Origin of the sequence: Arthrobacter sp. Soil736, assembly GCF_001428005.1 — a bacterium.
In the GTDB taxonomy this organism is placed as follows: domain Bacteria; phylum Actinomycetota; class Actinomycetes; order Actinomycetales; family Micrococcaceae; genus Arthrobacter.
This window is the reverse complement of the sequence record NZ_LMSB01000003.1, coordinates 56,237-112,510: the sequence shown is the minus strand read 5'-3', so window position 1 is coordinate 112,510 and position 56,274 is coordinate 56,237. Positions and strand designations below refer to the sequence as shown.

Here is a 56,274-nt window from a genome sequence, read left to right as displayed (position 1 = left end):
CTTGCCGGTTTATCCCGGCGTGTCGCCGTCGTTGTCGTCTAAAGAGGGTCAACGGGGCTGCGGCTGCCGTCATGATCCAGTCTTCATGCGGTTAAGACCCTGCGTTGTGAAGGATTCGCATCACGTTAGGAGAACGACCCATGGCCGCTTTGTTCGAACTGTATATGGACGCGGACGATTGCTTCAGATTCCGACTGGTCGCAGACGATGGTGAGGTGATGCTCACCTCGGTGGCTTACGCTTACGAGGACGTCGCAATTGCCGGGATCTGGGCCGTGCGGGAAGCAGCAATCACCGGGGGCATCGTGGATCTCACTGGCACACCCTGAAGAAAATTCCACATTCGATCCAAACCAGCGAGCCGGGGCTGCCGACACTCCGGCGGTTCTCTCCGCTCGTGTCAGTTCGCTTCGCTTACGGAACTCAGTTCCGATCCGCTCTGTTGCTCGTACGCGGTGCGCAGCCCCGCCTTGGCACGGATTAGCAACGCGGACACCGCGTTGGGTTCGAGGCCCAGGATCGGTGCTATGTTTCGCGGCTTCTCGCCCAGGACCTCGGCATACCAGAGCACCGTCCGCCACCGCTCCGGCAGGGAACGCATCGCAGCAGCGACGTGTTCCTGCTCGAACACAGTAAGGACCGTCTCGAGTCCCCAGTCATCGACAGGTCCCGGATCCAGGTCTTCGTCGGGTGCCGGTTGCTCACGAACGCGTTTGTTCCAGAACGTCATCGCGACGGAACGGATTGCGGTGCTCAGATACGGGCCAAACACCTCCGTGGGCCCGTATCCGTTCCTGATCGCGCCAACAGCTTTCGCGAACGCGTCATGAAGCACATCCTCGGACTCCTGGGCGCCGGACATTAGACCCCGGATAAACCGCAGCCCCGGTTCGCGATACTTTTCATATAACACCGCCATGGACTCCGCATCCCCGGCCCGGACGCCGGCAATCAAATCCGATTCATCGCCCTGGATGCCGCCGGACGGCTCGTCGGATGCTGCACGGCAAAGATGCCCGCCCCCCCTGTGAAACGTGCTCAACTGTTTCCATGTGGTTGCCTGCCCTCGATGCCGAAAAAGCGAGAACGCACCGCAAGCGCCTCACACCATTCACCGCGGGCGGGCCTGTTTCATGACGCCGAAACCAAAATTGTTGTGAAAGCGTTTGCAGGGGTTGGCAAGTCCGAGCCTCTCGGGGGTACGGTCCATAGTTGTCCGTCACGGACTCCGGGCAGCACGGTTAAGACTCCGTGTGATTCCGCCGTCGCGGCGGGATGCTAATTATTGCGGGAGGATTCTTGTGATGCCGGAGGGCCAGAGGACATTGTCAACGAGTTCCATTGAGCTGCAGCAGGCTCGTCCGATATCTGAACTGCGCCTGCCTGCACGGGCAGCAAACGGCCTCGCCCGACACGGCGTGAACACCATCGGACAGCTGATTGCACGCTCGCGGCAGGATCTAAAAAACGATATTCACGGCCTCGGGACCGGCAGCATCAGGGACATTGAGGAAGCCCTGAAGCGGGAAGGCCTAAGCCTCGCCACAGCCGGAAGATCGTTCCGGTATACGCGCCCACTCAGCCGGCATGCCCGGAATCACCAGGCCTGGTTGGCGGGCCTGCCGATCCTGAAAGAGGCGGAAAGAAGTCAATGAAGTATTGCCGATTTCCGCCGTCCTCTCTGGTCCACACCGGCCGCATGGTCCAACCATCCTCGCGAAAGGACTGCCAGCTGCCAGATCGTGGCCGGCAATTCGTTTGCGGCTGGTGGCAGCGCAACTGCGGCGGTCCGTTCCTGCACGGGATCTCGTGGCCCGTCGAGAGGCCGGATCGCCGCTGACCGGTAAAATGAGGACCAATCAGCATGCGCAGCAATGGGGGGTGATCGGTATGTCTGAAGGACCTGACGGGCGGCTGACCGTATCGGTGGGCCGGCGGGAGTTCGAGAAACTGAACCGTGAGTGGGCTGACTACGTCGCCGCGACCAGTGCGGGATCAAGCCCGGTTGACCCTGTTCTCACCCTAAGGCGCACCGGCGGGGTGCTGCGGTCCCTGGACCGGTTGCTGGCTTCGATCGACCGCGAGGACAGCAAGGCCCCATCACCCGCCGGGTCCGAGCACCGCGAGTAGAGGGCCGCCGCCGTCACGCGCTGACTTGTTCATGTTTTTTATGACCAAAACGCCTTGAACCCTTCATTAGGTGATTATGTGAGCGCTACCACATCCCGCGCCAGCAGGAATTAGTCGTCCGCCCGGAGTCACTATGCTCACAGTTTGCCGTCAATCACGTGTCGCATCCGCGTGCCGGGCAGTGCTGTGAAGGCCACTGCAACCCCGCCGGATACAGCGTCTGCGGATACGGGAGCCGCCGCGGCAGAAGCCGAGGCGAGGCTCGTACAGGATTGCCGGGAAGGCAAGACCGGGGCCGTTCTGGAATTGTTCAGAAGCCACTGGGAACCGGCCTTGGCTTATGCCAACACGCTGAGCAGATCTTCACATGATGCAGAGGACGTGGCCGCTACGGCATTCCTTAAATCCCTGACCGCAATGCGACGCGGAAAAGGGCCAAACGGCCCGGTCAGACCCTATCTCCTGAGGGCTGTCCGCACTGCGGCATTTGACCGCCATTCGTCCGCCGAGCATCCGTCAGGGCGGATCATCGAGCTGGCTGACGGCCAGAACACCGACGGGCTCCATAGCCGCTCGCAGGAGCACGACTTCGTCGCGGAGGCCTTCGCGACCCTCCCCCTTCGTTGGCAAAGAGTCCTTTGGTATGTCGAGATTGAAGGGCTGAAGCCGCGCGAGGCCGCGCCGCTTCTCGACGTCGCCCCCAACGCACTCTCCGCCCTCCTCCGGCGTGCTCGCAAAGGACTTCGTGAGGCCTATCTCCTGGTGTATCTGCGCGACTCCGAAAGCCGCGGCTGCGACTCCATGCTGCGGATGTTGGCCGATTCTGCTCTCGACCGCACCACGGTAGCAGGCCAGGCCAAAGTCGACGGACATGTCCGCACGTGCCGAAACTGCCGCGGGGCACTCCACGGTTTGCGTGGTGTCCGGTCCAGAATGCAAGGTCTCCTGAATCCGGGCCTCCTGCCGGCGGTTCTCTCGCCACTCACCGGTGTCCGGATCCTCGAAATCCTGTCATCCCCGCATCATTGCCCCTTGGGCCACATCGCGGAAACCATCAGTGAATCTGCTGACGTTGCACGTACGCTCTTCCAAGGACTGAAAACGATTGGCGCATCGGCGGCGGTCGTCGTTCTCATGGTCCTGCCGACAGCACCGAACGCTGCAACACCCGAGCCGGAACCCCCTGGCCGCCTAGGTGGTTGCGGCCCTTACGGAACATCCGTCGGTTGCGTGCACCGTTCAGCCACCGCCCCGGATTACCTCCAGTTGCGCGCAGGGACCCGTTGATCCCTCTGAGCCACCGCTGACGAAGCCGCGGCAGGACTGGGGGCCGTCCGTCCCGCCCGGCCTGCGGCCGCCGCGGTACCGAAAATTAGGTCTTCCCTTAGCTGAGTGTGACATGTACCATTTCACATATCACGTGACATGGCCCACATCGATCGACGGCCTTTGGCCCCCACATGGAAGATCGCTATGACCCTTTCAGAAATCGCAGACGGTAAGCTCGCACCTCGTCTGGGTATCAAGCTAGACAACATCTCGAAGCGCTACGGCGAACACACCGTCCTCGACGACGTATCCCTGCACGTTGAACCGGGGACGGTCACGGCTCTCATCGGACCCTCAGGTGCCGGTAAAAGCACATTCCTGAGATGCATCAACCTTCTGGAGCGCCCCGATTCCGGCACCATCCAGGTAGACCAACACACCATCGAGCCCGGCAAGGATGTCAACAGCCGCGACCTTGCGGCCCTGCGGCGCACAGTGGGCATGGTGTTCCAGTCCTTCAACCTGTTTCCGCACATGTCCGCCTTGAAGAACATCAGCTTCCCCCAGCAGAAGGTCCTCGGACGCAGCAAGGAAGAAGCCGACGAACGGTCGAGGCAACTGCTGGAGAGGGTAGGCCTCAAGGAGAAGGCGGACCAGCATCCGGGGAAGTGCTCCGGCGGCCAGCAGCAGCGCATCGCCATCGCCCGAGCGCTCGCACTCGATCCTGCCATCATGCTCTTCGACGAGCCGACATCGGCCCTGGACCCCGAGGTGGGGCTCGAAGTCCTGGCCGTGATGCGCGAACTGGCCGCGGACGGCATGACGATGATCGTGGTCACCCATGAAATGCATTTCGCCCGGGACGTCTCGGACACGCTCGTCGTCATGGCCGATTGCAAAATCATCGAGCAGGGCGATCCGCGCGCCATCATGAGCGACCCCCAGGAAGCCCGCACCCGCCGCTTCCTCCGGGCCGTGCTGGAGCGCTGATATGGACGCCCTTTCAGCAGTACTTCAGGGACTGCCTATGACGATCATGCTGACGCTGTCAGCATTCTCCATCGGCATCGTGGGCGCCGTGCCCCTGGCCGTGGGCTTATCGTCGTCGAACATTCTTGTGCGGCTGGCGTCGCGGCTCTTCGTGGACCTGGTCCGCGGAGTCCCGATCATCGTTTGGCTTTTCCTGCTCAAGTTCGGCATCCAGATCGGGACGTTCAAGTTCAACCCCGTCGGCGCCGCAATAGTAGGCCTGGGCGTTGTCTCCATTGCCTATCTCGCCGAAATCTACCGCGGTGGGCTACAGTCCGTTCCGCGCGGCCAAGGCGAGGCGGCTCATGCCCTGGGCTTGACCGGCGGAACCACTTTCTACGGCGTGATGGTCCCGCAGGCGTTCCGCATAGTGTCGCCGTCCATCGCCACCTACCTGACAGGCTTGCTCAAGGACTCGTCGATCGCCTCCACGATCATCGTCACCGAGATGGTCTTCCAGTCCCAGGCCTTCGCCCGGCAACACCCGACGGTCGAGGGGATCCTGCCCTACATCATGGTGGGCATCCTCTACATCGCGCTCAGCCTGCCGGTCGCCTACCTGTCCCGCAGACTCGATTCCCGCATGAGGAAGGCTGTTTCCGTATGACATGGCTTACCGAATGGGCAGGCTACCTCCCGCAATTGATGTCAGGCCTCGCCGTCAGCCTCCTGATCGCCGGCATCTCGATCTTCTTCGGCTATCCGTTGGGACTGGTACTCAGCCTCATGGTCACCGCAAAGAACCTGGCCGTCCGCACCCTGGGACTCGCCGTCGTCGAAATTGGCCGCGGCGCCCCAGCCCTGGTGATCCTCTACCTCTTCTACTATGGCTTGCCGAAGTTCGGGATCGCGTTCGAGAGCATCACGGCCGCCTGCCTCGCCCTCACGTGGAACTCAGCGGCGTACTCGAGCGAGATCATGCGGGCAGGGCTCCAATCGGTGGCCCGCGGACAGCTTGAGGCTTCCAATGCCCTTGGCTTGTCGCAGCGCGACACCTTCTTCCGGGTCGTCATGCCGCAAGGCATGAGGTCGGCAATCCCCGGGCTCATGGGAGTCGCGATCCAAATGTTCCAAGGCACCTCCCTGGCATACGGAATCGCCGTCCCCGAGCTGATGAAGACGGCCTACAACATCGGTAGCCAGGACTTCAACTATCTGCAGATCTTCACCCTCGCTGGCCTCTGCTACGCCGTCATTTCGATGCCGGCCACGTGGATCACCGTTTTCTTCGAGAAGCGCATGGCCCGCCACACCTAACCGCTCCACCACATCCTGGAGCACCCCCAACACCACAGGAGGAACCATGAATACCCACCGCCTCAAAGGCACCGGCATCCTGACTGCCAGCGCGATCGCCCTCAGCCTCGGCCTTACAGCCTGCGGCGGATCCTCGGACGCAAGCACCGCCTCATGCACTCCGAAGCACCCCGGCATCCAGACCGTCGCACCGGGCAAGCTCACGGTGGGCGTCATCGATATCCCGCCGTTCAGCAGCTACAACAGCGGCAATCCCAACGGCATAGACATCGCGATCGTCAGCAAGATTGCCAAGGACGAGTGCCTCGAACCCGCCTACCAGCAAGCCACCTACGCAGATGCCGTGCAGTCAATCTCGGGCGGCAACATCGACCTCGCGGTGGGCACCATCGACGCAACCGAGAAGCGCCTCAAGGCTGTCGACTTCTCCGCCTCCACCTACCTCGACGGCATGGGCATCGTTTCCAAGTCGGGCGCCACCACCGTTTCGGATCTTGAAAAGATGAACAAGGTCGGCACCATCGACGGCTACTTGTGGGTTGAGGACCTCAAGAAGATCCTGGGCGGCAAGCTTGTCACCTACCCCAGCAGCGTCGAGCTTAAGGCAGATTTCGACGCCGGCCGCCTGGACGCCGACGTCGACGCTTACGGGGTGCAGGTGCTTCAGTTCAAGGGCGCCGCCGGCGTCAAGGTTTCGCTCGCGAACGAGAAACCGGACGCACGCGTCGGGGCAATCGCCCACGCACCCGAAGCCGCGTTCCCGATGACCAAGGGCAACCAGAGCCTGCAGGAGGCACTCGACGCCGGCATCACCGCTCAGCGCACGGATGGCACCATCACCAAGCTCCTGACCGACGCCGGCCTGTCCGAAGGACTCGGGAAGGTTGCCGAAAAGCAGTACGTAGTTCCCGCAAGCTAGCCCTCCCTGCCCCTTCCAGCTGACACAAGTCAGCAAACCCGGGTGCCGGGTTTCGGCCCGGCACCCATTTAGACCACCTGTGCAATGTCACATGGTAGATTAGGCTGTGAGGTAGCTCACGGCAGCACAATGACGGCGCCGCGTGTGCCCCACCGAAAGGACCCACAATGACTGAAACCCGCAAGCCCTGGCACGGCGTACTCGTCGCCACAGCGCTGCCGTTCAAGGATGATCTCAGCATCGACTATGACGCATACGCTGAGCATGTCCGTTTCCTGGCCAATGCAGGCTGCGACGGCGTAGCCCCCAACGGCTCGCTGGGCGAGTACCAGACGCTGAGCGAAGAAGAGCGTGCCCGCGTGATCACGACTGCGGTCGAGGCCGCGCCTGAGGGCTTCACCGTCATGGCCGGCGTGGGCGCCTACGGCGGCCTCCAAACGCAGAAGTGGGCAGAGCAGGCCGCCGAGGCCGGCGCCAAGGCTCTCATGTTGCTCCCTCCGAACGCCTACCGCGCCAACGACGACGAGGTGGTTGACCACTATCGCCGAGCCGCCGCCGTCGGGCTGCCGATCGTGGCCTACAACAACCCCATCGACACCAAAGTGGACCTGACTCCGCAGCTCATCGCCCGCCTCCACGGCGAAGGCCTCATTGTCGGCGTCAAGGAGTTCACTGGTGACGTCCGCCGGGCCTATGAGATCAAAGAACTCGCTCCGGAGGTGGACCTCCTCATCGGTACGGACGATACCGTTGTCGAAATGGGCCTGGCAGGTGCCGTCGGCTGGGTGGCGGGCTACCCGAACGCAATTCCGGAATCTACACTCGAGCTCTACCGGCTCTCCACCTCCGGCGATGTCGCAGACCTTGAGCGGGCCCGGGAAATCTACCGCGACCTGCACTCCTTGCTTCGCTGGGACAGCAAGACGGAATTCGTCCAGTCCATCAAGCTGTCCATGGACGTCGTTGGCCTCCGTGGCGGCGCCTGCCGCCCGCCGCGCGGACCGCTCGCCCCAGAGGTGCGGGACGCCGTCATCCGCGACACAGAAGCAGCCCTCGCCAAGGGCTACAAATAAACCAAAAAGGGTCTCGACGGGTCACCGGGTGACGGACCCACAAGCCGGGTTTCGGTCCTTCGGAAAGGAGCGCATCGCGGCCGACCGCGTCACGAAGGTCGCCCAGCGACCGAAGTGACGCCTGTCGGCTGTGTCTAAGCGACGCCGAAGGGCCGTTGCCCGGCGAAGCCCGGCGACGCCGGAGGGCCGAAATCCCGCCAACCCAGCCACAACAAGAGGAGAAGGAAAGCATGAGAACCAGCCGCATCTTCCACGCCGTGGACTCGCATACCGAAGGCATGCCCACGCGCGTCATCACCGGCGGCATCGGGACGATCCCCGGCGCCACCATGGCCGAGCGCCGCCTGTGGTTCATGGAGAACAGCGACTGGATCCGTACCCTGCTCATGACCGAACCGCGCGGCCACGCGTCGATGAGCGGGGCGATCCTCCAGCCATCTACGCGGCCGGACGCGGACTTCGGGGTGCTCTTCATCGAGGTGTCCGGTCTCCTGCCGATGTGCGGCCACGGCACCATCGGCGTCGCAACCGTCCTGGTGGAGACGGGCATGGTGGAGGTCGTTGAGCCAGTTACCACCGTGCGGCTCGACACCCCCGCCGGCCTGGTGGTCGCCCAGGTCGCCGTCAAGGATGGTCATGCCGAGTCCGTGACCATCCGCAACGTCCCCTCCTTCGTGGACCGCCTCGATGCCAAGGTGGAAGTTCCCGGGTTCGGTGCCGTCCCGTACGATCTGGCATTCGGCGGGAACTTCTACGCGATCGTGGACCTGGACAGCCTGGATTTGCCGTTCGAGCGCGAGCGCAAGGACGACCTGCTCAAGGCCGGATTGGCGATCATGGAGGCGATCAATGCCACGGACGAACCCGTCCACCCCGAGCGCGACGATATCCGCGGCTGCCACCACGTCTATCTCAAGGCGCCCGGCTCGACGGCGGAGCACTCCCGGCACGCGATGGCCATCCACCCGGGCTGGTTCGACCGCTCCCCGTGCGGTACAGGCACGAGCGCCCGTATGGCGCAGTTGCACGGGCGCGGCGAACTGGCCCTGGGCACCGACTTCGTCAACGAGTCCTACATCGGTTCCCGTTTCATCGGCCGCTTGGTTGAGGAAACGGAGGTGGCCGGCCGTCCAGCTGTCGTCCCCACGGTCACCGGCCGGGCCTGGCTTACCGGTACCGCGCAGTATTTCCTGGATCCCACCGATCCGTTCCCCGCGGGGTTCCTGCTGTGAGCCTTCCCTACTTCGATTCGACGGCGGTGCGGGCCGCCGCCCCTTGGACGACGGCGATCGCGGCCCTTGAGCACGCGCTCCTGAACGGCGTCGACCCCGAGGACGACAGTCCACGGTTGTTCAGCCCCGCACCGAACGGCGAGTTCCTGCTCATGCCCGCATCAGGCCAGCGCTACAGCGGTATCAAGGCGCTCACCGTAGCCCCTGCCAACCCGGTACGCGGGCTCGAAAAGATCCAAGGGGTTTACATCCTCTTCGATTCGGACACGTTGGCGCCGCTGGCCACGATGGACGGGAACGAACTCACGGCCATCCGAACGCCGGCCACCACCCTGCTGGCCGTCAAACACATCCTTGCGTCGGCCCCCGACGGCGCTCCCCGAAGCCACGAAAGCACCGAAAGAAAACGCGTGCTCGTATTCGGCGCTGGAGTCCAAGCGCTCAACCACCTCCGCGCGGCGCACGCCGTGCTCCCGGAGGCGAGCTTCGCCGTCGTCGGCCGCCGCCCCGAGCGGGTGACGGCGCTGATCGGGCAACTGGCCACCGAGGGCATCGAAGTCCGCCCCGGCAGCCTGGCCGGGGTGCCCGACGCCGATGTGGTGATCTGCGCAACCTCCTCCCGTACGCCTCTGTTCGACGGCGGTTTGGTTGCCCCTGGTGCCGTGGTGGCCGCTGTAGGCCAGCACGGCCTGGACGCCCGTGAAGTCGACGCCGGTCTTGTGCTGCGCAGCGACGTCGTGGTGGAGGGGCGCGCCTCGGCACTACGCGAGGCCGGGGACCTGATACCCGCACGCACCGCGGAGGAATGGGAAGCGATCCGTCCCGCCAACCTCCTCGACCTTGTCAAAGGAGAGTTCGTGCGCTCCCCAGGCAAGCCCTGCCTGTACGCAGGTGTGGGCATGGCATGGGAAGACCTCGCGACCGCTGCCGTGGTGTATGAAGGAGGCACCCGATCATGAAATCCGCACAAGGAGTGCTTAACGTGCCAACCAACAACCAGCTACCGATCGCGCCGCTCGGCCGCCAGCACAGCCTCCGCGAGTCCGTCACCGAGTCCCTGCGCGCAGCGATCATCGCCGGCACGTTAACGGAAGGCACCCTGTATTCCGCCCCCGCACTTGCCGCCGCTTTTGGCGTCTCGGCCACACCGGTTCGCGAGGCCATGATGGATCTCGCCCGCGAAGGCCTGGTGGAAACACTGAAGAACAAAGGCTTCCGCATCACCACCATGAGCGACCGCGAACTGGACGAGCTCACGGAAATCCGCCTGCTCCTCGAGCCGCCTGTTGTTGGCGACGTGGCCGGGGCGGTCCCGCCATCGGGCATGAAGGTGCTGCGCTCCATGGCGGACGACATCGTGGACGCCGCGCGGGAAGGCGACCTCACTGCCTACCTTGCCGCGGACCGCATATTCCACGCCGAGCTTTTGCGGTACGCCGGCAACAACCAGCTCGTTGAGTTGGCTACCAGCCTTCGTTCCCGTACCCGGATGTACGGCCTCAAGATCCTGAGCGACAGCAACCGCTTGGCCGACTCCGCCCAGGAACACCACGAATTGCTCGACCTCATCGAAGCCGGGGATGGGCCGGCGGCGCAGGAATTCATGCGCCGCCACATTGGCCACGCCCGCGGTCTCTGGGCCACGGGCGAGAACGAGAAACCGCAGGAGCAACAGACATGAACTCAGCGAGCGATGTGCTCGTCATTGGCGCCGGGGTTATCGGCGCCGCCACTGCCTATTTCGCAGCTCAGCAGGGTCTCACCGTCACCGTCCTGGACAAGGGGCTCCCCGCCAGCGGCACGTCTTCCGCCTGCGAAGGAAACATCCTTGTCTCGGATAAGGAACTCGGTCCCGAACTCGAACTAACCCGCTACTCCCTTGGCGTCTGGCACGGCGACCTCGCTGAGCATAAGCGGCTTTGGGAATTCGAGTCCAAGGGCGGCATCATCGTCGCCTCCCGGGAAAGCAGCCTGGCATCCCTCAACCGTGTGATGGCCGCGCAAGCCCGCTACGGCGTTGTGGTGGAGAAGCTGGACCCGGATACCCTGCGGAACGCCGAACCGAACATCACTCCTGACGCCTTGGGCGGGGCGAGCTACCCCGAAGACTGCCAGGTCCAACCAATGCTGGTCGCCGCACATCTGGTTCGGCTGGCAACCGATGCAGGGGCGCGTTTCGTCGCCGACACCCCCGTCACTGGCTTCCTCCGGAGCGGAGACCGCATCACGGGTGTGAGGACACCTCGCGGTGACTTCTCCGCCGGGGCTGTGGTGAACTGCGCCGGTACGTGGGCCGGCGAACTCGCCGCCCTGGCCGGGGTCAACGTCCCGGTCCTTCCCCGCCGCGGCTTCGTCATGGTCACCGAACCACTCCCGCCCATGGTTCACCACAAGGTCTATGCAGCCGAATACATCGATAACGTCGGCAGTTCCGACGCCGGACTCCAGGCCTCGCCGGTAGTCGAGGGCACTCCCAGCGGCACTATTCTCATCGGCTCAACACGCGAACGCGTCGGTTTCGACCGCACCGTGAGCACCAACGCCCTCCGGCTCCTGGCGGAAAACGCCGTCGCACTGTTCCCCTTCCTTGAGCACGTCAAGGCCATCCGCCACTACCACGGCTTCCGCCCGTACTGCCCGGACCACCTTCCGGTGATAGGCCACGACGAGCGCGCCCCCGGGCTGTGGCATGCCGCCGGCCATGAGGGCGCCGGAATCGGCCTCTCCGCCGGGACCGGCAAGCTCCTTGCCCAAGCGCTCTCCGGCCAGGCCCCGGACCTTGACCTTTCCCCCTTCGCGCCGGCCCGCTTCGGCGAGCGAAAGGAAAACAGCACAACTCATCGAGAGGAGGCCACAGCATGAGCACCCATTCATCAGGAGAGACCTGGTCAGTCAATACGCCGGGTGCGGTCAACGTGAGCTTCGACGGCCGTCCACTGGTTGCGGTACCAGGACAAAACATCGGCGCTGCCCTGGTCTCCAACGGCATCACCGCCTGGCGCAGCACGCGCAAGAACGCGCGTCCCCGCGGACTTTTCTGCGGCATCGGCGTCTGCTTCGACTGCCTCGTAACGGTCGACGGCGAAGCGAATCAGCGTGCCTGCCTCGTCGAAGTGCAAGAGGGCATGGAGATCGAGGGTTCTTGCCCGGATCAGGGAGGACGAGCATGACGCCCATCGTCAGCGCAGACGTCGCCGTCGTGGGCGCAGGTCCCGCCGGGCTGGCCGCGGCAGTCGCGGCCGCCGAGTCCGGAGCCGCCGTCGTGCTCGTGGACGCGGGCGCCCAACCGGGCGGCCAGTTCTGGCGACACCGGCCCGAGACCGTGGTGCCGGAACAGGAAGGCAAGGGGCACCACGGAGGGCGAACCTACCTCGACCTACGGGCTCGTTTCGACGCCGCGCGCGGCCGCGGGCGGATCACCTACCTTCCGGGGCTCCAGGTCTGGATGGCGCAGCAACTCCATCCAGTTCAAGGGGACGACGCCGGCTTCACCTTGCGCACGACGCCCACCGCCGCGGTGGCTGCTTTAGAGGCAAGTGTGGGTACCCAAACCGTCGTCGCGCGCCGTCTTGTCCTGTGTCCCGGCGGTTACGACCGCCAGCTTCCAGTTCCGGGCTGGGACCTTCCCGGTGTGATGGCTGCCGGCGGCATCCAGGCCTTCATCAAGGCCAACGGAATTCTTCCCGGGAAACGCTTTGTGATTGCTGGGACCGGTCCTTTCCTGCTCCCGGTTGCCGCGAATATCGCCGAGGCTGGCGGCAAGGTCCTCGCGGTGCTTGAGTCTTCCTCCCCGACCGCCTGGCTGCCGCATCTGCGTGCTGCTGCGGGAGTGCCGGAGAAGGCCCTTGAGGGCGCGGAGTACGCGGCCGTCTTCGCCCGGCACCGGATTCCGTACCGCACGCGCAGCATCGTCACCGAGGTCCTCGGAACGGATCACGTTTCCGGAGTAAGGACGGCCAGGGTCGACGCCGACGGCCGGGTGCGGCCCGGCACCGAGCGTGCGTACGAGGACGTGGACGTGGTCGGCTTCGGCTGGGGCTTCACGCCGCAGATGGAGCTGCCGCTGTCCTTCGGGGTCCAGACTCGGCTCGACGCGGACGGCTCGCTGGTCGGCGTCGTCGATGAGCGCCAGCAGTCCAGCGTCCCGGGCCTATTTCTCGCGGGTGAGGTCACCGGCGTCGGCGGGGCAACATTGGCCGTGCTTGAGGGCCTCGCGGCGGGCACTGCCGCAGCGGGCGGGACCGTTTTGCCGGAGAAAACCGCCGCGCGGCACCGGCGTTTCGCCGAGGCCATGCACCGGGCGCACCCCGTGCCTCCGGCCTGGCAGGACTGGCTCGTCCCCGAGACTATCGTGTGCCGCTGCGAAGAAGTCACAGCCCGCCAGCTCACCGACGCCCGGGAGAGCCTGGGAGCCCGCGACACCCGGACACTCAAGTCTTTCACCCGCGCCGGAATGGGCTGGTGCCAAGGCCGGGTGTGCGGCTTCGCAGCCGCCTGCATTGGGGCCGGCTCCGGCGTCGCGCCCACCGCTGAAAGCCTGTCCGGCTCCGCAAAGCGACCTTTGGCCGCGCCAGTGGGCATCGGCGAACTCGCCGCCCTTGAAACTACGGACAACTGAACATCCCCATCTGAACTGCCTCCCGAAAGGAGACCGCGCATGACCGCGATCGCCCAGACCACCGCCGTCGTACTGCCGCCGACTACCGACGCCGAGTTGGAACAACTGCTGGCAGCGGCCCAGAGAGCTGCGGCACCACTGGCCGCACGCCGCCCCGCCGAGCGCGCCGAGCTGCTCGACGCCGTCGCTGACGCTTTGGATGCTGCCGCCGACCAGCTCGTTCCCGTGGCCGAACGGGAAACCCGGCTGCCCGAGGCGCGGCTCCGCGGCGAGCTCAAGCGCACCACCTTCCAGCTGCGCCTCTTCGGAGAAGTACTGCGCGACGGCGGCTACCTTGACGCCCGCATTGACCATGCCGACGCCGACTGGCCGATGGGCGCCCCGCGGCCCGATCTGCGGCGTGTCCTGGCACCCTTGGGGCCGGTGGTGGTGTTCGCCGCCAGCAACTTCCCCTTCGCGTTCTCCGTTGCCGGCGGAGACACCGCGTCGGCGCTTGCCGCGGGCAGCCCCGTACTACTCAAAGCCCACTCCGGCCATCCCGGGCTGTCCCGGCTCACGGCGGAGGTCGTCGTCTCGGCACTCCGCGAGGCCGGCGCTCCCGACGGCACGTTCGCGCTCATCGCGGGGACCGCCGCCGGAGCTGCCGCCCTGCGCGACCCAAGGGTCAAGGCCGGCGCATTCACGGGTTCCATCCCCGGCGGACGCGCCCTCTTCGACATCGCCAGTTCCCGGCCCGAACCGATCCCCTTCTTCGGCGAACTGGGCAGCAACAACCCGGCCTTCGTCACCGAGGCCGCGGCCGCAGAACGCTGCGCGGAAATAGCCGAGGGCTTCGTTAGCTCCTTCACGCTCGGGGCCGGACAGTTCTGCACCAAGCCCGGAACGCTCTTCGTCCCAGCCGGCTCGGGGCTGGTGGAGGCCCTGCGCGACGCCGCTCTGCCACCTGCAGCGCCACTGCTCAACGAGCGGATCCAGTCCGGCTACGGCGAAGTCCTGCAGGGCCTGCAGTCAAACCCGCGCCTTGAGGTGCTGGTCCAGGGAGCAGGGCCGCTGGCCGATCCGCCGGGCGCGACCCTGCTCCGCACCACCGCGGCGGACATGCTCGCCGAGCCGGACGCCCTCCAAACCGAATGCTTCGGGCCCACCGCCGTCGTGGTGACGTACGACGACGAGTCCCAGCTTCCCGAGCTTGCCGAGACTTTCGAGGGGCAGCTGACCGCCACGATCCACGGAACGGACTCCTGCCAGGTAGAGGCACTGGTGGAGGTGCTTGCCCGCAAGGCCGGGCGCGTGGTCTGGAACCAGTGGCCAACGGGTGTCTCCGTGACGTACGCACAACAGCACGGCGGACCCTACCCGGCGACCACCGCCGTGGGAAGCACCTCCGTGGGCACGGCGGCTATGGAACGCTTCCTGCGCCCGATTGCCTACCAGGGCTTCCCGCAGCACCTGCTGCCGGAGGCACTCCGCGAGGACAACCCCCTGGCAGTTCCGCGCCTCATCAACGGCCGGCGGGAGGGTGGCCGTTGATGTGGGTGCAGAGAATCTCCTGGCTTGGCGGAGGTGTGCGATCCGCTCCGGCGGGCCGCACTCAAGTGAGCCGCCGGTTTCCCTTCCAAGAGTCCGATCAACAGATACTCACTCGACGTCTAGGAACGGACGACTCCTACTGGTGGATTCTCGCTGGCGGCATCCATGTCCCGGGATTCGGCCCGGCCGCCGAACCAGACGAAGCTCTTAGCCCCGGCGAAGTGCCCCCTGAACCCCTCAGGAGCTGAAGACTTCCTCGGCAGGCCGCGCGCCTTAGCTCACAGTTGCCCAAATCGGCCGTCCCGACCCTCTTTGCCAAAAGACGACGGCGACACTCCGGACTTGCCGGGGTGTCGCCGTCGTTCTTGATTCAAACAGGGTCAATCAGGGGGATGGCTTCATTGGCTGATGCTGGCCAGCGTCTCCCGTTCCGCTCCGATGGTGGTGTTGTCGCCGTGGCCGGTGCGGACCACCGTCTCGGCAGGAAGCGTCAGGAGCCGTTCCCGGATCGAGGCCAGGATGGTTGGGTAATCGCTGTAGGACCGTCCGGTGGCGCCCGGGCCGCCGTTGAAGAGGGTGTCCCCGGTGAACACCGTTCCTTCATCCTCAAGGAGGAAACAGGTGGAGCCCGGCGAATGGCCTGGCGTGTGGATGGCCTTGAGGGTCGCTCCGCCCACGCTGAAGACGTCGCCATCAGCGATGTGGTGGTCCGGCTTGACGTCGGGGTACACCTGTTCCCAGAGCACCAGGTCCTCAGGGTGCAGGTGGATGGGCGCGTTCACCGCGTCAGCCACCTCGCGGGCCGCCCCGATGTGGTCGTTGTGCGCGTGCGTGAGCAGGATGGCCAGGACCTTCCGGCCGCGGACCTGGCTGATGATCGCGCCGGCGTCGTGCGGCGAATCGATGATCACGCATTCGTCGTCGTTGCCCACGATCCAGACGTTGTTGTCCACGTCCCAGGTGCCGCCGTCGAGCGAAAAGGTGCCCGAGGTGACGAGGTTCTCGATGGTGACGCTCATGCGATTTCAACCACCGAACGCAGGACCTTGCCCTCATGCATCTTGGCGAAGGCTTCCTCCACCTGGTCAATCGTGATGCGTTCGGACACAAAGGCGTCGAGGTTCAGGTTGCCCTGCTTGTAGTGCTGGACCAGCATCGGGAAGTCCCGGGAAGGCAGGCAGTCCCCGTACCAGGAGGACTTCAGCGACCCGCCGCGGCCAAAGACGTCCAGCAGGGGCAGCTCGAGCTGCATCTCGGGGGTGGGCACACCCACCAGCACCACGCGGCCGGCAAGGTCCCTGGCGTAGAACGCCTGCTTGTACGTTTCGGGACGTCCGACGGCGTCGATGACGACGTCGGCGCCGAAGCCGCCGGTGAGTTCACGGATGGCATCGACAGGATCCGTGACGCGTGAGTTCACGCCGTGGGTGGCGCCGAGTGACTTGGCCATCTCGATCTTGTTGTCGTCGATGTCCACCGCGATGATCGTGGTGGCGCCGGCCAGCTTGGCCCCGGCAATGGCAGCGATGCCCACGCCGCCGCAGCCGATGACGGCCACGGACTCGCCGCGCTGGACCTCGCCGGTGTTGATGGCGGCACCGATTCCGGCCATCACGCCGCAGCCGAGGAGCCCGACGGCGGCCGCATCGGCGTCCTCGTCCACCTTGGTGCACTGCCCGGCGGCGACGAGCGTCTTCTCGGCGAAGGCGCCGATCCCCAGCGCGGGAGACAGTTCCGTGCCGTCCTCCAGGGTCATCTTCTGGGTGGCGTTGTGCGTGTTGAAGCAGTACTGCGGCTTGCCCTTGGCGCAGGCCCGGCACTGGCCGCAGACCGCGCGCCAGTTCAGGATGACCCGGTCGCCGGGAGCCACATCCGTGACATCGGGGCCGACGGCGCTGACCACGCCGGTGGCCTCATGGCCGAGCAGGATGGGGAAGTCGTCGGTGATTCCGCCCTGCTTGTAGTGCAGGTCCGTGTGGCAGACGCCGCAGGTGAGGATGTCCACCAGCGCCTCGCCCGGGCCCGGATCCGGCACCAGAATGGTCTCCACCGAGACCGGGGCGTTCTTTTCCTTGGCGATGACCGCTTTTACTTTGTGGACCATGAGCTTGTGTTCCTTTCGTCAGTCCTTCGGACTCGATGCAACGGCACCCGTTGCCAATCTAGCTGACCCGTTGGGGTTCGAAATCCCCGTCGGGGACCTCCTGCGGCACCACGGCCGCAGCGGCGTGTTCGGCCAGGACGCCGGTGCGGTGCCTGATCCGCAGGCGGTAGAGCAGCGCCCCGCCGATCACGACCGTGCCGACAAAGATGACCCCGCCCCACTGCAGGTACCACTCAAACGGCGGCACTGAGTTGTAGATCTCCGGCCTTGGCCAGATGAGGTTCAGGGTCATGGCCCCGCCCCACAGTACCGCGAGCACGTTCACCAGCAGCCCCCACTTGCCCAGGCTGAATCCCGCTTCGGAGCCGTCGTCGGGCAGCGGCCATTTTTTCACAAGGCGCCGGCGCAGCATCGGCACGGTGACCAGCAGGTAGGACAGGTAGATCAGCACGATGCTGATGCTGGAGAGGATGGTGAAGATCGCCGGCTGCGAGACGTTGACGATCAGCGGAATGACGGCGATGACTCCGATGACGATGGCCGCCACGGTGGGCGTCTTCCGGACCGGGTCCACCTTGCTGAGCTGGCGGCTGAACGGCAGGTTGTTGTCCCGCGCCATGGCGAACATCATCCGGATCGCGGCGGCGTGGACGGCCAGGGTGCAGACCACGACCGCAACGACGATGCACACCAGGAAGGCCTTGCCGAAGGGGCCGCCCAGCACGGAGAGCACGATGTACTGCAGGCCGCCGTCTGCGGCGCCCACCTTGGGATCGTTGAGGTCCGGAGCGGCCAGCAGCCCGCCCAGGAGGATCAGCCCGCCCAGCACGAAGGACGCGGTTACCGCGCGCAGGATGGCCTTCGGGGCCGTCCGTTTCGGGTCCTTCGTCTCCTCGCCGAGGGAACTGGCGGTGTCGAAGCCGTACATCACGTAGCCGGACGCCATGGCGCCGATGAGGAACACCCCGAAGAACCCGAGCGGGTGCTCTTCGCCGAAGCCGGCGGTGTCGAACAGGACCTCGGGGCCGCGCACCACGTGCCAGCCGAGGGCCAGGATGAGCAGCACGGCCGCGGCAAGTTCCACGAAGACGCCGATGCTGTTGATCTTGGTCATGAGCTTCACGCCGAAGGCGTTAATGAGGGTGGAGATGCCGATCATGATGCTGGCCAGCAGGACCCCGTTGACGGCGAAGTCGTACTGTCCCGTCCCGTCTCCCACCAGCTGGAAGCCGGACCAGATCTGCGGCAGGGTCAGCTGCAGGGCCAGGGCCACGGACCCCAGTGCCACGATGGAGGAAAGCAGCAGCAGCCAGCCGGCCAGCCAGGCAGACGTCCCGGAGGAGAGCCTCTTGGCCCAGTTGTACACCGACCCCGCCACCGGGTAGCGGCCGGCCAGCTCGGCGAAGCACAGCGCCACCATCAGCTGGCCGGCGAAGACGAGGGGCCAGGACCAGGCATAGGCGGGTCCGGCCATGGAGAAACCAAAGTAGAACAGTTGAAAAACACCGGTGAGGATGGAGATGTAGCTGACTCCGGCGGCAAAGCTGGCGAACTTGCCGATGCTGCGGTCGAGGGTCTGGGCGTAGCCAAACTCGTCCATGCCGCTGGAGTCATCGCTCTTGACTTGTCCTGACTTGCTGGGTTCTAACATCTGAGCTCCTAAGTCGAATAGCACGATGGTGATAGCCCGTGCCCGTCAGGGCGCAGGCGGTATCAACGGCCCGGCGCCAACGAGCTGCGCCGGGCCGGATTTCCCCAAAAGGTGGTGCCTAGCCGGTACTGCCCGTCCTAAACCTCCGTCGATGAGCCAAACCAGCGGCTGGGTCCGGGCCGGGTGTTCTGCCAGATGTGCTTGGTTTCCCGGTACTCGGCCAGGCCGAGGGCGCCCAGTTCGCGTCCGTTGCCGGACTGCCCGAAGCCGCCCCATTCGGCCTGCGGGACGTAGGGGTGGTAGTCGTTGATCCACACCGTGCCGTGCCGCAGCGCCTGGGCCACCCGCTGTGCGCGGGAGCCGTCGCCGGTCCAGACGGCTCCGGCCAGGCCGTAGACGGTGTCGTTGGCGAGGCGGATCGCTTCGGCCTCCGTCCGGAAGGTTTCCACGGTGAGCACGGGGCCGAAGGATTCCTCCTGCACCGCCCGCATGGAAGTGGTGCAGCCGTCCAGGATGGTGGGCGGGTAGTAGCTTCCGGCAGCCAGGTCCGCCCCGCCGGAAGAGTCCCCGCCGGAAGAGGCGCCGTCCGGGATGAAGCCGCCGCACACGAGCGTCGCCCCCTCGGCCACCGCCGCCTGGACATAGGCGTGGACCTTGTCCCGGTGCGCGAAGGAAATCAGCGGACCGGTCTCGGCCCGTTCGTCGAAGGGACCGCCCAGGCGGATCTTCCGGGCCCGGCGGGCCACCTCGGCGACGAAGTCATCATGGATGGATTCCTCCACGATCAGGCGCGCCCCGGCGGAGCAGACCTGCCCGGAGTGCAGGAAGATGGCGGTCAGTGCGAAGTCGACCGCGGCATCCCAGTCGGCGTCGGCGAAGACGATGTTGGGGTTCTTGCCGCCGAGTTCCAGCGCCACCCGCTTGATGGTGCCGGCAGCCGCTTCCATGATGCGCTTGCCGGTGGCCAGGCCGCCCGTGAAGGACACCAGGTCAACGCGGGGGTCCGTGCTGAGGACGGCGCCCACCTCGGGTCCGGTGCCGGTGACCAGGTTCGCGACGCCGGCAGGCACGCCGGCCTCACGGAGCGTCTCCATCAGCAGGACGGCCGTGGAGGGGGTCAGCTCGCTGGGCTTGAGGACGAAGGTGTTGCCGGCGAGGAGTGCCGGGGCCACCTTCCACGAGACCTGGAGGAGCGGATAGTTCCACGGCGTGATGAGCCCGCAGACGCCCACGGGCATGTGCACGATCCGGCTGATCGCATCGGGGTTGCCGGTGTCGATCACCCGCCCGGCGTCCGTGCCGGCGATGCCGCCGTAGTAGCGGAAGCACGCGATGACGTCGTCGATGTCGTATTCCGCCTCGACGTAGCGCTTTCCGGTGTCGAGCGCCTCGGCCCTGGCATAGGCCGCCTTGTCGCGTTCCAGCAGGTCGGCAACGCGCTGGAGCACCTGGCCGCGCTCCTTTTCCGGGGTGCGCGGCCAGTCGCCGTCGTCGAATGCGCGCCGGGCGCTGGCGACGGCGGCGCCGGCGTCTGCCGCGGTGCCCTCGGCGACGACGGCAACGGCAGTTCCGTCGGCCGGGCAGCTGATGGTTCGCGTGCGGTCCGCCGACGACGGCGACCACTCGCCGTCGACATAGACCCCGCGGGCGAGCTGGACTTGGGTATCAATCATTCGGTTCCTGCCTCAGGCCTGGTTTGCGACGGCGGCGTGACGGGCTGTTTGGTCCCTGTCCAGGGGACTGTGCCCGTGCCGGTAGAACTCAGCGTTCTGCGGCGCCAGCGGAGTCTTCCCGGCAATCAGGTCGGCAGCCTTCTCCGCCAGCATCATCACCGGCGCGTAGATGTTGCCGTTGGTCACGTAGGGCATGGCCGAGGCGTCGACGACGCGCAGGCCGCGGGTGCCGTGGACCGTCATGTCAAGCGGGTTCACCACGGCCATCGGGTCGGATTCCGGGCCCATCTTCGCCGTGCAGGACGGGTGCAGCGCGGTTTCGGCGTCGCGGGCCACCCAGTCCAGGATCTCGGCGTCGGTCCGGACGCTTCCTCCGGGTGACAGCTCCCCTCCGTTGAAGGGCCCCATTGCGGACTGGCCCAGGATGTCGCGGGCGATCCGCACAGCCTCCACCCACTCCCTGCGGTCCTGGTCCGTGGAAAGGTAGTTGAACACCATCGACGGATGCACGGTGGGGTCCGTGGACCTGATCTTGAGGCTGCCGCGGGCGTCCGAATACATGGGGCCGATGTGCACCTGGTAGCCGTGCTTGGCGTCCGCCTTCTGGCCGTCGTAGCGCACGGCAACCGGCAGGAAGTGGAACATCAGGTTGGGGTAGTCGACGTCGTCGTTGGAGCGGACGAAGCCGCCGCCCTCGAAGTGGTTGGTGGCCGCGGGTCCCTTCCTGCCCAGCAGCCACTGCAGTCCAATGAGCGGGTAGCGCCACAGATCCAGGTTGGGCTGCATGGACACCGGCTGGGTGCAGGCGTGCTGGATGTAGACCTCGAGGTGGTCCTGCAAGTTTTCGCCGACGCCCGGAAGGTGGGCCACGGAGTTGATGCCGAGCGAGTTCAGGTGCCGGGAGTCGCCGATGCCGGAGAGCTGCAGCAGCTGCGGGGTGTTGATGGCGCCGCCTGACAGGATGACCTCGCCGGCGTTCACCTGGTGCGTCTTGCCGTTGCGGCGGTAGGTCACGCCGGTGGCCACGTTGCCGGTGAAGTTCACCTTCGTGACCAGGGCACGGGTGAGGACCGTCAGGTTTTTCCGTCCGAACCCGGGACGGAGGTACGCGCGGGACGCGGAGAGCCGCTGGCCCTTGTGGACGTTCCGGTCGAAGGCCGCGAAGCCCTCCTGGCGGTAGCCGTTGACGTCGTCGGTGAGCGGGTAGCCGGCTTCCTGGGCCGCGTTGAAGAAGGCCTGGAACAGCGGATTGGTGGCAGGGCCTCGCTCCAGGACGAGCGGACCGGAGTGTCCGCGCAGGTCATCGTCGGGATCCGCCGCCAGCGCATTTTCCATCCGGTTGAAGTAGGGAAGGCAGTGCGCGAAGTCCCAGCTTTCCATTCCGGAGTCGGCGCCCCAGCGTTCGTAGTCCAGGGGGTTTCCGCGCTGGAAAATCATGCCGTTGATGGAGCTCGAGCCGCCGAGGACCTTGCCGCGGGCGTGCGCTACCCGGCGGCCGCCCATGTGCGGTTCGGGATCGGACTGGTAGCGCCAGTCGTAGAACGGATTTCCGCTCGGAAACGTCAGGGCCGCCGGCATCTGGATGAAGAGGTCCCAGGGGTAGTCGCTCCGTCCGGCCTCCAGCACCAGGACGCTGCGTGTGCCACCGTCGCTCAGGCGGTTGGCAAGCACCGAACCGGCACTTCCCCCACCGACGATGACGTAGTCGTAGTTGGTCTCTGTCATGGTGCGAAGTCTCCTTGTACGTCGTGCGGATCCGGCGCGGGAACGCCCGATCTTGCCTTAATCGAGAAGCTGGCGAAGTGCACCCTGCGGGGAATGACGCGCTCCCATCAATTGCGTATTACACAACGCGGTGCACATAGTGCGTACTGGAAAATATGACAGCCGTCACATGGAGTGTCAACAGATCGCCGGAATGCGACGTGGCAGGAGCCATGGCGGGCGCCCCGGGGGTCATCTGATGATTGCAACCACGTTCCATTGAGCGCAACAAATTTGCCCGATTCACACCCGACACCAGGCGGGTATATGCGATCCTTCACTGCCTGATTCGCAAAACCGAACTAGAAAAGCATTGACTGTGTCACAAGTCACGCCCTAATCTGATGCAACAGCGTTGCATTGAATGCAACCCCAAAACATTTTGGTGGATATATGAGTAACGAAACTTCCTCCCCCGCCACACTTGCGGGACGGACCAGCCCGACCAGCGGCCTCAATGGCGACGTCGACGGCGGCATGAATGGCAGTGTGAATGGCGGGGCCAGTGGCGGCGTCAGCAGGGAAACCCGCCGCAAGGTGGTCACTGCCAGCTTCATCGGCAACTTCGTCGAATGGTTCGATTACGCCGTCTACGGCTACCTGGCCGCGACCATCTCCTCGGTGTTCTTCCCGGAGGCCGACCGCCAGGCAGCCTTGCTGGCCACCTTCGGAGTCTTCGCGGTCTCGTTCTTCGTCCGTCCCCTCGGCGGATTCGTCTGGGGCCACATCGGAGACCGCCTGGGCCGGCGGAAAGCACTGTCGCTCTCCATCGTCATCATGTCCGTATCAACGTTCTGCATTGCACTGATCCCGGGATACGCCAGCATCGGCGTGATGGCGCCGATCCTTCTCCTTCTGGTCAGGATCGTCCAGGGCTTCTCCGCCGCAGGTGAATACGCCGGCGCTTCCGCCTTCCTGGTGGAGTATGCCCCGGCCAACAAGCGCGGCCTCTACGCCGCCGTCGTTCCGGCCAGCACCGCGGCGGGCCTGTTGCTTGGATCCCTTATTGCGGCCCTCCTCAGCACCGTCCTCACCACGGAGCAGCTGCATGAGTGGGGCTGGCGGCTGCCCTTCCTGCTCGCAGCGCCCATGGGCCTGATCGGCCGCTACATCCGCACCAAGCTCGAAGACACCCCCGCGTTCCAGGCTCTGGCCGCCGAGGACCACACCGTCAAGACTCCGGTCTTGGCAATGTTCCGGACGTACCGCAAGCAGCTGATCATTGCCACCGGCGCCGTCCTCCTCAACGCGGTCGGGTTCTACGTGATCCTCAGTTACATGCCCACGTACCTCTCGGAGGAACTCGGCTTCGGCGCAGCGGAGTCCTTCCTGGCCACCACCATCGCCCTGGCCAGCTACATCGGCTTCATCTTCCTGACCGGCATCGCTTCGGACAAGTTCGGCCGCAAGCGCATGTTGATCACAGCCTCGCTGCTCTTCATCGTGCTGACAGTCCCGGCATTCATGCTGCTGGACACCGGAAATTTCCTGGTCATCGTCCTGGTCCAGATCCTGCTCGGCGGCATGCTGACCCTTAACGACGGCACGCTCCCGAGCTTCCTGGCGGAGCTCTTCCCCACCCGCGTCCGTTACACCGGGTTCGCCGTCAGCTTCAACCTGTCCAACGCGCTCTTCGGCGGTACGGCCCCGTTCATGGCCACGCTGCTTATCGGCCTTACCCAGAGCAAGGTGGCACCGGGCTGGTACCTGGTGGCGGCATCCGTCGTCTCCCTGGTCGCTGTCCTGTTCGCCGCCGAGACCTCCAAGAAGCCGCTCCGCCAGGAATGACCCACCTCCGGGACCTTCCCCCTCAGCCCGCCTCGGGCGGGGCACCACAGCCTTTCCTCACTACATTCCGCACTAAAGAAAGGTACGAACCCATGACCACCATCGAAACCGAGGCCGTCAACGATGTCGCCAAGCTGGACCGCCTGAAGGTGCTCAACAACGGCGAGAAGGTCCGTCTCACGTTCTCCGATGCCGAGTTCGAACGCCGCCTTGCCGGCCTGCGCCGCATCATGGCGGAGAAGGACCTGGACGCCGTGATCCTCACCAGCTACCACTCCATCAAGTACTACTCAGACTTCCTGTTCACGTACTTCGGACGGTCCTACGCGATGGTGGTCACCGCCGACGATTCCGTGACCATCACCGCCAACATCGACGCCGGCATGCCCTGGCGGCGCAGCTTCGGCGACAACCTCGTCTACACGGACTGGCGCCGGGACAACTACATCCACGCCATCCAGGAAAGCCTGCGTGCCCGCAACATCACGGTGCGCCGCCTCGGCGTCGAGGATGATTCCCTGCCGCTGGACAACCGCGACAAGATCCAGGCCGCGTTCGCATCGGCGACGCTCGTGGATGTGGCCCAGGCGGCCATGCGCCAGCGGATGATCAAGTCCGCCGAGGAGATCGAGGTGATCAAGCACGGGGCGCGCATTGGCGACCTCGGCGGCGAGGCCATCCGGAACGCCATCACTGCCGGAATCACCGAATACGAGGTGGCGCTGATCGGAACTGAGGCGATGGTGCACGAGATCGCCCGGACTTTCCCCGACTCGGAAATCCGGGACACCTGGGTGTGGTTCCAGTCGGGCATCAACACCGACGGAGCCCACAACTGGGCCACCACACGCAAGATCCAGGAACACGACATCCTGTCGCTGAACTGTTTCCCCATGACCTCCGGCTACTACACGGCCCTGGAACGCACCCTGTTCTACGGCGAACCCCATGCCCGCTCGCTGGAACTGTGGAACATCAACGTGGAAGTCCACAAGCGCGGCCTCGAACTCATCAAGCCCGGCGCGGTCTGCAAGGACATCGCCGCCGAACTGAACGAGATCTACGTGGGCCACGGCCTCCTCGCCAACCGGACCTTCGGCTACGGGCACTCCTTCGGCGTGCTCAGCCACTACTACGGCCGGGAAGCCGGGCTTGAGCTCCGCGAGGACATCGACACCGTGCTGGAGCCCGGCATGGTGGTTTCCATGGAACCGATGATCACGGTCCTCGACGGCCGGCCGGGTGCCGGCGGCTACCGCGAACACGACATCCTGGTGGTCGGCGAAAACAGCGCCGAGAACATCACCAAGTTCCCGTTCGGTCCGGAATACAACATCGTGGGGGCATAACAGCACCAAACCTTGCCTCCGCCGAGGAGCGGCGCCACGTCAGCCGTGGCGCCGCTTTCCGGCCCTCATGCGGAATGATGGTGAACACCATGACCTCAGCAGAAGCTCCCGACACCAGCGGCAACGGCGATACCAAAGGCACGTCCGTCATAGTCAACGCCATCGCCGTCCTGCGAAGTTTCACCGCGGACGAACCGCTGCTTGGAGTCACGGAGATCGCCAACCGGGTGGGCCTGCATAAGAGCACTGTCTCCCGGATCCTGGCCACGTTCGAGCAGGAGCACCTGGTGGAACGGGACACGGAAACCCGCCGGTTCCGCCTTGGCCTGGGCCTGATCGCGGTGGCCGGGCCCCTGCTCGCCGAACTGGAAGAACGCCGCGTCGCCTATCCCGTGCTGCGTGAACTGGCCGAACAAACGGGCGAAACCAGCGCCCTCATGGTGTGGAACGGCTCCGAGTCGATGTGCGTGGAACAGATACCCAGCCACCACCAGATCAAACACACCACTCCGCTGGGCGCCCGCTATCACGATGCCTTGAGCGCCTCCGTGCAGGTCTTTCTCGCAGCCGAGCCTGCCGAGCGCGTCCGCGTCCTGCTGCGCAGCGGCGCCATCATCTATCCGGGCCTGGACGAGACCAGCCTCGAGGCTTACCTGGACCGGCTGGGCGATGTCCGCGAGCGCGGCTGGGCGATCAACTACGGCGAGTCCTCGCTCGATGAAGTGGGCATTGCCGCACCCGTCTATGACCACCGCGGCGACGTTGCGGCGGCGGTCCTTATCCCGGCTCCCCGGTTCCGGGTTTCACCGGACACGTTGCAGAGCCTCGGTGAATCCTGCCGGGCGGCGGCCCGACGGGTAACCTCGCGGCTTGGCGGCACCTCCCCCACCCGCTAACCCCACGCCCTCTCACCTCCTGCCCCCATTAACCCCACGCCCTCTCACCTCCTGCCCCCATTAACCCCACGCCCTCTCACCTCCTGCCCCCATTAACCCCACGCCCTCTCACTTCCTGCCCCCATTTACCCCACGCTCTCTCACCTCCTGCCCCCCATTTACCCCACGCTCTCTCACTTCCTGCCCCCGTTTACCCCACGCGCTCTCACTTCCGCTAAAGAATGCGGCCGTTCCCCGATAAGTGAGAGAGCGTCCCGGATTGGACGGCGATAAGTGAGAGAGCGTCCCGGATTGGACGGCGATAAGTGAGAGAGCGTCCCGGATTGGACGGCGATAAGTGAGAGAGCGTCTCGGGGACGGGACCGGAACCAGGGCGCCCCATCACACCGGCCAGCACCGCTGGGATAGTCTCTTGACACGGCGCACTCCGTCCGCTTCACTATTACGTATGCTGAAATAACAGTTCCATGATGCGGAAACCAAATGCCGGTGGCAGGTTGGTTTCGCCGGGAGAAAGCCCGGCTCTCCGCATAGCCGTCACCGTGGATGCCAGCACCTGCCTGAGGGATGACCAAGTGAAGCTTGCCGAATTCAATGACGCGGACCGGGCCGCTGCCAGCGCGGTGCTCCGGCCCTGCATAGACGTCCAGCGCTGGGTGGACCAGGTCGCCGACGCACGTCCGTTCGCCTCCGTCGGGGAACTCCTGGACGGCGCCCGCGAGGCCGCGGCACCGTTCACCGCCGAAGAGGTCGAAGCGGCACTGGCGCACCACCCGCGCATCGGCGAACGCCCTGCCGGCCAAACCGCCGAAGCGTCCATGTCGCGCTCGGAACAGTCAGGCGTGGACCCCGCGGACACCGCGGTGGCCGGCGCGCTGGCCCGCGGAAACCGCGCCTACGAGGAGAAGTTCGGCCGGGTCTTCCTGATCCGCGCTGCCGGCCGCTCTGCCCCCGAAATCCTGGCCGCGCTGAACGAGCGCCTGGCCAACACCCCGGCGCAGGAAGACGCCATTGTTGCCCAGCAGCTGCGTGAAATCGCCCTGCTGCGCCTCGAAGGAGTGATCAGCGAATGAGCGTTTCCCACGTCACCACCCACGTCCTGGACACCGGCGCCGGCCTCCCGGCGGCGGGGGTCGCCGTCGTGCTTTACGCGAACGACGGCGGCAACTGGACACAGCTGGCGAGCGGCACCACCGATGCCGACGGCCGCGCGAAGGATCTCGGCCCCGAGCAGCTGGCGCCCGGCACATACCGGCTGAACTTCGCCACCGGCGCCTACTACGCGCAGCAGGGCACGGCCACGTTTTTCCCGGAGGTGGACCTGGTCTTCGAAGTGACCGGCGCCGAGCATTACCACGTGCCGCTGCTGCTCAGCCCCTTCGCCTACTCCACCTACCGCGGAAGCTGAAAGAAGCAACCATGAGGCTGATGCGTATTGGACCGGCAGGCGCCGAGATCCCCGTGGTCCTGGACGACGAGGGCCGGGCGTATGACCTCCGGCCGGTCACCCGGGACATCGACGGCGACTTCCTGGAGTCGTGGGCCGAGCTCGGCGAACTGGACCTGACGGGCCTTCCGCAGGTGACGGTCGAGGGCCGTCGGATCGGCGCCCCGATAGCCCGGCCGGGTGCCGTGATCGGCGTCGGGCTGAACTACGCCGCGCACGCCGCGGAATCAGGCCTCCCGGTGCCGGAGCGGCCTATCATTTTCTTCAAGCACCCCAACACCGTGGTGGGACCGGACGACGACGTCGTGATTCCGCCCGGAGCGCAGCGGGTGGACTGGGAGGTGGAGCTGGGCGTGGTGATCGGCCGGCGGGCCAGTTATCTGGAGTCCGATGCCGATGCCGCGGCGTGCATTGCGGGTTTCGTCCTTTCCAACGACGTGTCCGAGCGCGAGTACCAGCTGGAGCACTCCGGGCCGCAGTGGTCGCTGGGGAAGTCCTGCCCCACGTTCAACCCGGTGGGCCCGTGGCTCGTGCCTGCCACGGACGTTGATCCGGGCAATATCCGGCTGGCGTCGTGGGTCAACGACGAAACCCGGCAGGACAGTTCGACGGCGGACATGGTGTTCGGTCCCGCCGAACTGGTCCGCCGCCTCTCGCAGTACATGGTGCTCGAACCCGGCGACCTCATCACCACCGGCACCCCGGAAGGCGTGGCGCTGTCCGGACGCTTCCCGTACCTCAAGGCGGGCGACGTCATGCGGATGTCCGGCGGCGAGCTTCTCGGCGAACAGCGGCAGCGGCTCGTGGACGCCGCCGGTCCGGCCTGAACACGGCCGCCCGGGCAGCGGCGGCGGCACCGCAGGATGACAGTAGGCTAGATGGCATGGCTTCTGACGACCACCCCACACCCGAACGGCGCGAAATCACCGTGCGGCGCGCACCCAAGTATGTTCCGTTCCTGATCCTGGGCGGGATCGTGGGCATTGCAGCCGCGGCGGTCATTGCCTACGCGCTTCCCGGCGACGCCAGCTACGACCGCGGCGCCGTCTTCGGCTTCTTCATGGTGCTGTGCGGCGCCGGCGGTGTGATCCTCGGCGCACTTGCCGCGCTGGTCCTGGACCGGCTGAGCGTCAAGCGGGCGCAGCACGCCGTCGTCGAGGCCGCTCCCGAGGCGGAACAGGCCCTGCCTGACGCGGAACCGGACACTTCCCGGGAGCGCACGCGGGACGACGGCGGCGAACCCGGCCTCCGGTCATAAACCGGCCGCCGGAAGTTCCCTACCCGATGACGTGAGATAATCGACCAGTGGCACGCGGCGATGGAAAACTTTCTCATGATCTTCTCCCTGGCGAAAAAGGCCCTCAGGACGCTTGCGGCGTCTTCGGGGTCTGGGCACCAGGTGAAGAAGTAGCAAAACTCACCTATTACGGGCTGTATGCACTGCAGCACCGCGGTCAGGAGTCGGCTGGTATTGCCACCAGCGACGGCAAGCGGATCAACGTCTACAAGGACATGGGCCTCGTGTCCCAGGTCTTTGACGAGACCACGCTGAACACCCTGACCGGGCATCTGGCTGTGGGCCACTGCCGCTATTCCACTACCGGAGCCAGCCACTGGGCCAACGCCCAGCCCACGCTCGGCGCCACCGCCACAGGCACCGTGGCCCTGGCGCACAACGGCAACCTGACCAACACCGCCGAACTCAACGCCATGATCAACGAGCGCAACGGCGGCCAGCTCAGCGGCGAGATGAAGCAGGGCAACACCTCCGACACCGCCCTCGTGACGGCACTGCTCGAAGGCGAAGAGGGGAAGACCCTCGAACAGACCGCCATCGAGCTGCTACCCAAGATCCGCGGCGGCTTCTGTTTCGTCTTCATGGACGAAGGCACGCTGTACGCGGCCCGCGACACCTTCGGCATCCGCCCGCTGGTCCTCGGCAGGCTGGAGCGCGGCTGGGTGGTGGCCTCCGAGCAGTCCGCCCTGGCCACCGTGGGCGCCAGCTTCATCCGGGAGATCGAGCCCGGCGAATTCATCGCCATCGACGAGCAGGGCGTGCGGTCCCAGCGCTTCGCGGAGCCGACGCCGGCCGGTTGCGTTTTCGAGTACGTCTACCTCGCGCGTCCCGACGCCGCGATCGCCGGACGGTCCGTGTACGAATCCCGCGTGGAGATGGGCCGCCAGCTGGCCCGCGAAAACACCCAGGAAGCGGACATCGTCATTCCCGTCCCCGAGTCCGGCACTCCCGCCGCGGTGGGCTACGCCGAGGAATCCGGCATCCCGTTCGCACACGGCTTCGTCAAGAACTCCTACGTGGGCCGCACCTTCATCCAGCCCTCGCAGACGCTGCGCCAGCTCGGCATCCGGCTCAAGCTCAACGCCCTGGAATCCGTGATCCGCGGCAAGCGCGTGGTGGTGGTGGACGACTCGATCGTCCGCGGCAACACCCAGCGCGCCATCGTGCGGATGCTCCGCGAAGCGGGCGCCGCGAGCGTCCACATCAAGATTTCCTCCCCGCCGGTCAAGTGGCCCTGCTTCTACGGCATCGACTTCGCGTCCCGGGCCGAACTCATCGCCAACGGCGCCACCATCGAAGAAATCACCCAGGCCATCGGCGCCGATTCGCTGGCCTACATCTCCGAAGACGGAATGATCGACGCCACCAGGCAGCCCCGCGAACGCCTCTGCACCGCCTGCTTCACGGGCAAGTACCCCATCGAGCTCCCCGGCTCGGACAAGCTCGGCAAGAACCTGCTGGAACGCACGGACCTCGGCGGCCTGCCGGTCTCCCCTGCTGCTGATGCCGCCGCACCCGCTGCAGCCCGCGCCGCCGAAGCCCCCGCGGAACCTGCACTGGTGTCGCCCGGAAACCCGGACAGCATCCCCGTCACCGAGGACCCGGCGGAGAAGCCGGGCGCCACGGGCTGCGATCCCGGGCCGGATTCCGAGTTCGAGAACCTGCTCACGGACGCCGACCGCGTTCCCGACGTCCACCACGACGCTGCCACCGTCGGCGCTGATAAGAAAGAGTCCGTATGACTTCCGCCTCCCCCACTGCTGACATGAATGCCGCCCAGAACAATGCCGGCATCACCTACGCGTCCGCGGGTGTCGACGTCGAAGCGGGAGACCGCGCCGTCGAGCTCATGAAGGGCGCCGTCAAGGCGACCCACAACGCTTCGGTGATTGGCGGCGTCGGCGGGTTCGCCGGCCTGTACGACGTCTCGAAGCTGCTGACCTACAAGCGGCCCCTGCTGGCCACGTCCACGGACGGCGTGGGCACCAAGGTGGCCATCGCCCAGGCAATGGACATCCATGACACCATCGGCTTCGACCTCGTGGGCATGGTGGTGGACGACATCGTGGTGGTGGGCGCCGAGCCGCTGTTCATGACGGACTACATCGCCTGCGGCAAGGTTGTCCCCGAGCGCATCGCGGACATCGTCCGCGGCATCGCAGCAGCGTGCTCCGTGGCCGGCACCGCCCTGGTGGGCGGCGAAACCGCCGAGCACCCCGGCCTGCTGGGTGAGCACGAGTACGACGTTGCCGGTGCCGCCACCGGTGTTGTCGAAGCCGCCGACCTCCTCGGCCCGGACCGCGTCCGCGCCGGCGACGTGGTGATCGGCATGGCTTCCTCCGGCCTGCACTCCAACGGCTACTCGCTGGTCCGCCGCGTCATCAACCACGCCGGTTGGGCCCTGGACCGCCAGGTCTCCGAACTGGGCCGCACGCTGGGCGAGGAACTGCTGGAACCCACCCGCGTCTACGCCGCTGACTGCCTCGACCTCGCCCGCGCGTTCCCCGTGTCGGCCGGCCGGGCCGTCCACGGCTTCAGCCACGTCACCGGCGGCGGACTCGCCGCAAACCTGGCCCGCGTCCTGCCGCAGGGCCTCGTGGCGACGGTCGACCGCTCCACCTGGGAGCTGCCGGCCATCTTCAAGCTGGTCTCGGAACTCGGCCGCGTCCCGCTGGCGGACCTCGAGCGCACGCTCAACCTCGGCGTGGGCATGGTGGCCATCGTCTCCGCGGACGCCGCGGACGCCGCCGTGGCGCGCCTGAACGAACGCGGCCTGCCGTCCTGGATCATGGGCACTGTCCACGCCGACTCCGACTCGGTCCTCAAGTCCGGTCCGGACTACGTCCAGGGCGCCAAGGGCGTGGACGGCGGCGCCGTGCAGATGGTCAGCACCTACGCTTAAATACGTCATCGAGTGCTCCGTAACCGCCCTTTAGAACCTTCATAAGGGCGGTTACGGAGCACTCGATGCGTTTAAGGCCTCCAGAACTTAGACCTCCAGGACGCTGAACACGCCGCCCTGCGGGTCCTTCAGTGTGGCGATGGTTCCGCCGTCGTCGACGAACTCCGGCTCAACGAGCACCTCAGCGCCGGCTGCAGCGGCGGCGAGCACCGCCTCGGACACGCTGGACACGCCGAAATAGACCTGCCAGCCCAGCTCCTCGTCCGGCCCTGACTCGTCCTCCGGCCCCGTCTCTTCACCCGGCCCTGTCTCCTCATCCAACGACGGTGCGGGAGCCACGCCTGCCACTTCGGCGCCGTCGACCATCAGCGTGGTGTACATGCCGCCGTCGTCCTGCGGGTATTCGGTCACATCGTGGCCGAACAGCCGCTGGAAAAATCCGACGGCGGCCGCCGGCTCGGTCGTCACGAGCTCGGCCCAGGAGAACGCGCCGGGCTCGCCGTACCGCCCGCTGCCCAGGTGGGTTCCGGCCTGCCAGATGCCGGTGGCGCCGCCTCCGGGCGGTTCCACGAACACCATGGTTCCGGTGTCAGCGATTTCCTCTGGCCCGAACTGCACGGTGCCGCCCGCGAGCGGGGTCTCTTCGGCGATGGCGCGGGCGTCGTCTGCGGCGAGGTAGACGTTCCACCGCGCCGGCGCGGAGGCCGCTTCCTGGTCCGGGGGCTGCGGTGCGATGACCGCCACCAGGTCGTCGTCCAGGAAGGCCTTCGAATAGCTGCGGCCGTCCGGCGTGGGGAGGTCCTCGTAGCGCCAGCCGAACACCGCGGCATAGAAGGACTTCGCGGCCGCCACATCGGGCGTCTGAACGTCGGTCCAGCACACCTCCCCGTGGTTGTACCCAGTGCGCTGAACCATGCCGCTCATTCCTTCCGTTGGACAGACCTCCCTAACAGGCTAGACGTGCACAGGCCGTCCGGTGAAGGCCACGAGCCGCTCCAGGCTGCTGGCCGACTCCGCCACCTGCCGGGCAGGCGCGAAGCTGCCGCCGGCGCGGACCTGGTCGGTGATGGTCTGCTGTGCGAGGACCTCGACGTAGTCCGTCAGGGCGTCTGAAACGCTGAGGTCTGCCCCGAGTGCCTTGCTGAAGTCCCAGGCGTGAACCAGGAATTCCAGGTTGAGGGAGCGCGCGTCTCCGCTGGTTGCTTCGGCCACCAGGCGGTCCAGGTAGTGGTTCCAGCCTTCGGCGTGGGCCACTTCCTGCTGCCCGCTGAGGCCTTCGTGGGTCAGGCGCACCGAGGTGCCGCCGGTGCTCCGTTACGGTCTTCTCCCCGCCCGCCAGCAGCTGCAGCGCGGCACTAAAAAGCCCGCCGGGCATGCCAATGACTGGCATGCCCGGCGGGCGTAATAGTTGTGCCGAACCCTGGATTCGGAAGGCAAGCCCTCCGGAAATTCAGGGAACAAGAAAAACGGGTGCCTGAAAAAACGACGCACATACGTACGACGGCGGCATTCAGCTGAGTGCCTTACGGCACGTTCAGGCTGGAACGACTAACCGATCCGACGGGTGTCTACCTCGTCGTCGTCTTCGTCCAAATCGTCCGCGTACTTATCCACGTAGGCTGAATAGTCCGGTTCGACCGGTTCATTCGCGAAATGGCTCGTTGCACGACTTCCCGGACCCGTGAGCTCACGCTGGAGGGCCGAATAGTCAGTGTTCGGGGAGTAGTACTTGATGTCCCGAGCCTGCTTGGTAGCTTTTGCCTTTTGACGGCCGCGCCCCATGGCGTGACCCCCTTTTGTACTTGGACCGGAGGTGGTCACCTTGGCTATCGGTGAGGCCCCGGAATGTTTGGTCAATTTGTCGTATCCCTAGATTACATGCTTTCGGCGGCAACTGCTCGCCAGGCGGGAGCCGGCCGGGCCGGTGTCGCGGCCACAACTGCGGCAATCAGGGGGTCGCATGGATTTTTTGTTCGGTAGAGTCTCCTGAACGATTGAAATAAACGGGCCGGCGACCCTCGGCTGAAATCCCCGTGGGGAATGCTGCCAGGACCCAGCGCCCGCTACCTCCTGCCATATTTGCTGCCCATGTTTACCCCGAGAACGCCCGGAAGGGGTGCCGCCCCAGTGACTGAAGACCACCCGACCCACGGTGAGGACCCGCAGACGGCTGCGCAATCCCGTACCGCGCAGCCCCACCCGGCTGTTCCTCCCCACCCGGCCGTCCCTCCGCGCCCGGCCGTTCCTCCCCATCCGGCCGCGCCGCCGCGGATCACATCCCGGACCGCAGCGCGCCGCCCCACGGCGGACGTCAGGCAGTCCCTGGTCAAGGCCGGGTTCGTTGCCGCGGTGCTGGCCGTGGGCGGCCTGCTCATCTGGCTGCTGACCACGCTGTTGGCTACGGCCACAATGCAGTCCGCGAACCAGCCCGGGGGCCTCCAGGAAACTGCTTCCCCGGCCGCACCCTCCGCGTCCGCCCGGCCCAGCCTGCCCCTGACGGGAGTGAGTCCGCTGGATTTCCGGGTGGGTGACTGTTTCAAGGACTTCGATCCCGAGGCGATCGAATCCACGGTGGTGGCGTGCACCACTCAACATTCCGCCCAGCTGGTGGCCGTCCACCATTACGAGGCCGCGGACGGCTACCCCGGCGGCGACGCCATGAAAGCCAAGGCACGGGAGGCCTGCCAGCGGGCAGCACTGACGGACAAATCCAACGCCTACAACCTGGACTACCGGCTGGCCTACCCCAGCAGCACGAGCTGGGGCCAGGGCGACCGCCGCGTGGACTGCTACGTCACCGCGGCGGCCGGCAACATCATCAAGGCCAGCCTGCTCCCCTAGTGTTCCGGCCCGGCCGTTCCGCTAGTCCTTCCGGCGGACCGAAAGTCCGCTGCCGGCGGGGGCGCCGCCGTCGGGTCCCACGAGGGCCTCGAGCCCCTCAACGGTGAGTTCGTCGACGTCGGCCGCGGTGTCCACGAGCACGGTGTCGCCGTCCGCGATTTCGCCGGTCAGGATGGCCTTGGCCAGCCGGTCCCCGATTTCGCGCTGCACCAGGCGGCGCAGCGGCCGGGCGCCGTATGCGGAGTCAAAGCCGGACATCGCCAGCCAGGCGCGGGCGCCGTCGGTCACCTCAAGCGAGAGCCGCCGTTCGCGCAGCCGCCGGGACAGCTCTGCCACCTGCAGCTCCACGATCCTGGCGAGCTCGTCCACGGTGAGGGCATCGAACAGCACCACCTCGTCAAGCCGGTTCAGGAACTCCGGCTTGAAGGACGCGTGCACGGTGGCCATCACCGCGGTCCGCTTGGCCTGCGGGTCCAGGGTGGGGTCCACCAGGAACTGGCTGCCCAGGTTGGACGTGAGCACCAGAATGGTGTTGCGGAAGTCCACCGTGCGGCCCTGGCCGTCGGTGAGGCGGCCGTCGTCGAGCACCTGCAGGAGGATGTCAAAGACCTCCGGGTGGGCCTTCTCCACCTCATCGAGCAGCACTACCGAGTACGGCCTGCGGCGGACGGCCTCGGTCAGCTGGCCGCCTTCCTCGTAGCCGACGTAGCCCGGAGGCGCCCCCACCAGCCGCGCGACGGAGTGCTTCTCACCGTATTCGGACATGTCGAGCCGCACCATGGCGCGTTCGTCGTCGAACAGGAAGTCAGCCAGGGCCTTGGCCAGCTCCGTCTTGCCCACGCCCGTGGGCCCCAGGAACAGGAACGAGCCCGTGGGCCGGTTGGGGTCGCTGATGCCTGCCCGGGCACGGCGGACGGCGTCGGACACGGCGGCCACGGCCTTGGACTGGCCGATCAGACGCTTGCCGAGTTCCTCCTCCATGTGCAGCAGTTTCTGGCTTTCACCCTGCAGCATGCGCCCGGCGGGGATGCCGGTCCAGGCGGAAATCACCTCGGCAATGTCGTCCGCCGTGACTTCCTCGGCCACCATGAGCTCAGGCTTCGCGGCTCCGCTGGCCTCGCGGGCCGATTCGGCTTCGGCCGCTGCATTGAGCTCACGCTCCAGGGCGGGCAGCTCGCCGTAAAGGATCCGGGAGGCGGCCTCTAGGTCTCCTTCACGCTGGTACTTGTCCGCGGCCGAGCGAAGTTCGTCCAGCCTGGCCTTGAGGTCGCCCACGTGGTTGAGCCCGGCCTTCTCGGCTTCCCAGCGGGCGTTGAGGGCGGCCAGTTCTTCCTTTTTGTCCGCCATGTCCGCGCGCAGGGCAGCCAGGCGTTCCACCGAGGCGGCGTCCTTCTCGTGAGCGAGGGCCAGCTCCTCCATGGTGAGGCGGTCCACGGCCCGGCGCAGCTGGTCGATCTCCTCCGGTGCCGAGTCGATCTCCATCCGCAGCCGGGAGGCGGCCTCATCCACGAGGTCGATCGCCTTGTCCGGCAGCTGCCGTCCGGAAATGTAGCGGTTGGAGAGCGACGCGGCCGCGACCAGGGCAGAATCGGCGATGGCCACCTTGTGGTGGGCTTCGTAACGCTCCTTTAGCCCGCGGAGGATGCCGATGGTGTCATCCACGCTGGGCTCGCCGACATAGACCTGCTGGAAGCGGCGCTCCAGGGCCGGGTCCTTCTCGATGTTCTCGCGGTACTCATCCAGCGTGGTTGCTCCGATCAGGCGCAGCTCGCCGCGTGCCAGCATGGGCTTGAGCATGTTGCCGGCGTCCATGGAGCTCTCCCCCGTGGCGCCCGCCCCCACCACCGTGTGGATCTCGTCGATGAACGTGACGATTTGTCCGTCCGAGTTCTTGATCTCCTCCAGGACGGCCTTGAGCCGCTCCTCGAATTCGCCGCGGTACTTGGCTCCCGCCACCATGGAGGCCAGGTCCAGCGCGATGAGGGTCTTGCCGCGCAGGCTTTCGGGCACGTCACCGGCGACGATCCGCTGCGCCAGGCCTTCGACGACGGCGGTCTTGCCCACGCCCGGCTCGCCGATGATCACCGGGTTGTTCTTGGTGCGGCGGCTCAGCACCTGGATGATGCGCCGGATCTCGGTATCCCGGCCGATGACGGGGTCCAGCTTGCCGGAACGGGCCATGGACGTCAGGTCGGTGCCGAACTTTTCCAGCGCCTGGAAGGTGTTTTCCGGATCCGCGCTGGTCACCTTGCGGTCGCCGCGGACGCCTGGCAGGGCGGCGAGCAGCGCTTCATGGGAGGCGCCGGCGTCGCGCATCAGCTTCCCCACTCCGCCGCTGCCGGCCGAGAGGCCCAGCAGCAGGTGCTCTGTGGAGACAAAGGAATCGCCGAGCTTGCCTGCCTCGTTCTGCGCGTTCTGGATGGCCTGGAGGGCGGTGCGGGACAGCTGGGCCTGCTGCACGGAGCTCCCCGAGGTGGCCGGGAGCGCCTTGATGGCGGTGCTGGCCTGCACGCTGACGGCGTCCGGATCGGCGCCGGTGGCACGCAGAAGCGCGACGGCGACCCCCTCCCGCTGATCCATCAGCGCCTTGAGCAGGTGGGCCGGCTCCACCAGGGGATTTCCGGCCGTGGAGGCGTTCATGGCTGCAGCCGAAAGGGCCTCCTGGCTCTTGGTGGTGAATTTGACGTCCAATGCGAGCTCCTTCCGGAAAGTGAATTATCTAAGTTGAGTCTACAACGCTCAACTTTGGCCGGAGGCGCTGGCTGCCCGAGTTTGCCGACAGCGAAAACAGCCTGCCAGGAGCACGTGAATTTCCGGCGAACCACTGCCTCTGAACTGTATCCCCAGCACCCGAATCCCCCTAGGATCGGACCTGTGACCGGGACCGATGGTTCCAACGGCACGTTCGAGAGGAGCACCCGCAATGACGAAGTTCGTAGTTCTTTACAACGCACCGCAGTCCGCGCAGTCGCAGATGGCGGAGAGCTCCCCCGAGGCCGCCCAGGAGGGCATGAAGGCCTGGATGGAATGGGCAACCAGAGCCGGCGACGGCATCGTGGACATGGGAAATCCGCTCGGCGCAGGCAAGGAGGTCACCACCGCCGGAACCACTGACACCAACACCCAGGTTGGCGGGTACGGCATCCTCCAGGCCGACGACATGGACGGCGCCCTGGCGCTGCTGGAGGGCCACCCCCACCTGATGATGCCCGGCGCGAGCATCCAGGTCTACGAAGCCCTCGACATCCCCGGGATGTAAGGCCGCGCAGCCGCCGGAAAGTAAACCGGCGGGCGGCTCCCCCAAGGCGCCGCCCGCCGGTTGCCTGCTTCCCGGCGCCAGTTTCCCCGGCGCCGGCTGCTTCCCGGCGCCGGCTTCCCGGCGTCGGCTATTTCCGGAATGGGCTAGGAGCCCGGGACCCCGGAAACGCGCGTGATCCAGCTGAGATTCCGGGCAACGGACGCGTGCTCGTTGCTGTAGCCCGTGTAGTCTGCGGGGTTCTGGGCCGGCAGGATGCTGGACGTGGACAGCACGCCCGCGAGCTTGTCGTTGACGATCAGCGGGCCTCCCGAATCACCGTTGAGGGTATGGCCGCTCTGGGACCGCGTACTCACGGTCGGACCACCGGACGGATCCGAAGCCTGCCCCGAGACGGTGACGTCGGCGCTCTTAAGGAAGTAGGACATGGCGCCGGAGCCTTCGGACTGGTAGCCCCAGCCGTAGACCTTGGCGGCCGTTCCGCTCGAGGGGAAGGAACCGGACAGGCCCACGTAGCCCACTTTGGTGCCGGCTGTATCGAACGAAACCTGCGCCGCGAAGGGCGCCGCGGAGACGGAAGTGGTGTTGCCGCCGGCGATGTTCTTGTGGACCGAGCCGTCTTCTGCAGGGGCCGCGGTGGCGGCGTTCGCGGGTGCCAGCAGCACCGCGGCGGCCGCAGCGGCAAGAAGTTTGGCGATCTTCAATGCGGTGGCTCCTTCGCACTCGTGAGACGGACGGCGGGGATGTTCAACTGAGACACTACGGGCAGTTACGATGATTTGTCACATTTTGTGACCGAAGCTGTCACGCAACCGTGGCGTCACGCCGGGTAGACGGACACGGCCCCCGCCTTGATGACGAAGAAGACGGTCATGCCGGGCGAAAGGCCCAGATCGGCGGACGCGGCCGGCGTGATGTCGGCCGAAAGGTCCCCTGCGCGGACACGGATCTGGTCGCCGTGCGGCTCCAGGTCCGTGACGGCCACGGGGAACGAATTCCGCGGGCTGCCGTGTGCTTCGGTCAGGAAAACGGACACGGCCGACGGCGGGAACACGGCCACGCCTGCCTGGCCGGCAATGAAGGCGCCCGCTTCCATCGCCGAGTCGTGCTGGCCGGCGAATTCCTGCCCGGCGGCCGTCCGTACGCCGCGCTCCGTGAGGGTGCCGGCCACCAGATTGAGTCCGGCCAGCCCCGCCACGAACCGGCTGCGGGGCCGCTGCAGGACCTCGCGGGTCGGACCGGACTCCGTGACCTTGCCGTCTTCGAGGACTATCACCCGGTCTGCCAGCATGAGCGCGTCCAGGACGTCATGGGTGATGATGATCGCGCGCCGCTCCGCAAGGACCTGCTTGAGGAGACGGCGCAGCAGCGGAGCCGCGTGAATATCCAGGGCGGCCATCGGCTCGTCAAGCAGCAGCAGCTGGGGGTCGGCGGCGAGCGCCCTGGCCACGGCAACCCTTTGCGCCTGGCCGCCGGAAAGCTCCGCCGGGCGGCGGGCGGCCAGCTCGCCCGCGTCAACGGCGCCGAGCCAGCGTCGGGCCGCTTCACGTGCGTCCCGCCGCGGCGTCCCCTTGCTCCGGGGACCGAAGGCAACGTTTTCGAGCACGGTCAGGTGGGGGAAAAGCAGCGGCTCCTGGGCCAGCAGCGCGGTTCCGCGCTGATGCGGCGCCGTCCAGGCGGACCGGCCGCCGGCACGGTCGAAGAGAACCCTGCCATCCACCTCCGCCCTGCCCGAGTCAGGGTGCAGCAGCCCGGCGATGACGGCCAGCAGCGTGGATTTGCCGGCCCCGTTGGGTCCCATGATGGCCACCGTCTCCGCCGGGCCAACGCTCAGCGACACATCGAAACCGCGAGCCTCCACCGCGGCTTCCAGCCGAAACGTCACTGGACGCTCCCGCCGGAGGCGCGTGCCGCCGTCGCACGCGCTGCTGTTCCGGTTTCGCCTACAGCTCCCGGACCGCCAAGGGCGAAGGAGCCCCTGGCGGCCCCGGGCCGGCGGGGGCCGCGGTAGGACAGCGCCACCACCGTGACCGCGACGGCCACCAGGACCAGGGAAAGGGCGACGGCGGCGTCGGCGTCCGTTTCGCGCTGGAGGTAGATCTCGAGCGGGAGGGTCCGCGTCACTCCCTGCAGGCTGCCTGCGAACGTGAGCGTGGCGCCGAATTCCCCGAGTCCCCGTGCGAAGGAGAGCACGGCGCCTGAGGCCAGTCCGGGCAGGACGAGGGGCACGGTCACCCGTCGAAGCACCGTGCCTGGGCGGGCGCCGAGCGTGGCGGCCACGGCCTCGTACCTACCGCCGGCCGTCCGCAGGGCCCCCTCCAGGCTCACCACCAGAAAGGGAAGCGCCACGAAGGTCTGGGCAAGGACCACCGCGGTGGTGGAGAAGGCCACTTGGATGCCGAGGAGTTCCAGGTTCCTGCCCAGCAGTCCCTGCCGCCCGAAGGTGTAGAGGAGCGCGATGCCGCCCACCACCGGGGGGAGGACGAGGGGCAGCAGCACGAAGGACCGGAGCAGCCGCTGGCCGGGGAAGGATGCGCGGGCCAGGACGAGGGCAAGGGGCACGCCGAGGATGATGCACAGGGCAGTGCTGGCCGCCGACGTCCTGAGGCTCAGCCCCAATGCCGTGAGCGACGATTCCGAGGTAATGAGCGGGATGAACTGCGGCCAGTTGACCCTGGCGGCCATGGCCGCGACCGGCAGGAGGACCAGGAGGCCTCCGAGGGCGGCCACGGCATAGATCCATGAGGGGATCCCGGTGTAGTCAGTGCGTCTTCGGCGTAGTGCGCCGTTCCGCCGCCGGGCATTCCTCCTGCTGTGCATATGGCTGATCCTACGGCCCCGGCGGCCACCCTACGGGGCTCCGAAGCCGGCGTCGCCCAGTGTTTTCTGCCCGTCGCCGCCCGTGACCAGGGAGATGAACGCGGCCGCCAGCTCCTTGTTCCTGGTGGTGCCCACGGAGGCTATGGGGTAGGTGTTCACGGCCTGGCGCGCTTCGGCGAAGGGAATACCCTCGACCTTGTCCCCGGCGTTCTTCACGTCAGTGACATAGACCAGTCCGGCGTCGGCCTCGCCGGAGGCCACCTTGCCCAGGACGTCAGTGACCGACGATTCCTCGCTCACGGGCTTCAGCGCGGTGCCCGTTGCCTTCTCGATCTTGTCCGCCGCCGCGCCGCACGGCACCTGGCTGGCGCAGACCACCACCTTGACGCCCGGCCTGGCAAGGTCGGCGAAGGAGGTGATCGACGCCGGATTGCCTGGCGGAACGGCGATCTCAAGGGTGTTGGTGGCGAAGTTGACCGGAGCACCCACGAGCGATTGCTCCTGCAGCTTGGCCATGTTCTTGCTGTCCGCGGACGCAAACACGTCGGCCGGGGCGCCCTGGCTGATCTGGGTGACCAGGTCCGAGGAGCCGGCGAAGCTGAGAACCACCTCGGTGCCGGGGTTCCTGCTCTCGAACTCGCCGGCGAGCCTGGTGAAGACTGATTTCAAGGAAGCGGCAGCGAAGACGGTGACCTTTCCGGAAAGCTTGGAGCTTCCACCGGGGCCGGGCGCCGTGGCGTTCCCCGTTCCGGGCCCGGCCCCGGTTCCGCCGGGGGCGCCCGGGGCTCCCGGGGCGCAGGCCGACAGGGCGGTGGCAAGCAATCCGGCGGTCAGCAGCATCGCTGCGGGCAATTCGGCGGAAATTTTGCGGGCGGGTTTCATATGACGCTCTTCCCCGGCGGAGTTTCGATGATGACCGTGGTGGCTTTGACTACTGCGGTGGCCACGGACCCGAGTTCCAGCCCCAGCTCCCGGACGGCCTCGCTGCTCATGAGGGACACCACCCGGAACGGCCCGCACTGCAGCTCCACCTGGGCCATGACCTTGTCCGCCGTGATGCCCGTGACCAGGCCCACGAAGCGGTTGCGTGCCGAACTGCCCGCCCTGGCAGGATCCTCCGGAAGGCTCGCCTGCTTCTTGGCCAGCCGGGCGAGCTCCAGCCCGTCTACGGCCAGCCGCCCCGCAGAGTCTCTGAGCGGCGTCAGGCTGCCGCCCTCGGTCCACCGGCGGACGGTGTCGTCACTGACACCGAGGAACCGGGCAGCCTCGGAAACGCGAATCATTGTCATTCGACTACTTTATTCCAGATTTGCGGACAGGATGAAGTCATATATCCGCAAATGCGGATTGGGCCTTGGCCGGGCCGCTCCGGCCTGGACAACTCACCTGGCCGGCCAGACGGCGCTTTCCCAAGTTTCCGGCTATGGTCCCGGCCTCGGCACCGGCGTTAGTCTGGGGGCCTACGTTAGTCTGAGGGCCTAGTAGTTGCTCCGCCCGTGCCCGGTGCCTGATCAACGGCATCAGGTTCCGTTCTGTGATGTGAGGGATCATGCCTGGACCGTCGAGACAGCGAATGTGGTCCGGCGTCGTTCCGGCAGCCCTTCTGGCCCTTGCCCTGCTGCTGGCTGGGTGCCAACCCGGACCGCCGCAGCCGCCGCCGTCGAGTCCGCCCGTCACGTCCGGTTCGCCGGGCACGTCCAGTCCCTCCGCAACGTCCACTTCCTCCGAACCGGCAGTGCCAACGGCCCACTTCACCGCCCAGGGCGACGTGGGAGTCAGCACCGGAGCCAGGAAAGTCCTGGACACGATCGCCGGGCTCCGGCCGCAGCTGAACCTGGGTCTCGGGGACTACTCTTACGAAGCCGGGCTCGAGCAGGAATTCTGCGACATGGTCACGGGCAAGCTGGGCACGGATTTCCCCTATCAGGTGGTCACCGGGAACCACGAAAGCGACGGCCACGACGGCGACATCGCCAACATCGTCAAGTGCCTGCCCAACAAACTGCCTGGCCTGCAGGGTGAGTACGGAACGCAGTGGTATGTGGATTATCCGGAGCAAAAGCCCTTGGTGCGGTTCATCATGGTGTCTCCGGGCATCGAGTTCCATGACGGAAATACCCTGAATTACTCGCGAAACAGCGAGCGCTGGAAATGGACCGCAGACGCCCTGGACGGTGCGAAGTCGCGGAACATTCCCTGGACAGTCGTGGGAATGCACACCCCCTGCCTCAGCGTGGGTAAATACCACTGCCAGGCCGGGCGGAACTTCACCAACATGCTGATGGAAAAGAAGGCGGACCTGGTGCTAACAGGCCATGACCACCTGTACCAGCGCAGCCACCAGCTGGGCGGCGGCCCCGGGTGCCCGGCACTGGTGCCTGATGCCTTCTCCAGCGGCTGCATCACCGATTCCGACGCAAGCATGGTCCAGGGCGAGGGAACGGTTTTTGCGACCGTGGGAACAGGCGGAGCGGGGCTCTACGACGTGCGGGATGACGATTCCGAAGCCAGATACTTCGCCGCCTGGTCCGGCAGGAACCGTGACCCTGCCCTCGGCACGCTGGACGTGACGGCCACCGCAGACCGGCTTGCCGCCAGGTTTGTCCCGGCAGAGGGGTACACGTTCACCGACGCCTTCAGCATCGAACGGAAATAGCCTCTTCAGCGGATAGCGCCACTTACCCGGTCCGGACGAGCAGTCCGGAATCGTCAGCCCGACAGGTCGGTCCGGACGGGGTCAGCCTTTCGTCCAGATGGCGATCCAGTCGAGGTAGACGTGCCCGGCCGTGGCCGGCGCCGGGCAGCGCGGCAGGCAGGACTCGGTCTGCAGGATGTAGTGCATGGGCGTGTTCGGCACCCTGGTAGTTCCCGCTCCGAGCGAGACGCCGTCCAGGAAGAACTCGACCTTCCCCGGGCTCCACTCAATCGTGGCGACGTGCCACGTGGTGAACATGGCGTGCGACCTGATCAGGTCAGAGTCCGTCGGACTGTTACTGAGGCGGTGCACGGCTCCATAGAAGGACGTGGCGAGATCACCTTCGGGGTAGTCGATCTCGCCATCCCTCGGCCACACGCCGCTGTCCGGCCACAGAAGCCAGGCCGCTTTGAAACCCGGAAGGGCATCGGCCTTGAACCTGACCGAGAATCTGCCATAGAGCAGGCTGTTTGCCCGGTGCGGATTCAACGTGTTGTTCGGAATCTTGGGCGTGGGCGCGGCGCCCATGGAGATGCCTTTCTCCGAATGGAGGAACCAGTCCAGCATGCCGTTCCTGACACTGAGCACCTTGGTCGGGTAATAGCGGGAGTTCTTCCCCTTTTGACCGGCCGTGTCCGGCGTCCCGTCCTTGTACCCCGCGCTCCAATTGGCGTCGTAGGCCGGGCCGGGAAAGGCGCCGACGGGAACGTCTCCGCTGTTGAAATCCTCCCGAAAGACCTGTTTCCATCCAGGCAGGTCGCCCACCGGCAGCTTGGCCGTGAGCGGGTTGATCGGGGGCACGGCGTTAGCCCGCGGGGCGGCAGGAGGCGCCGCGCTGGCGGGCGGCTTCACCGGGGCCGCGGTGGCGCGGAGCGGGTTGGCCGTAGGCGCCGTGGTGGCCGTCGGGGCAGCGGACGGGACCGTTGTGGCGGACGGGTCCACGGGCGGCAGCTCTCCGAGCGGCAGCCTCTGCGCTTCCGTGGCGACGGGCCCGCACGCCGTCAGCATCACCACCGTGGCGAGCACGGCCATATGCCGGAGGCCCGGGCGGCGGAGAGGACTCACGGGACGGCTCCCGCGCTCAGAGATACGCATGAGGAAAGTGTGGCATCAGAGACTATGTGTCTCCAAGGTTCTGCCGACCCCCAAAACTGGGGTTGCTTCAAGGAACCCCAAGCTTTTTACAAGTTGCCGAAACGAACATGTACCAGGGGGAGTGCAAGCAAGTTGCCCACGCCGCAGCAGCGAGCGCTTTGGTCTACTTCCCGGTGAATAGCCGGGAGGGCTGCTGTGGTGGCAAAAGCAAACAACTCCATGAGTGGTGAGGCTAGTGACCATCCCTATACTTGTTTCCAATCTGCGCGCACCGGATTCGGTGCCACCCCCCGTGGCCTCCGTCAGCGTGGTGATACCCACCCTGAACGAGGCCATGAACCTCCCTTGGGTCCTTCGACGCATGCCCTCTTATGTGGACGAAGTGGTGATCGTTGACGGACGTTCCCTGGACAGCACTGTCGACGTCGCCCGTGCCCTCCGCCTCGACGTCGTGATCGTTTCGGAGCCGCACGCAGGCAAGGGTGTGGCCATCCGGGCCGGGTTCGCCGCTGCTTCCGGGGACATCATCGTCATGCTGGACGCTGACGGGAGCATGGACCCCCAGGAGATCGGCTGGTTTGTTTCGCCGCTCCAGCACGAGTTCGACTTCGTCAAAGGCTCGCGCTACGTCACGGGCGGAGGCTCGGACGACATCACCCTGTTGCGCAGCACCGGCAACAGGGCATTGACCGGGCTGGCCAACATTGTGCTCCACAGCAACTACTCGGACCTCTGCTACGGCTACATTGCCATGCGCCGCGAATGCCTTGAGATCCTGGAGTTGGAATCGGACGGCTTTGAAATCGAGACGGAGCTGATTGTCCGGGCTTCCCGGGCGGGGCTTCGGATTGCCGAAGTGCCGAGCAACGAACTCACTCGGATCTCCGGCAACTCGAACCTCCACACCTTCCGCGACGGGTGGCGGGTACTGCGGACCCTCGCCCGCGAATGCATCGGGTGGGACGCGCCCACGGCCGGCGCCCGGGCCGAGGCCCTGAGACGAGTGAAATACAAGTACCCCAGCATCTCCCTCCCCCATGTTCCGACGGATCCCCAGACGGTCCTGGGACTCATGGCGGGTGAATGAGATGTATCACTCCGAAGGACTGCCGGCCGTTTCCGTGGTGATCTGCTCCTACACGGAAGACCGCTGGGACATGCTGATGGCCGCCGTCGAATCCGTCCGCGCCCAAACGGTGCCGCCCCAGCAAACGATCGTCGTTGTCGACTACAACGTGGACCTCTATAAGAGGCTCATCTTCACGGTTTCGGATGTGGTGATCCTGGAAAATACCGGCCCCAAGGGCCTGTCCGGCGCCCGCAACACCGGAGCCGCCGCCGCCACCGCCGGCATCGTCGCCTTCCTTGACGACGACGCCGAGGCGGCACCGGACTGGCTGGAACGGCTGACCGCACTGTACGACGACCACGATGTGCTGGCGGTCGGCGGACGGGTTGTGCCGATGTGGGAAACACAGCGTCCCGCACACTTCGCCGAGGAGCTCGACTGGATTGTCGGCTGCTCGTACCGCGGCCTGCCCAAGGTCGCGGCAGAGGTCCGCAACGTCATCGGCGCCAACATGTCGTTCCGCTCCGAGGTCCTGGACGTCGTGGGCGGGTTCAACACCGCACTGGGCCGCCAGAATTCCCTGCCGCTCGGCTGTGAGGAGACGGAGATCTGCATCAGGGCGGTCATCGGTTCCCCCGGCGGCCGCGTGGTGTACGAACCTGCGGCCCTGGTGCACCACTTCGTCCCTGTTCAGCGGGGCACGTTGAACTACATGTTGCGCCGCGCCTGGTCCGAGGGCATATCGAAGGCCCAGGTCAGCAAGATTGTGGGGCATAAGCGGGCGCTCGGACCCGAACGCCGGTATGTCCGCCGGGTGTTGCCGCGCGCGGTGGCCCGGGGAATCCTGGACCAGCTCCGGGGGAAAGACCCTGCAGGCTTCCGCCGGGCAGCCGCCATCATCGCGGTGCTCGCAGTGACAACCTGCGGGTACCTGCGTGGACGCAGCCTTCCGGCTGCGCCGGCAGGCCCGGCAGCCGGACCACACGCACCGCACACCAGCTGGAGGGAAATCAATTGATGCGCACGTTCCTGTTCCACCTCCCCGTCCACCGCACCGGAACAGCCGGATTACGTCGGCCATGAGCCAGCCTGAAAAAGACGTGATGAGGGAATCAGTCCCTTCAGCGGGTGCCACCTTCGATGTCCACGGCCTCGTGGGCATCGACGTGGCCCCGGGCACGCCCGGCGAATCACAGTTGCGGGACATGCTTGCCCCGTTCCTGGGCGGATCCCGCGCACCGTTGCGGCTGCACATCAGCGGCGAAACGACGGCGGTGGCGGACCAGTCGCACGCCGAGGACGCGTACCGCTTCACCGCGGACTCGCTGTACCTTCCCGCCGACCGTGTGCAGATCATCGAAACCCGGGACGGCTATGCCATCCAGGGGAGCGGCGAACTGCTGACGGCCGTCATCCCGCTGCTTGACCGTCTCTGCATCAGGGAAAACGCCGCCATGGTCCATGCCGCAGTGGTGGACTACCGCGGTTCCGGGGTCCTTCTGCCCGCATGGGGCGGAGTGGGCAAGACCAGCACCGTCGCCAAGCTCGTTGCGATTCCCGGCGTTCGATTCATGGCGGATGACTGGGCCTTCCTGGACGCAGACGGCAGGCTCATGGGCTACGCGAAACCGATGTTCCTCAAGCCCCATCACCGGACCATCTACCCGGACGTCTTCAGCGGCGCCCGGAAGCCCCTGGCGCCTGGTTGGCTCACGAATTCCGTGGCCAAGCTGGCAACGGCCGTCCATCCGGTGATCGTCAGGTATCCCAAGACCGCGGCGTTCACGCGCCGCTGGTCCCCGGAACACCGGATGGTCCATCCGGAAGAGGTCTTCGGTGCGGACCGCATCTCATCAGGAGCCCTCACCCGGCTGGCAATGTTCCTGGAACGGTACGACGGCTCCGATGCCCGGCACGAGGTGCGCAGCCCCGACTGGATGACCTCCCGCATCGTGGGGAATTTCCACTCGGAACTGCCCATGGTCTCGCGCCGGCTCATCGAGGCCCTGGGCGCCACCGGGCTGGTCCCCCTCGAGGAATTCTTCAGCCAGAAGGCAGCCGTGGTGCGGCGGGCCCTGGAGGACGTCCCGTGCTCCCTTCTGCGGATCCCCGCCTCATGGTCCGCGGACCGGACCTCGGACTACGTTGCGAACCTGGTCAGTTCCAAGCTGGAGGAATGAGATGCGGGGCCACGTGAGCGATCTTGAGGTGTCCGTGGTGGTTCCCGCGCGGAACGCCGCCGGATGGCTGGGCGAGTGCCTGGAGTCCATCCGCAGCGAGAGGCCCCGGGAAATCATCGTCGTGGACGGCTGTTCGACGGACGCCACGGCCGAGATCGCACGCTCACTCGGGGCCCGCGTCATCTCCGACGAAGGCCGCGGACTGCCCGCTGCCCGGATGCTCGGCGTCCAGAGCGCCAGCTGCGATCTCGTGGCGCTCATCGATGCGGACGTCGTGGTTCCGCCGGGCGGCTTGGGCGGCCTCCTGGACGAATTCAAGGTCTGCGGCTACGACGGACTGCAGTTCGGGCTTGTCAGTGAGAGTGACGGTCCCGGCTACTGGGGCGCGGCGCTGGCCTGGCACCACAACCACAGCCGCGTCCGCTCGTGGTTCGGGGTCTGCGCCACCCTCATGCGCAGAAAGGTGCTGCTGTCCGTCGCCTTCGACGACACCTTCCGCTCGGGCGAGGACATCGAACTGAGGATCCGGCTCAAAGAGGCCGGCTACCGGCTGGGCGTCTCCAGCACCACCGCGGTGCGCCACAGGTTCGCCGACACGTTCGATTTCGCCCGCGACCAGTGGCTCCAGGACGGCGCCGGAATGGCCCGCACCATCCGCAAGCACCCTGCCCGAGCCGGCTGGATGCTGGCATTGCCCCTGCTGGCCACGGTTCGGGGCATGGGCTTGTCCCTGCTGCACGAGCCGCGCTTCCTCCCCTACTGGGCCGGTTTCATGCTCTATAACTACGGGGCCATGTTCGGCGAGATCCTGCGACCTCGGGGCGCCGGGCTGTCCGTGGGCGGCAACACCGCCTGGCTCACGGCCGCCAGGGTGGTCCCCATGGTGACGGGCTTCCTTTTCTGGGCACTCGCGGCGCTCATGCTGCACCCGGATCAAATCGGCATGGGCTCCGCCGTGATGGCCGCCGCCCTGCTGACCGTTCAGTTCGGAATGCTCGGTGTCGGGCAGGCGACGCTCACCCTCCTCCCCGGACAGTCCGACGGCGGACGCCGCCTGATTGCCAGCAGCCTGCTGACCGTTGGGGTCTCCACCGTCGTCGTGGCCGGCGCCGTGGCGGGCGTGACGTTCGCGCTGGGTTCGGGCGTCGGCCTGGCCTGGCACGACCCCGTCGTGACGGCCATTTTCGTGGCGACAGCCGTTTTGGCTGCCGCCGCCTACCAGCTGGACCATGTGGGAGTCGCACAGGAGCGCGCCGACCGAGCCCTGGTCCGGAGCCTCGTGCAAAGCCTGGTGCAGCTCGCCGCCCTGGGCGGCGCACTGGCCACCGGGCTCCGCGAACTGACGGTAGTGGTGGGTGCCGTAGGTGCCGGCGCCCTGGCCAGCGTGCTCGTGGGACTGCGCCAGCTCCGCCGCGCGGGCGTATCGCCTGACTGGAGGGGCGGGCTCAGGCCCGGTCCCGCCGTCGCACTGCTGAAACCGGGACTTCCGAACCACGCCCTGATGCTCGCGGATCGCGCCCCCGGCTATCTGCTTCCGCTGATCGTTGCCGCGACCCTCGGCCCGGCCTCGACTGCCTCCTGGTACATCGTGTGGATGATGGCCTCAGCCGTCTTCTTTGTCCCGCAATCCGCCGGATTCTCGCTGCAGACCGCGCTTGCCGGAGTCCGGCCAAAACCGGGCCTGGTATCCTCGGCACTCAGGGCCAGCCTGGCCCTCACGCTCGCGGCCGGGGCCATCCTGCTCCTGGCCGGACCTTCCCTTCTGGGCTTCCTTGGCCCGCAATACGCGGCGGCCTGGATTTTGCTGCCCGTCCTGGTGCCGGCGCTGCTTCTGAGCTGCGTAACCCAGGTCTACTACGGCCTGTGCCGCGCGCGCGGGCGCCTCGTCGAGGCCACGGGCGTGGCTGTCCTCGCTGCCGCCCTGGTGGTGGCGCCTGCCGCATTCACCGCCCAGGAGTACGGCCTTACCGGAGTCTCTGTGCTGTGGTCCGCTGCCCAGGCGGCGGCCGCGCTGATCGCCATTTTCCGCCTCAGAAAGCTGAGCTTAGCCCTGCCCGCCGCTGACCCCGTCGAGGTTCCGCCAGCGGCACTCAACCAGTCGACTGGAATCGAGAAACCATGACACCCGAACCCACTCCGTCCGCACCACCGACGGCTCCTCTGTCCCCCGCACCCCACCGCCACACCGACACGAAGCACGGCGGGGCCAAGCACGGCGATGGGCGTCATGACGGCAAGCACGGCGATACCAAGCATGCCGAAATCAAGCACAGCGGCGCCAAACACGGCGGCACTGTTCCTCCCGCCGTCGTCCGTCATGAATCGTCGCGTCCCTGGCAGCTGGCCGCCCTGGCCGGACTGGCCGCGGTAGCCCTGGCGCTGGGAATCTGGAGCCTGCTGAGCGTGGATCCCGCGCGGATCGGCGGGACGGGGCTCGTCGAGGCACTTCCGCCCGTCTACTTCGTCGCCCTCGCACTCAGCCTGGCCGGGTTCGTGGCCACACTGAATCTGCGCCGGTACACGCCGGCGCTGCTGGCCGGCCAGGTCGTGGTCCTGGTGGTCATCCTGCATGCGGCGGATCCCATCGTTCACGGCCTGCCCCGCCTCGAGGCCAGCTACCGGCACCTCGGCATTGCCGACCACATCGCAAAGTCCGGCCAGCTGGACCCGAATCTTGATGCGTACTTCAACTGGCCCGGCTTCTTCGATCTCCTGGGGCTGCTGTCCGGCGCCACCGGAGTCCGGGACCTCATGGGCCTCGCGACGTGGGCGCCCCTGGGAATCAACCTGCTGCTGCTGGCGCCGCTGCTGGCGCTGGCAACGAGACTGACCTCCCAGCCACGGCAGGCGTGGGCCGGCGTCTGGATTTTTTACCTGACCAGCTGGGTCGGGCAGGACTACCTGTCCCCCCAGGCGTACGCCTTCATGCTCCTTGTCACCCTGCTCGCCTGCCTCCTGAGCGTGTTCAGCGGATGGGCCTGGCCCACCGGCAGCAAGCCGTTTACAAGATCGCTGGCCCACACCGTGGCCAAACTTGACCCCACGGTGCCCCACCAGGGCATGGCGAGCCCTCCTCCGGCGGACGCGGCCGTCCTGCTGGTGGTCTGTGCGGGGTTCCTCGTGGCCATGACGGCTTCGCACCAGCTCACACCCTTCGCGGTGATCCCCGTCCTGGCGCTCTTCGTCCTGACCGGCCGCCTGCGCCTGCGCTACCTGCCCATCCTCGCCGCGGTCCTGCCGATCGGCTGGCTGGTGTTCGTGGCCTCCGCCTACTTCGAGGGTCACTTGCCCCAGCTGTTCGGATCGTTCGGCGATGTCCAGGCAAACACCCTCGGCGCCGTAACACACCGCGTCAACGGCAGCGAGGACCACGTGATGGTGGTCTACACGCGGCTGGCCGAAGTGGCGTTCGTCTGGGTCCTGGCCGCAGTGGGGGCCATCATGGCCCACAGGCGGCGGACCGCCTGGCTCACCGCGGCGGTGGGGGCGCTGGCACCGCTGGCCCTGATTCCCGGCCAGCCCTACGGCGGCGAGCTGCTCCTTCGCCTCTACCTCTTCAGCCTGCCGTTCGCGGCCTGCCTCGCCGTGCTGATCCTGATACCGGACAGGCAGGGCGCGCCCGGCTGGAAACGGACCATTGCGCTGCTGGTGCTGGGATCGCTTCTGGCCACCGCCACCGTGGTGACCCGCTACGGCAATGACAGCATGGAGAAATTCACGCCGGAAGAAGTCGCCCTGGTCAACCGGCTCTACGCGACAGCCCCGGCAGGATCAATCCTCATCGAAGCGGTACATGACACCCCGTGGCAGTTCCAGAAGTACTCCGAGTACGACTACCGGGAGCTTCTGTCGATCCAGCCACGGCCCGACGCCGCCCCGCTGACGTGCGATTCAACGAACAGGATAGCGCAGCGGACAGGCGCCTACCTGATCATCACAACAAGCCAAAAACGGGCCGCGGAACTTCTCGAGATAACGCCACCCGGGGATCTTGACCACTTCATTGCGACGTGCGGCGCCAGCCCCGGCTGGACGAAAGTGTTCGATGAGGCCGGCGGCGTGGTCTTCCACATCAAAGGAGCAGGCAATGGCATTTGATCGAAAGTACGTGACGTATGCGGTGGGCGGCATCGCCGTCGCCGCGATACCGCTCTCATTCTTCGGGCCGGAGGGACTGAGGCTGGTGGTGATCGGCCTGCTGATGCTGGCAGGACCCGGCACGGCCCTGGTCATGCTTCTTCGGTTCGGCCCGCCGGACGGTCCCGAAACGCGCAGTATGCTCCCGCTGGCTGTGTCCATTGCCGTGGCTTCCAGCCTCGCGCTCTCCACAGTCGTCGCCACGGCCATGGTCTTTTCGCGGACCTGGTCCCCGCCGGTGGCGGTGTGCCTCCTGTCGCTGGTCACCCTGGGCCTGCTGGCGCTCGACGCCAAGCGGACCCGCGGATCCCTGGCAGGTGCGCGATGATCATCTTCCTGACAGGATTTGCCACCGTCGTGGCATTGGTTACGTGTGATGCCTTGCGCCTAGTTCGGCCGGACGCCCCGCTGCCGAAAGCCGCGGTATACACCGCTGCGGCCCTCCTTTCCCTAATCTGCGTCTCGCTCTTGGGCAAGCTGATCCAGCTGCTGTGATGGCGTCTCGCTCCTGGCACGGCCTCCCCGGCCGCTGGGCCGCGACCGGCCCAGCGGCCGGTTACTAAGACACGAACAAGATAGTGAGGACTAACAAATGAGCAAGTTGAAAAAATTGGGCACAGTAGGCACCGTCGGCGTGATGTTGTCCGGTGGCCTGATTTTCGCCTCGTCACAGGTCGCCAGCGCCGTCACGTGCAACCCCAACACCGCCACACCAACCAGCACGCTGCCCGGCACAAACGTGGTGGCCGCCACAAGCTTCGAAGGTTCGATCGCCCCCTTCGTCAAGAGCACTTCGGGAACTGGAACGGCCAACATCTCCAGCTCCCAGCACCACACCGGGCTGTGCTCAGTCAAGCTCCATGTGACCGCTGATTCCGGATCTGTCGCCAAAATGTCAGTGGCGCTGAAGTCGGGCACCAAGATAGCCAGCGCTGACGGCTGGTTCAACATCACCACCGCAGGGGTGGCCGGAAACGACGTCCCGTACCTCCGGTTCTTCTCGGGCAGCACCCGGATCGCGGATATCTACCGCTACAACAGCAACGGGCAGCTCTGGCTGCGCGTCACCGCACCGAACGGGACTTTCACATACACCAAGCTGAAGTCCTCCAGCATCCCGTTGAACACCTGGCACCGGGCCCAAATGACGGTGACCGCCAGCGGCAGCCAATCCACGATCAAGGTGTGGTTCGACGGCGCAGCTGAGTACTCCAGCAGCTCCGTAAACCTCGGCGTCACGAGCTTGAGCACAGTGCAGCTGGGTGCCGAGCACTCCCGCCAGATGGGAGACGAATACATCGACGACGTCGTAGTCAGGGCGTCGTAGGGTCCGTCCCGCGCGAATTCCAGAACGGCAGGCGGCAGCTAGGCCGCCTGCCGGGAACCCCAGGGGCCCGGGGACTAGACTTCCTCCATGGCCGTATACTTGGATCCGCCTCTCTGGCCTGCGCACGGAACACACTTTTCGCACCTGATTTCGGACACCTCGCTGGCGGAACTGCACGCGTTTGCCGCCGCGGCCGAGATCCCCGAACGCGCGTTCGACGGCGACCATTACGATGTGCCCGAGCACCGTTACGACTCCCTCGTGGCGGCGGGCGCCATTCCCGTGGAGGCCCGGGTCCTGGTCCGGAAGCTGATCGCCAGCGGACTCAGGATCCCCGCCCGCGAGCGCAATAAATCGCTGAAAACTCCGTTGCTGAACCGCTGGAACGCGGTGATGGCCGGCCACGATGCCCTTTTCCTGGACCTTCTTGACCGCTGGAGCGAGAGCCACCGCCGGTACCACGGCTGCACGCACCTGCTGGCGGTGCTTGAGGCGCTGGACCTGCTCACCGAACCCGCGGAACCCCCGCGGACCGTGGTGCTCGCTGCCTGGTTCCACGACGCCGTCTACCGGGGCTCCGCCGGCATGGACGAGGAGGAATCGGCTCGGCTCGCCGAGCTCAGGCTCACCGACGCGGGCCTCCCCGCCGGTGACGTCGCGGAGGTGGCACGGCTGGTCCGCCTGACCTCTGACCACCAACCTGAGGCCGGGGACGACGACGGCGCCCTCCTGTGCGACGCGGACCTGTCCGTTCTCGGCGGCGAACCGGAGCCCTACGCCAGGTACGTGGCCGCCGTCCGGGAAGACTACGCGCACATTGGCGACGCCGACTTCGCGGCCGGCCGGGCCGCCGTCGTCCGCGGGCTGCTGGAACTCGAGCCGCTGTTCCACAGCCGCCGCGCCCGCGAGCTGTGGCTGGATGCCGCGCGGCGGAACCTCCGGGGCGAACTGGAGTCAGCAGGCCAGTGACGGCGCTGGCTGACCCGGCCGCCGGAGGGCATGCCGGACGCTATGCGGCCGACCTCACGTGCGCTTCCAGCCGGTCAAAGGCCTCGCCCCAGCCGCGGCCGTGGCCGTCCCGGCTCTCCACGGATTCGAAGGGGCCCTGGGTGAAGGTCATCCGCGTGCCGCCGGGCTCCTCCTCCAGCTCGATGGCCACCTCCGTCTCGTAGCCTCGCGTGCCGTCTTCGTTGTCCCAGGCGTAGGTGAATTCGAACGTGGTTGGCGGATCGATGCGCGTATGGATGCCGCTCCACCAAAGGCGCTGGCCGGTCTCCTCCTGGACCATGCAGGCCCGGTAGCGTCCGCCGACTTCGAAGTCGGTCTCGATGGTCTCCCGCGGGACGCGGAACCCGTGCGGCCCCCACCATGCCGGCGCCTGGTCAGGATCCGTCAGGGCCGACCACACCGTCCGGATGGGCGCCTCGAAGTGGCGGGTGATGACCACCATCAGCTCGTCCGGCGGCGTGGCTTGAGGGGTCTCGGTTTGAGCCGGGCTGGATTGCATCGGGGTAAGTTGTTCAGACATTTTGCTCTTCCTCGCTATCCGTGATCTGGATTCTCTTCAGGTGGGCATCCAGCTTGTCGAAGCTGGCGTCCCAGAAGCGGCGGTACGTCTCCATCCACTGCGTGGCAGCGCCGAGCGGCGCGGCTTCCAGGCGGCTGGAGCGCCATTGCGCGGAGCGGCTGCGCGAGATCAGTCCGGCGGCTTCCAGGACCTTCAGGTGGCGGGAGACGGCCGGGAGGCTGATCTCAAAAGGCTCCGCGAGTTCGTTGACCGTGGCATCCCCCTCGGCGAGGCGCGCCAGGATGGCCCGCCTCGTGGGGTCCGCCAGGGCAGCGAAGATCATGCTGAGCTGATCATTAGCCATTCATTGCCAGTCTGTCAGCGGTAGCTGGTGACGAACGGTGTGCTGGTGGGGACTATCTGCTTGCCCAGCGGCATCAGCGAGACCGGTATGAGCTTCAGGTTGGCGATGGCCAGCGGAATCCCGATGATCGTGATGGCCATCGCGAACGCCGTCACAACATGGCCAATCGCTATCCAGATGCCGGCCACGAAGAGCCAGATCACGTTTCCCAACAGCGTAAAGACGCTGTTGCCTCCCGGCTTGTCCACCACCATGCGGCCGAACGGCCACAGCGTGTAGGAGGCGATCCTGAACGACGCAATGCCCCACGGAATGGTGACAATGAGGAGGCAGCAGATGACGCCGGCGACGAAGTAGCCAATCGCCAGCCAGAGTCCGCCGAACACCAGCCAGATGATGTTGAGTAGGGTCTTCATGAATTCATTCTCCCCGCATCAGCGTGTTTAACCGATGCGTTAATTAACGAATAAGTTAAATATCCCACAGCCGGCGACGGCGGTCAAGAGTCAATTTCCTAGGACTTCGCCGCGGCAACGAACGCGCGGATCTTCGCCGGATCCTTGACTCCCCGGGAAAGTTCGACGCCGGAGGAGACGTCCACGCCCCATGCCCCCGCAGCCCGGGCTGCTTCTGCGACGTTGGCCGGATCCAGGCCACCGGCAAGGAGCCATTGCCGGCCCTCAAGGCCCCTGGCGCGCACGGAGCCGTAGTCCCAGGCCTCGCCCGAGCCGGGAACGGCGGCGTCGATCAGCAGCATCTCCTCGCCCCAGCTGGCGAAAGCGTCCGGCGCGTCATCCATCGTGACGGCCCGGATTACCTTCATGCCGGCGTCGTGCGCTGTCTTGACGTCCTCCGGAGTGCGGGCGCCGTGCAGCTGGATCCAGCCCAGGCCCGCGGCGCGGGCAATGGCCACGGCATCCGCCGTCGGCTCGTGGCGGAAAACGCCGACGGCGGCAACGCCGTCCGGAACCTCGCTGAGCAACTTGGTGACCTGCGCCGGAGACACCGCCCGAGGACTGGCCGTCAGGACGAAACCCACCGCGTCGGCTCCAGCG

56 protein-coding genes and 1 pseudogene (1 of these 57 running past the window's edge) are annotated in these 56,274 nt (G+C 66.4%); 36 read left to right on the top strand and 21 right to left on the bottom strand.

Going from position 1 to position 56,274, the window contains the following annotated elements; genetic code table 11:
- Positions 1-140 precede the first annotated feature (140 nt).
- On the top strand, positions 141-329 hold the full coding sequence (locus tag ASG92_RS03645; protein WP_082579280.1) for a DUF1508 domain-containing protein: 189 nt from the start codon (positions 141-143) through the stop codon (positions 327-329).
- A gap of 71 nt (positions 330-400) precedes the next feature.
- Here ASG92_RS03645 and ASG92_RS03640 read toward each other — a convergent pair whose 3' ends face one another.
- Complete coding sequence (locus tag ASG92_RS03640; RefSeq protein ID WP_240986990.1) at positions 401-862, bottom strand: sigma-70 family RNA polymerase sigma factor; 462 nt, start codon at positions 860-862, stop codon at positions 401-403.
- Between the two features lie 442 nt (positions 863-1,304).
- Between ASG92_RS03640 and ASG92_RS03635 the strand changes: the two genes are divergently transcribed.
- Both ASG92_RS03635 and ASG92_RS03630 read left to right on the top strand, forming a co-directional pair.
- Complete coding sequence (locus ASG92_RS03635; protein ID WP_056624634.1) at positions 1,305-1,655, top strand: DNA-directed RNA polymerase subunit alpha C-terminal domain-containing protein; 351 nt, start codon at positions 1,305-1,307, stop codon at positions 1,653-1,655.
- Between the two features lie 235 nt (positions 1,656-1,890).
- Entirely contained in the window at positions 1,891-2,130 is a 240-nt protein-coding gene (locus ASG92_RS03630; RefSeq protein WP_157372083.1) for a hypothetical protein, read from the top strand.
- 516 nt (positions 2,131-2,646) lie between these two features.
- Here the strand turns inward: ASG92_RS03630 and ASG92_RS29520 are convergent.
- Positions 2,647-3,069 carry a hypothetical protein gene (locus ASG92_RS29520; RefSeq protein ID WP_240986989.1) on the bottom strand — a complete coding sequence of 141 codons (423 nt, stop codon included), beginning with the start codon at positions 3,067-3,069 and terminating at the stop codon, positions 2,647-2,649.
- Positions 3,070-3,603: 534 nt separating this feature from the next.
- Between ASG92_RS29520 and ASG92_RS03620 the strand changes: the two genes are divergently transcribed.
- The 12 genes from ASG92_RS03620 to ASG92_RS03565 all read left to right on the top strand — a co-directional run bounded on the left by ASG92_RS03620 (position 3,604) and on the right by ASG92_RS03565 (position 15,057).
- On the top strand, positions 3,604-4,389 hold the full coding sequence (locus tag ASG92_RS03620) for an amino acid ABC transporter ATP-binding protein (RefSeq protein ID WP_056624627.1): 786 nt from the start codon (positions 3,604-3,606) through the stop codon (positions 4,387-4,389).
- A 1-nt stretch (position 4,390) separates the two neighbouring features.
- Positions 4,391-5,035, top strand: a complete 645-nt coding sequence (locus tag ASG92_RS03615) for an amino acid ABC transporter permease (protein ID WP_056624624.1) — start codon at positions 4,391-4,393, stop codon at positions 5,033-5,035.
- Positions 5,032-5,685: an amino acid ABC transporter permease gene (locus ASG92_RS03610; RefSeq protein ID WP_056624621.1), complete on the top strand. Its 654-nt coding sequence runs from the start codon at positions 5,032-5,034 to the stop codon at positions 5,683-5,685. The genes ASG92_RS03615 and ASG92_RS03610 overlap by 4 nt, the downstream gene beginning before the upstream one ends.
- A 46-nt stretch (positions 5,686-5,731) precedes the next feature.
- Positions 5,732-6,604 carry a transporter substrate-binding domain-containing protein gene (locus ASG92_RS03605; protein ID WP_056624618.1) on the top strand — a complete coding sequence of 291 codons (873 nt, stop codon included), beginning with the start codon at positions 5,732-5,734 and terminating at the stop codon, positions 6,602-6,604.
- Positions 6,605-6,771: 167 nt separating this feature from the next.
- On the top strand, positions 6,772-7,677 hold the full coding sequence (locus ASG92_RS03600; RefSeq protein ID WP_056624615.1) for a dihydrodipicolinate synthase family protein: 906 nt from the start codon (positions 6,772-6,774) through the stop codon (positions 7,675-7,677).
- A gap of 230 nt (positions 7,678-7,907) precedes the next feature.
- The gene (locus ASG92_RS03595) at positions 7,908-8,909 is read left to right on the top strand and encodes a proline racemase family protein (RefSeq protein WP_056624611.1); all 1,002 of its coding nucleotides are present in this window, start codon (positions 7,908-7,910) and stop codon (positions 8,907-8,909) included.
- The gene (locus tag ASG92_RS03590; RefSeq protein ID WP_056624608.1) at positions 8,906-9,868 is read left to right on the top strand and encodes an ornithine cyclodeaminase family protein; all 963 of its coding nucleotides are present in this window, start codon (positions 8,906-8,908) and stop codon (positions 9,866-9,868) included. The genes ASG92_RS03595 and ASG92_RS03590 overlap by 4 nt, the downstream gene beginning before the upstream one ends.
- Positions 9,865-10,590 (top strand): GntR family transcriptional regulator, encoded by a 726-nt coding sequence (locus ASG92_RS03585; RefSeq protein WP_056624604.1) that lies wholly within the window; start codon positions 9,865-9,867, stop codon positions 10,588-10,590. The genes ASG92_RS03590 and ASG92_RS03585 overlap by 4 nt, the downstream gene beginning before the upstream one ends.
- The gene (locus tag ASG92_RS03580; RefSeq protein WP_056624601.1) at positions 10,587-11,771 is read left to right on the top strand and encodes an FAD-dependent oxidoreductase; all 1,185 of its coding nucleotides are present in this window, start codon (positions 10,587-10,589) and stop codon (positions 11,769-11,771) included. Before ASG92_RS03585 ends, ASG92_RS03580 begins: the two co-directional genes overlap by 4 nt.
- Positions 11,768-12,079 carry a (2Fe-2S)-binding protein gene (locus ASG92_RS03575; RefSeq protein WP_200951870.1) on the top strand — a complete coding sequence of 104 codons (312 nt, stop codon included), beginning with the start codon at positions 11,768-11,770 and terminating at the stop codon, positions 12,077-12,079. Before ASG92_RS03580 ends, ASG92_RS03575 begins: the two co-directional genes overlap by 4 nt.
- On the top strand, positions 12,076-13,527 hold the full coding sequence (locus ASG92_RS30225; RefSeq protein WP_056624597.1) for an FAD-dependent oxidoreductase: 1,452 nt from the start codon (positions 12,076-12,078) through the stop codon (positions 13,525-13,527). Before ASG92_RS03575 ends, ASG92_RS30225 begins: the two co-directional genes overlap by 4 nt.
- A gap of 39 nt (positions 13,528-13,566) precedes the next feature.
- Positions 13,567-15,057, top strand: coding sequence for an aldehyde dehydrogenase (NADP(+)) (locus tag ASG92_RS03565; RefSeq protein WP_056624594.1), 1,491 nt, complete (start codon positions 13,567-13,569; stop codon positions 15,055-15,057).
- Positions 15,058-15,455: 398 nt separating this feature from the next.
- On the opposite strand, the gene ASG92_RS03560 is transcribed toward ASG92_RS03565, so the two are convergent.
- The 5 genes from ASG92_RS03560 to betA form a co-directional block, all read right to left on the bottom strand.
- The gene (locus ASG92_RS03560) at positions 15,456-16,076 is read right to left on the bottom strand and encodes an MBL fold metallo-hydrolase (RefSeq protein WP_056624590.1); all 621 of its coding nucleotides are present in this window, start codon (positions 16,074-16,076) and stop codon (positions 15,456-15,458) included.
- Positions 16,073-17,161 carry an S-(hydroxymethyl)mycothiol dehydrogenase gene (locus ASG92_RS03555; RefSeq protein ID WP_056624588.1) on the bottom strand — a complete coding sequence of 363 codons (1,089 nt, stop codon included), beginning with the start codon at positions 17,159-17,161 and terminating at the stop codon, positions 16,073-16,075. Before ASG92_RS03555 ends, ASG92_RS03560 begins: the two co-directional genes overlap by 4 nt.
- 58 nt (positions 17,162-17,219) lie before the next feature.
- Positions 17,220-18,812: an APC family permease gene (locus ASG92_RS03550; protein ID WP_056624585.1), complete on the bottom strand. Its 1,593-nt coding sequence runs from the start codon at positions 18,810-18,812 to the stop codon at positions 17,220-17,222.
- Positions 18,813-18,949: 137 nt separating this feature from the next.
- A complete protein-coding gene (locus ASG92_RS03545) occupies positions 18,950-20,485 on the bottom strand; it encodes an aldehyde dehydrogenase family protein (protein WP_056624581.1) in 1,536 nt (511 codons plus the stop codon).
- Between the two features lie 12 nt (positions 20,486-20,497).
- Positions 20,498-22,210, bottom strand: coding sequence for a choline dehydrogenase (betA, locus tag ASG92_RS03540; RefSeq protein ID WP_056624578.1), 1,713 nt, complete (start codon positions 22,208-22,210; stop codon positions 20,498-20,500).
- Between the two features lie 516 nt (positions 22,211-22,726).
- Between betA and ASG92_RS03535 the strand changes: the two genes are divergently transcribed.
- The 9 genes from ASG92_RS03535 to purM all read left to right on the top strand — a co-directional run bounded on the left by ASG92_RS03535 (position 22,727) and on the right by purM (position 31,928).
- A complete protein-coding gene (locus tag ASG92_RS03535) occupies positions 22,727-24,037 on the top strand; it encodes an MFS transporter (protein WP_240986993.1) in 1,311 nt (436 codons plus the stop codon).
- A gap of 92 nt (positions 24,038-24,129) precedes the next feature.
- Positions 24,130-25,386, top strand: coding sequence for an aminopeptidase P family protein (locus ASG92_RS03530; RefSeq protein ID WP_056624572.1), 1,257 nt, complete (start codon positions 24,130-24,132; stop codon positions 25,384-25,386).
- An 89-nt stretch (positions 25,387-25,475) separates the two neighbouring features.
- A complete protein-coding gene (locus ASG92_RS03525; protein ID WP_157372082.1) occupies positions 25,476-26,282 on the top strand; it encodes an IclR family transcriptional regulator in 807 nt (268 codons plus the stop codon).
- Between the two features lie 575 nt (positions 26,283-26,857).
- A complete protein-coding gene (gene uraD, locus ASG92_RS03520; RefSeq protein WP_056624684.1) occupies positions 26,858-27,355 on the top strand; it encodes a 2-oxo-4-hydroxy-4-carboxy-5-ureidoimidazoline decarboxylase in 498 nt (165 codons plus the stop codon).
- Entirely contained in the window at positions 27,352-27,690 is a 339-nt protein-coding gene (gene uraH, locus ASG92_RS03515) for a hydroxyisourate hydrolase (protein ID WP_056624567.1), read from the top strand. The genes uraD and uraH overlap by 4 nt, the downstream gene beginning before the upstream one ends.
- 11 nt (positions 27,691-27,701) lie before the next feature.
- Entirely contained in the window at positions 27,702-28,556 is an 855-nt protein-coding gene (locus ASG92_RS03510; protein ID WP_056624563.1) for a fumarylacetoacetate hydrolase family protein, read from the top strand.
- A 56-nt stretch (positions 28,557-28,612) separates the two neighbouring features.
- A complete protein-coding gene (locus tag ASG92_RS03505) occupies positions 28,613-28,987 on the top strand; it encodes a hypothetical protein (RefSeq protein WP_056624561.1) in 375 nt (124 codons plus the stop codon).
- 47 nt (positions 28,988-29,034) lie between these two features.
- Complete coding sequence (gene purF / locus ASG92_RS03500; protein ID WP_056624558.1) at positions 29,035-30,768, top strand: amidophosphoribosyltransferase; 1,734 nt, start codon at positions 29,035-29,037, stop codon at positions 30,766-30,768.
- The gene (gene purM / locus ASG92_RS03495) at positions 30,765-31,928 is read left to right on the top strand and encodes a phosphoribosylformylglycinamidine cyclo-ligase (protein ID WP_056624554.1); all 1,164 of its coding nucleotides are present in this window, start codon (positions 30,765-30,767) and stop codon (positions 31,926-31,928) included. Before purF ends, purM begins: the two co-directional genes overlap by 4 nt.
- Positions 31,929-32,015: 87 nt before the next feature.
- Here purM and ASG92_RS03490 read toward each other — a convergent pair whose 3' ends face one another.
- From ASG92_RS03490 to ASG92_RS03480, 3 genes and pseudogenes are all read right to left on the bottom strand, one after another.
- Positions 32,016-32,843 carry a VOC family protein gene (locus ASG92_RS03490; RefSeq protein WP_056624550.1) on the bottom strand — a complete coding sequence of 276 codons (828 nt, stop codon included), beginning with the start codon at positions 32,841-32,843 and terminating at the stop codon, positions 32,016-32,018.
- A gap of 39 nt (positions 32,844-32,882) precedes the next feature.
- Positions 32,883-33,224, bottom strand: a pseudogene (locus ASG92_RS03485) (hypothetical protein); the annotation flags it as partial.
- 252 nt (positions 33,225-33,476) lie between these two features.
- Positions 33,477-33,710 carry a DUF3073 domain-containing protein gene (locus tag ASG92_RS03480; RefSeq protein WP_056624544.1) on the bottom strand — a complete coding sequence of 78 codons (234 nt, stop codon included), beginning with the start codon at positions 33,708-33,710 and terminating at the stop codon, positions 33,477-33,479.
- A gap of 345 nt (positions 33,711-34,055) precedes the next feature.
- Here ASG92_RS03480 and ASG92_RS29505 point away from each other — a divergent pair, with 345 nt between their 5' ends.
- Entirely contained in the window at positions 34,056-34,769 is a 714-nt protein-coding gene (locus ASG92_RS29505) for a septum formation family protein (RefSeq protein WP_056624543.1), read from the top strand.
- A 21-nt stretch (positions 34,770-34,790) separates the two neighbouring features.
- On the opposite strand, the gene clpB is transcribed toward ASG92_RS29505, so the two are convergent.
- Positions 34,791-37,460 (bottom strand): ATP-dependent chaperone ClpB, encoded by a 2,670-nt coding sequence (clpB, locus tag ASG92_RS03470; RefSeq protein ID WP_056624540.1) that lies wholly within the window; start codon positions 37,458-37,460, stop codon positions 34,791-34,793.
- Between the two features lie 232 nt (positions 37,461-37,692).
- On the opposite strand from clpB, the gene ASG92_RS03465 reads away from it, so the two are divergent.
- Entirely contained in the window at positions 37,693-38,028 is a 336-nt protein-coding gene (locus tag ASG92_RS03465; protein WP_056624537.1) for a YciI family protein, read from the top strand.
- 143 nt (positions 38,029-38,171) lie between these two features.
- Here ASG92_RS03465 and ASG92_RS03460 read toward each other — a convergent pair whose 3' ends face one another.
- The 5 genes from ASG92_RS03460 to ASG92_RS03440 all read right to left on the bottom strand — a co-directional run bounded on the left by ASG92_RS03460 (position 38,172) and on the right by ASG92_RS03440 (position 42,134).
- Positions 38,172-38,729 carry a trypsin-like serine protease gene (locus tag ASG92_RS03460; protein ID WP_056624534.1) on the bottom strand — a complete coding sequence of 186 codons (558 nt, stop codon included), beginning with the start codon at positions 38,727-38,729 and terminating at the stop codon, positions 38,172-38,174.
- A gap of 116 nt (positions 38,730-38,845) precedes the next feature.
- Positions 38,846-39,910: an ATP-binding cassette domain-containing protein gene (locus ASG92_RS03455; protein ID WP_056624531.1), complete on the bottom strand. Its 1,065-nt coding sequence runs from the start codon at positions 39,908-39,910 to the stop codon at positions 38,846-38,848.
- On the bottom strand, positions 39,907-40,845 hold the full coding sequence (locus ASG92_RS03450; protein ID WP_056624529.1) for an ABC transporter permease: 939 nt from the start codon (positions 40,843-40,845) through the stop codon (positions 39,907-39,909). The genes ASG92_RS03455 and ASG92_RS03450 overlap by 4 nt, the downstream gene beginning before the upstream one ends.
- A gap of 30 nt (positions 40,846-40,875) precedes the next feature.
- Positions 40,876-41,727, bottom strand: coding sequence for a molybdate ABC transporter substrate-binding protein (gene modA, locus ASG92_RS03445; protein WP_056624525.1), 852 nt, complete (start codon positions 41,725-41,727; stop codon positions 40,876-40,878).
- A complete protein-coding gene (locus ASG92_RS03440) occupies positions 41,724-42,134 on the bottom strand; it encodes a TOBE domain-containing protein (RefSeq protein ID WP_056624521.1) in 411 nt (136 codons plus the stop codon). Before ASG92_RS03440 ends, modA begins: the two co-directional genes overlap by 4 nt.
- Positions 42,135-42,418: 284 nt before the next feature.
- On the opposite strand from ASG92_RS03440, the gene ASG92_RS03435 reads away from it, so the two are divergent.
- Positions 42,419-43,501, top strand: a complete 1,083-nt coding sequence (locus tag ASG92_RS03435; protein ID WP_240986987.1) for a metallophosphoesterase — start codon at positions 42,419-42,421, stop codon at positions 43,499-43,501.
- A gap of 81 nt (positions 43,502-43,582) precedes the next feature.
- On the opposite strand, the gene ASG92_RS03430 is transcribed toward ASG92_RS03435, so the two are convergent.
- Positions 43,583-44,605 carry a glycoside hydrolase family 16 protein gene (locus tag ASG92_RS03430; protein WP_240986986.1) on the bottom strand — a complete coding sequence of 341 codons (1,023 nt, stop codon included), beginning with the start codon at positions 44,603-44,605 and terminating at the stop codon, positions 43,583-43,585.
- Positions 44,606-44,870: 265 nt separating this feature from the next.
- Between ASG92_RS03430 and ASG92_RS03425 the strand changes: the two genes are divergently transcribed.
- The 9 genes from ASG92_RS03425 to ASG92_RS03390 all read left to right on the top strand — a co-directional run bounded on the left by ASG92_RS03425 (position 44,871) and on the right by ASG92_RS03390 (position 54,317).
- On the top strand, positions 44,871-45,722 hold the full coding sequence (locus ASG92_RS03425) for a glycosyltransferase family 2 protein (RefSeq protein WP_056624518.1): 852 nt from the start codon (positions 44,871-44,873) through the stop codon (positions 45,720-45,722).
- A gap of 1 nt (position 45,723) precedes the next feature.
- Entirely contained in the window at positions 45,724-46,722 is a 999-nt protein-coding gene (locus ASG92_RS03420; protein WP_056624515.1) for a glycosyltransferase, read from the top strand.
- An 85-nt stretch (positions 46,723-46,807) separates the two neighbouring features.
- Positions 46,808-47,884, top strand: a complete 1,077-nt coding sequence (locus tag ASG92_RS03415) for a hypothetical protein (RefSeq protein WP_240986985.1) — start codon at positions 46,808-46,810, stop codon at positions 47,882-47,884.
- Positions 47,885-47,897: 13 nt separating this feature from the next.
- Positions 47,898-50,006, top strand: coding sequence for a glycosyltransferase (locus ASG92_RS03410; RefSeq protein ID WP_240986984.1), 2,109 nt, complete (start codon positions 47,898-47,900; stop codon positions 50,004-50,006).
- Entirely contained in the window at positions 50,003-51,982 is a 1,980-nt protein-coding gene (locus ASG92_RS03405) for a hypothetical protein (protein WP_240986983.1), read from the top strand. Before ASG92_RS03410 ends, ASG92_RS03405 begins: the two co-directional genes overlap by 4 nt.
- Positions 51,972-52,349 (top strand): hypothetical protein, encoded by a 378-nt coding sequence (locus tag ASG92_RS03400; protein ID WP_056624508.1) that lies wholly within the window; start codon positions 51,972-51,974, stop codon positions 52,347-52,349. Before ASG92_RS03405 ends, ASG92_RS03400 begins: the two co-directional genes overlap by 11 nt.
- Positions 52,346-52,516: a hypothetical protein gene (locus tag ASG92_RS28075; protein ID WP_157372081.1), complete on the top strand. Its 171-nt coding sequence runs from the start codon at positions 52,346-52,348 to the stop codon at positions 52,514-52,516. Before ASG92_RS03400 ends, ASG92_RS28075 begins: the two co-directional genes overlap by 4 nt.
- A gap of 97 nt (positions 52,517-52,613) precedes the next feature.
- Positions 52,614-53,348, top strand: coding sequence for a hypothetical protein (locus tag ASG92_RS03395; RefSeq protein ID WP_056624505.1), 735 nt, complete (start codon positions 52,614-52,616; stop codon positions 53,346-53,348).
- Between the two features lie 87 nt (positions 53,349-53,435).
- Positions 53,436-54,317 carry a DUF4031 domain-containing protein gene (locus tag ASG92_RS03390; RefSeq protein WP_056624502.1) on the top strand — a complete coding sequence of 294 codons (882 nt, stop codon included), beginning with the start codon at positions 53,436-53,438 and terminating at the stop codon, positions 54,315-54,317.
- A gap of 40 nt (positions 54,318-54,357) precedes the next feature.
- On the opposite strand, the gene ASG92_RS03385 is transcribed toward ASG92_RS03390, so the two are convergent.
- From ASG92_RS03385 to ASG92_RS03370, 4 genes are all read right to left on the bottom strand, one after another.
- Positions 54,358-54,876: an SRPBCC domain-containing protein gene (locus ASG92_RS03385; protein WP_082579275.1), complete on the bottom strand. Its 519-nt coding sequence runs from the start codon at positions 54,874-54,876 to the stop codon at positions 54,358-54,360.
- Complete coding sequence (locus ASG92_RS03380) at positions 54,869-55,219, bottom strand: metalloregulator ArsR/SmtB family transcription factor (protein WP_056624499.1); 351 nt, start codon at positions 55,217-55,219, stop codon at positions 54,869-54,871. Before ASG92_RS03380 ends, ASG92_RS03385 begins: the two co-directional genes overlap by 8 nt.
- Positions 55,220-55,233: 14 nt before the next feature.
- The gene (locus ASG92_RS03375) at positions 55,234-55,635 is read right to left on the bottom strand and encodes a YccF domain-containing protein (protein WP_056624496.1); all 402 of its coding nucleotides are present in this window, start codon (positions 55,633-55,635) and stop codon (positions 55,234-55,236) included.
- Positions 55,636-55,733: 98 nt separating this feature from the next.
- On the bottom strand, positions 55,734-56,274 hold the 3' portion of the coding sequence (locus tag ASG92_RS03370) for a phosphoribosylanthranilate isomerase (RefSeq protein WP_056624493.1). The gene runs 56 nt beyond the window's last position; the window shows 541 of its 597 coding nt (coding positions 57-597); its start codon lies beyond the right edge, outside the window — the gene reads right to left on this strand; its stop codon occupies positions 55,734-55,736.

Coding starts and splice junctions, on each gene's coding strand:
- ASG92_RS03645 (WP_082579280.1), top strand. CDS start 141: ATGGCCGCTTTGTTCGAACTGTATATGGACGCGGACGATTGCTTCAGA.
- ASG92_RS03640 (WP_240986990.1), bottom strand. CDS start 862: ATGTCCGGCGCCCAGGAGTCCGAGGATGTGCTTCATGACGCGTTCGCG.
- ASG92_RS03635 (WP_056624634.1), top strand. CDS start 1,305: ATGCCGGAGGGCCAGAGGACATTGTCAACGAGTTCCATTGAGCTGCAG.
- ASG92_RS03630 (WP_157372083.1), top strand. CDS start 1,891: ATGTCTGAAGGACCTGACGGGCGGCTGACCGTATCGGTGGGCCGGCGG.
- ASG92_RS03620 (WP_056624627.1), top strand. CDS start 3,604: ATGACCCTTTCAGAAATCGCAGACGGTAAGCTCGCACCTCGTCTGGGT.
- ASG92_RS03615 (WP_056624624.1), top strand. CDS start 4,391: ATGGACGCCCTTTCAGCAGTACTTCAGGGACTGCCTATGACGATCATG.
- ASG92_RS03610 (WP_056624621.1), top strand. CDS start 5,032: ATGACATGGCTTACCGAATGGGCAGGCTACCTCCCGCAATTGATGTCA.
- ASG92_RS03605 (WP_056624618.1), top strand. CDS start 5,732: ATGAATACCCACCGCCTCAAAGGCACCGGCATCCTGACTGCCAGCGCG.
- ASG92_RS03600 (WP_056624615.1), top strand. CDS start 6,772: ATGACTGAAACCCGCAAGCCCTGGCACGGCGTACTCGTCGCCACAGCG.
- ASG92_RS03595 (WP_056624611.1), top strand. CDS start 7,908: ATGAGAACCAGCCGCATCTTCCACGCCGTGGACTCGCATACCGAAGGC.
- ASG92_RS03585 (WP_056624604.1), top strand. CDS start 9,865: ATGAAATCCGCACAAGGAGTGCTTAACGTGCCAACCAACAACCAGCTA.
- ASG92_RS03580 (WP_056624601.1), top strand. CDS start 10,587: ATGAACTCAGCGAGCGATGTGCTCGTCATTGGCGCCGGGGTTATCGGC.
- ASG92_RS03575 (WP_200951870.1), top strand. CDS start 11,768: ATGAGCACCCATTCATCAGGAGAGACCTGGTCAGTCAATACGCCGGGT.
- ASG92_RS30225 (WP_056624597.1), top strand. CDS start 12,076: ATGACGCCCATCGTCAGCGCAGACGTCGCCGTCGTGGGCGCAGGTCCC.
- ASG92_RS03565 (WP_056624594.1), top strand. CDS start 13,567: ATGACCGCGATCGCCCAGACCACCGCCGTCGTACTGCCGCCGACTACC.
- ASG92_RS03560 (WP_056624590.1), bottom strand. CDS start 16,076: ATGAGCGTCACCATCGAGAACCTCGTCACCTCGGGCACCTTTTCGCTC.
- ASG92_RS03555 (WP_056624588.1), bottom strand. CDS start 17,161: ATGGTCCACAAAGTAAAAGCGGTCATCGCCAAGGAAAAGAACGCCCCG.
- ASG92_RS03550 (WP_056624585.1), bottom strand. CDS start 18,812: ATGTTAGAACCCAGCAAGTCAGGACAAGTCAAGAGCGATGACTCCAGC.
- ASG92_RS03545 (WP_056624581.1), bottom strand. CDS start 20,485: ATGATTGATACCCAAGTCCAGCTCGCCCGCGGGGTCTATGTCGACGGC.
- betA (WP_056624578.1), bottom strand. CDS start 22,210: ATGACAGAGACCAACTACGACTACGTCATCGTCGGTGGGGGAAGTGCC.
- ASG92_RS03535 (WP_240986993.1), top strand. CDS start 22,727: ATGAATGGCAGTGTGAATGGCGGGGCCAGTGGCGGCGTCAGCAGGGAA.
- ASG92_RS03530 (WP_056624572.1), top strand. CDS start 24,130: ATGACCACCATCGAAACCGAGGCCGTCAACGATGTCGCCAAGCTGGAC.
- ASG92_RS03525 (WP_157372082.1), top strand. CDS start 25,476: ATGACCTCAGCAGAAGCTCCCGACACCAGCGGCAACGGCGATACCAAA.
- uraH (WP_056624567.1), top strand. CDS start 27,352: ATGAGCGTTTCCCACGTCACCACCCACGTCCTGGACACCGGCGCCGGC.
- ASG92_RS03510 (WP_056624563.1), top strand. CDS start 27,702: ATGAGGCTGATGCGTATTGGACCGGCAGGCGCCGAGATCCCCGTGGTC.
- ASG92_RS03505 (WP_056624561.1), top strand. CDS start 28,613: ATGGCTTCTGACGACCACCCCACACCCGAACGGCGCGAAATCACCGTG.
- purM (WP_056624554.1), top strand. CDS start 30,765: ATGACTTCCGCCTCCCCCACTGCTGACATGAATGCCGCCCAGAACAAT.
- ASG92_RS03490 (WP_056624550.1), bottom strand. CDS start 32,843: ATGGTTCAGCGCACTGGGTACAACCACGGGGAGGTGTGCTGGACCGAC.
- ASG92_RS03480 (WP_056624544.1), bottom strand. CDS start 33,710: ATGGGGCGCGGCCGTCAAAAGGCAAAAGCTACCAAGCAGGCTCGGGAC.
- ASG92_RS03465 (WP_056624537.1), top strand. CDS start 37,693: ATGACGAAGTTCGTAGTTCTTTACAACGCACCGCAGTCCGCGCAGTCG.
- ASG92_RS03450 (WP_056624529.1), bottom strand. CDS start 40,845: ATGCACAGCAGGAGGAATGCCCGGCGGCGGAACGGCGCACTACGCCGA.
- modA (WP_056624525.1), bottom strand. CDS start 41,727: ATGAAACCCGCCCGCAAAATTTCCGCCGAATTGCCCGCAGCGATGCTG.
- ASG92_RS03440 (WP_056624521.1), bottom strand. CDS start 42,134: ATGACAATGATTCGCGTTTCCGAGGCTGCCCGGTTCCTCGGTGTCAGT.
- ASG92_RS03435 (WP_240986987.1), top strand. CDS start 42,419: ATGTGGTCCGGCGTCGTTCCGGCAGCCCTTCTGGCCCTTGCCCTGCTG.
- ASG92_RS03420 (WP_056624515.1), top strand. CDS start 45,724: ATGTATCACTCCGAAGGACTGCCGGCCGTTTCCGTGGTGATCTGCTCC.
- ASG92_RS03415 (WP_240986985.1), top strand. CDS start 46,808: ATGAGGGAATCAGTCCCTTCAGCGGGTGCCACCTTCGATGTCCACGGC.
- ASG92_RS03405 (WP_240986983.1), top strand. CDS start 50,003: ATGACACCCGAACCCACTCCGTCCGCACCACCGACGGCTCCTCTGTCC.
- ASG92_RS03400 (WP_056624508.1), top strand. CDS start 51,972: ATGGCATTTGATCGAAAGTACGTGACGTATGCGGTGGGCGGCATCGCC.
- ASG92_RS28075 (WP_157372081.1), top strand. CDS start 52,346: ATGATCATCTTCCTGACAGGATTTGCCACCGTCGTGGCATTGGTTACG.
- ASG92_RS03395 (WP_056624505.1), top strand. CDS start 52,614: ATGAGCAAGTTGAAAAAATTGGGCACAGTAGGCACCGTCGGCGTGATG.
- ASG92_RS03390 (WP_056624502.1), top strand. CDS start 53,436: ATGGCCGTATACTTGGATCCGCCTCTCTGGCCTGCGCACGGAACACAC.
- ASG92_RS03385 (WP_082579275.1), bottom strand. CDS start 54,876: ATGTCTGAACAACTTACCCCGATGCAATCCAGCCCGGCTCAAACCGAG.
- ASG92_RS03380 (WP_056624499.1), bottom strand. CDS start 55,219: ATGGCTAATGATCAGCTCAGCATGATCTTCGCTGCCCTGGCGGACCCC.
- ASG92_RS03375 (WP_056624496.1), bottom strand. CDS start 55,635: ATGAAGACCCTACTCAACATCATCTGGCTGGTGTTCGGCGGACTCTGG.